Source organism: Streptomyces sp. NPDC101219, assembly GCF_044767675.1.
Taxonomy (GTDB): Bacteria; Actinomycetota; Actinomycetes; order Streptomycetales; family Streptomycetaceae; genus Streptomyces.
Map to the genome: position 1 here is coordinate 276582 of NZ_JBIWOK010000001.1, position 54209 is coordinate 330790.

At 74.5% G+C, this 54209-nt stretch carries 57 protein-coding genes (1 of these 57 only partly in view); 29 read left to right on the forward strand and 28 right to left on the reverse strand.

The window, feature by feature from the left end; genetic code table 11:
• The first annotated feature begins 179 nt into the window (after positions 1 to 179).
• The 6 genes from ACIRPP_RS01345 (at position 180) to ACIRPP_RS01370 (ending at position 5712) form a co-directional block, all read left to right on the forward strand.
• Entirely contained in the window at positions 180 to 659 is a 480-nt protein-coding gene (locus ACIRPP_RS01345) for an NUDIX domain-containing protein (protein ID WP_164339094.1), read from the forward strand.
• A 112-nt stretch (positions 660 to 771) separates the two neighbouring features.
• Positions 772 to 2880, forward strand: a complete 2109-nt coding sequence (locus tag ACIRPP_RS01350) for a helix-turn-helix domain-containing protein (protein WP_403636910.1) — start codon at positions 772 to 774, stop codon at positions 2878 to 2880.
• Between the two features lie 77 nt (positions 2881 to 2957).
• Positions 2958 to 3596: a gas vesicle protein gene (locus ACIRPP_RS01355; RefSeq protein ID WP_403636912.1), complete on the forward strand. Its 639-nt coding sequence runs from the start codon at positions 2958 to 2960 to the stop codon at positions 3594 to 3596.
• 34 nt (positions 3597 to 3630) lie between these two features.
• Entirely contained in the window at positions 3631 to 4524 is an 894-nt protein-coding gene (locus ACIRPP_RS01360) for a gas vesicle protein (protein ID WP_403636913.1), read from the forward strand.
• 70 nt (positions 4525 to 4594) lie between these two features.
• Positions 4595 to 4909, forward strand: a complete 315-nt coding sequence (locus ACIRPP_RS01365; protein ID WP_164335082.1) for a gas vesicle protein K — start codon at positions 4595 to 4597, stop codon at positions 4907 to 4909.
• Entirely contained in the window at positions 4906 to 5712 is an 807-nt protein-coding gene (locus ACIRPP_RS01370; protein WP_403636915.1) for a GvpL/GvpF family gas vesicle protein, read from the forward strand. Before ACIRPP_RS01365 ends, ACIRPP_RS01370 begins: the two co-directional genes overlap by 4 nt.
• 136 nt (positions 5713 to 5848) lie before the next feature.
• On the opposite strand, the gene ACIRPP_RS01375 is transcribed toward ACIRPP_RS01370, so the two are convergent.
• Positions 5849 to 6217, reverse strand: coding sequence for an STAS domain-containing protein (locus ACIRPP_RS01375; RefSeq protein ID WP_403636917.1), 369 nt, complete (start codon positions 6215 to 6217; stop codon positions 5849 to 5851).
• A gap of 189 nt (positions 6218 to 6406) precedes the next feature.
• Here ACIRPP_RS01375 and ACIRPP_RS01380 point away from each other — a divergent pair, with 189 nt between their 5' ends.
• From ACIRPP_RS01380 to ACIRPP_RS01400, 5 genes are all read left to right on the forward strand, one after another.
• Positions 6407 to 8032: a PP2C family protein-serine/threonine phosphatase gene (locus ACIRPP_RS01380; RefSeq protein WP_403636918.1), complete on the forward strand. Its 1626-nt coding sequence runs from the start codon at positions 6407 to 6409 to the stop codon at positions 8030 to 8032.
• Positions 8029 to 9135, forward strand: a complete 1107-nt coding sequence (locus ACIRPP_RS01385; protein ID WP_403636920.1) for a B12-binding domain-containing protein — start codon at positions 8029 to 8031, stop codon at positions 9133 to 9135. Before ACIRPP_RS01380 ends, ACIRPP_RS01385 begins: the two co-directional genes overlap by 4 nt.
• 99 nt (positions 9136 to 9234) lie before the next feature.
• Entirely contained in the window at positions 9235 to 9453 is a 219-nt protein-coding gene (locus ACIRPP_RS01390) for an EF-hand domain-containing protein (RefSeq protein WP_403636921.1), read from the forward strand.
• A 344-nt stretch (positions 9454 to 9797) separates the two neighbouring features.
• The gene (locus ACIRPP_RS01395) at positions 9798 to 10853 is read left to right on the forward strand and encodes a nitrous oxide reductase family maturation protein NosD (RefSeq protein ID WP_403636922.1); all 1056 of its coding nucleotides are present in this window, start codon (positions 9798 to 9800) and stop codon (positions 10851 to 10853) included.
• Positions 10854 to 10910: 57 nt separating this feature from the next.
• Entirely contained in the window at positions 10911 to 11936 is a 1026-nt protein-coding gene (locus tag ACIRPP_RS01400) for a methyltransferase (RefSeq protein ID WP_403636923.1), read from the forward strand.
• A gap of 102 nt (positions 11937 to 12038) precedes the next feature.
• On the opposite strand, the gene ACIRPP_RS01405 is transcribed toward ACIRPP_RS01400, so the two are convergent.
• From ACIRPP_RS01405 to ACIRPP_RS01435, 7 genes are all read right to left on the reverse strand, one after another.
• Positions 12039 to 12371: a TcmI family type II polyketide cyclase gene (locus ACIRPP_RS01405; protein ID WP_403636924.1), complete on the reverse strand. Its 333-nt coding sequence runs from the start codon at positions 12369 to 12371 to the stop codon at positions 12039 to 12041.
• 53 nt (positions 12372 to 12424) lie between these two features.
• Positions 12425 to 12907, reverse strand: a complete 483-nt coding sequence (locus ACIRPP_RS01410; protein WP_403636925.1) for an SRPBCC family protein — start codon at positions 12905 to 12907, stop codon at positions 12425 to 12427.
• A gap of 3 nt (positions 12908 to 12910) precedes the next feature.
• The gene (locus ACIRPP_RS01415; protein WP_192232403.1) at positions 12911 to 13171 is read right to left on the reverse strand and encodes an acyl carrier protein; all 261 of its coding nucleotides are present in this window, start codon (positions 13169 to 13171) and stop codon (positions 12911 to 12913) included.
• Complete coding sequence (locus ACIRPP_RS01420; RefSeq protein ID WP_403636927.1) at positions 13168 to 14463, reverse strand: ketosynthase chain-length factor; 1296 nt, start codon at positions 14461 to 14463, stop codon at positions 13168 to 13170. Before ACIRPP_RS01420 ends, ACIRPP_RS01415 begins: the two co-directional genes overlap by 4 nt.
• Positions 14460 to 15728 carry a beta-ketoacyl-[acyl-carrier-protein] synthase family protein gene (locus ACIRPP_RS01425; protein WP_403636929.1) on the reverse strand — a complete coding sequence of 423 codons (1269 nt, stop codon included), beginning with the start codon at positions 15726 to 15728 and terminating at the stop codon, positions 14460 to 14462. The genes ACIRPP_RS01420 and ACIRPP_RS01425 overlap by 4 nt, the downstream gene beginning before the upstream one ends.
• Positions 15725 to 16192 (reverse strand): cupin domain-containing protein, encoded by a 468-nt coding sequence (locus tag ACIRPP_RS01430; protein ID WP_164337811.1) that lies wholly within the window; start codon positions 16190 to 16192, stop codon positions 15725 to 15727. Before ACIRPP_RS01430 ends, ACIRPP_RS01425 begins: the two co-directional genes overlap by 4 nt.
• Before the next feature lie 67 nt (positions 16193 to 16259).
• On the reverse strand, positions 16260 to 17384 hold the full coding sequence (locus ACIRPP_RS01435) for a SchA/CurD-like domain-containing protein (protein WP_403636931.1): 1125 nt from the start codon (positions 17382 to 17384) through the stop codon (positions 16260 to 16262).
• 250 nt (positions 17385 to 17634) lie between these two features.
• Here ACIRPP_RS01435 and ACIRPP_RS01440 point away from each other — a divergent pair, with 250 nt between their 5' ends.
• Entirely contained in the window at positions 17635 to 19293 is a 1659-nt protein-coding gene (locus tag ACIRPP_RS01440) for an FAD-dependent oxidoreductase (RefSeq protein ID WP_403636932.1), read from the forward strand.
• A 23-nt stretch (positions 19294 to 19316) separates the two neighbouring features.
• On the opposite strand, the gene ACIRPP_RS01445 is transcribed toward ACIRPP_RS01440, so the two are convergent.
• Together ACIRPP_RS01445 and ACIRPP_RS01450 are read right to left on the reverse strand one after the other, a co-directional pair.
• A complete protein-coding gene (locus ACIRPP_RS01445; RefSeq protein WP_403636933.1) occupies positions 19317 to 20288 on the reverse strand; it encodes a hypothetical protein in 972 nt (323 codons plus the stop codon).
• A 221-nt stretch (positions 20289 to 20509) separates the two neighbouring features.
• Positions 20510 to 21955, reverse strand: coding sequence for a glyceraldehyde-3-phosphate dehydrogenase (locus ACIRPP_RS01450; RefSeq protein ID WP_403636935.1), 1446 nt, complete (start codon positions 21953 to 21955; stop codon positions 20510 to 20512).
• A 178-nt stretch (positions 21956 to 22133) separates the two neighbouring features.
• Between ACIRPP_RS01450 and ACIRPP_RS01455 the strand changes: the two genes are divergently transcribed.
• The 6 genes from ACIRPP_RS01455 (at position 22134) to ACIRPP_RS01480 (ending at position 25395) form a co-directional block, all read left to right on the forward strand.
• Positions 22134 to 22538: an SseB family protein gene (locus tag ACIRPP_RS01455; protein WP_403636936.1), complete on the forward strand. Its 405-nt coding sequence runs from the start codon at positions 22134 to 22136 to the stop codon at positions 22536 to 22538.
• Positions 22539 to 22784: 246 nt separating this feature from the next.
• Positions 22785 to 23054, forward strand: a complete 270-nt coding sequence (locus tag ACIRPP_RS01460) for an ArsR family transcriptional regulator (protein WP_403636937.1) — start codon at positions 22785 to 22787, stop codon at positions 23052 to 23054.
• Positions 23055 to 23242: 188 nt separating this feature from the next.
• A complete protein-coding gene (locus ACIRPP_RS01465; protein ID WP_403636938.1) occupies positions 23243 to 23728 on the forward strand; it encodes a fluoride efflux transporter FluC in 486 nt (161 codons plus the stop codon).
• Positions 23713 to 24078: a DUF190 domain-containing protein gene (locus tag ACIRPP_RS01470; protein WP_403636940.1), complete on the forward strand. Its 366-nt coding sequence runs from the start codon at positions 23713 to 23715 to the stop codon at positions 24076 to 24078. The genes ACIRPP_RS01465 and ACIRPP_RS01470 overlap by 16 nt, the downstream gene beginning before the upstream one ends.
• Positions 24075 to 24449: a fluoride efflux transporter CrcB gene (gene crcB, locus ACIRPP_RS01475; RefSeq protein ID WP_403636942.1), complete on the forward strand. Its 375-nt coding sequence runs from the start codon at positions 24075 to 24077 to the stop codon at positions 24447 to 24449. Before ACIRPP_RS01470 ends, crcB begins: the two co-directional genes overlap by 4 nt.
• 13 nt (positions 24450 to 24462) lie before the next feature.
• Positions 24463 to 25395: a glutaminase gene (locus tag ACIRPP_RS01480; protein WP_403636944.1), complete on the forward strand. Its 933-nt coding sequence runs from the start codon at positions 24463 to 24465 to the stop codon at positions 25393 to 25395.
• Positions 25396 to 25425: 30 nt separating this feature from the next.
• Here the strand turns inward: ACIRPP_RS01480 and ACIRPP_RS01485 are convergent, their stop codons facing one another.
• Together ACIRPP_RS01485 and ACIRPP_RS01490 are read right to left on the reverse strand one after the other, a co-directional pair.
• Positions 25426 to 26613: a D-alanyl-D-alanine carboxypeptidase family protein gene (locus ACIRPP_RS01485; protein WP_403636945.1), complete on the reverse strand. Its 1188-nt coding sequence runs from the start codon at positions 26611 to 26613 to the stop codon at positions 25426 to 25428.
• 111 nt (positions 26614 to 26724) lie between these two features.
• The gene (locus ACIRPP_RS01490) at positions 26725 to 27123 is read right to left on the reverse strand and encodes a nuclear transport factor 2 family protein (protein ID WP_403636947.1); all 399 of its coding nucleotides are present in this window, start codon (positions 27121 to 27123) and stop codon (positions 26725 to 26727) included.
• 69 nt (positions 27124 to 27192) lie between these two features.
• On the opposite strand from ACIRPP_RS01490, the gene ACIRPP_RS01495 reads away from it, so the two are divergent.
• Positions 27193 to 27783: a PadR family transcriptional regulator gene (locus ACIRPP_RS01495; protein WP_403636949.1), complete on the forward strand. Its 591-nt coding sequence runs from the start codon at positions 27193 to 27195 to the stop codon at positions 27781 to 27783.
• 9 nt (positions 27784 to 27792) lie between these two features.
• Positions 27793 to 28521: a class I SAM-dependent methyltransferase gene (locus tag ACIRPP_RS01500; RefSeq protein WP_403636951.1), complete on the forward strand. Its 729-nt coding sequence runs from the start codon at positions 27793 to 27795 to the stop codon at positions 28519 to 28521.
• A gap of 85 nt (positions 28522 to 28606) precedes the next feature.
• Here ACIRPP_RS01500 and ACIRPP_RS01505 read toward each other — a convergent pair whose 3' ends face one another.
• The 6 genes from ACIRPP_RS01505 to ACIRPP_RS01530 all read right to left on the reverse strand — a co-directional run bounded on the left by ACIRPP_RS01505 (position 28607) and on the right by ACIRPP_RS01530 (position 34029).
• Entirely contained in the window at positions 28607 to 29350 is a 744-nt protein-coding gene (locus ACIRPP_RS01505; protein WP_403636953.1) for a GntR family transcriptional regulator, read from the reverse strand.
• Between the two features lie 131 nt (positions 29351 to 29481).
• Positions 29482 to 30648: a serine hydrolase domain-containing protein gene (locus ACIRPP_RS01510; protein ID WP_403636954.1), complete on the reverse strand. Its 1167-nt coding sequence runs from the start codon at positions 30646 to 30648 to the stop codon at positions 29482 to 29484.
• 168 nt (positions 30649 to 30816) lie between these two features.
• Positions 30817 to 31785: an acetylxylan esterase gene (locus ACIRPP_RS01515; protein WP_403636956.1), complete on the reverse strand. Its 969-nt coding sequence runs from the start codon at positions 31783 to 31785 to the stop codon at positions 30817 to 30819.
• A 90-nt stretch (positions 31786 to 31875) separates the two neighbouring features.
• A complete protein-coding gene (locus ACIRPP_RS01520; protein WP_403636958.1) occupies positions 31876 to 32460 on the reverse strand; it encodes a hypothetical protein in 585 nt (194 codons plus the stop codon).
• A gap of 188 nt (positions 32461 to 32648) precedes the next feature.
• The gene (locus ACIRPP_RS01525) at positions 32649 to 33368 is read right to left on the reverse strand and encodes a ferredoxin reductase (protein WP_403637565.1); all 720 of its coding nucleotides are present in this window, start codon (positions 33366 to 33368) and stop codon (positions 32649 to 32651) included.
• Between the two features lie 55 nt (positions 33369 to 33423).
• Positions 33424 to 34029: a sulfite oxidase-like oxidoreductase gene (locus tag ACIRPP_RS01530; protein ID WP_403636960.1), complete on the reverse strand. Its 606-nt coding sequence runs from the start codon at positions 34027 to 34029 to the stop codon at positions 33424 to 33426.
• A 444-nt stretch (positions 34030 to 34473) separates the two neighbouring features.
• Here ACIRPP_RS01530 and ACIRPP_RS01535 point away from each other — a divergent pair, with 444 nt between their 5' ends.
• A complete protein-coding gene (locus ACIRPP_RS01535) occupies positions 34474 to 35301 on the forward strand; it encodes a putative protein N(5)-glutamine methyltransferase (RefSeq protein ID WP_403636961.1) in 828 nt (275 codons plus the stop codon).
• Here ACIRPP_RS01535 and ACIRPP_RS01540 read toward each other — a convergent pair.
• Positions 35273 to 37351 (reverse strand): SpoIIE family protein phosphatase, encoded by a 2079-nt coding sequence (locus tag ACIRPP_RS01540; RefSeq protein WP_403636963.1) that lies wholly within the window; start codon positions 37349 to 37351, stop codon positions 35273 to 35275. The genes ACIRPP_RS01535 and ACIRPP_RS01540 overlap by 29 nt on opposite strands.
• Before the next feature lie 300 nt (positions 37352 to 37651).
• Between ACIRPP_RS01540 and ACIRPP_RS01545 the strand changes: the two genes are divergently transcribed.
• From ACIRPP_RS01545 to ACIRPP_RS01555, 3 genes are all read left to right on the forward strand, one after another.
• Entirely contained in the window at positions 37652 to 38023 is a 372-nt protein-coding gene (locus tag ACIRPP_RS01545) for a hypothetical protein (RefSeq protein WP_403636965.1), read from the forward strand.
• Positions 38024 to 38152: 129 nt separating this feature from the next.
• A complete protein-coding gene (locus tag ACIRPP_RS01550) occupies positions 38153 to 40168 on the forward strand; it encodes an FAD-dependent oxidoreductase (protein ID WP_403636967.1) in 2016 nt (671 codons plus the stop codon).
• 85 nt (positions 40169 to 40253) lie between these two features.
• Positions 40254 to 40856: a PadR family transcriptional regulator gene (locus ACIRPP_RS01555; RefSeq protein WP_403636968.1), complete on the forward strand. Its 603-nt coding sequence runs from the start codon at positions 40254 to 40256 to the stop codon at positions 40854 to 40856.
• Between the two features lie 143 nt (positions 40857 to 40999).
• Here the strand turns inward: ACIRPP_RS01555 and ACIRPP_RS01560 are convergent, their stop codons facing one another.
• Together ACIRPP_RS01560 and ACIRPP_RS01565 are read right to left on the reverse strand one after the other, a co-directional pair.
• On the reverse strand, positions 41000 to 41536 hold the full coding sequence (locus tag ACIRPP_RS01560; RefSeq protein WP_403636969.1) for a hypothetical protein: 537 nt from the start codon (positions 41534 to 41536) through the stop codon (positions 41000 to 41002).
• 178 nt (positions 41537 to 41714) lie between these two features.
• Positions 41715 to 42656 (reverse strand): fibronectin type III domain-containing protein, encoded by a 942-nt coding sequence (locus tag ACIRPP_RS01565; RefSeq protein ID WP_403637567.1) that lies wholly within the window; start codon positions 42654 to 42656, stop codon positions 41715 to 41717.
• Between the two features lie 536 nt (positions 42657 to 43192).
• Here ACIRPP_RS01565 and ACIRPP_RS01570 point away from each other — a divergent pair.
• Positions 43193 to 43894 carry a glycoside hydrolase family 75 protein gene (locus ACIRPP_RS01570; RefSeq protein ID WP_403636971.1) on the forward strand — a complete coding sequence of 234 codons (702 nt, stop codon included), beginning with the start codon at positions 43193 to 43195 and terminating at the stop codon, positions 43892 to 43894.
• Between the two features lie 74 nt (positions 43895 to 43968).
• On the opposite strand, the gene dhaM is transcribed toward ACIRPP_RS01570, so the two are convergent.
• The 4 genes from dhaM to ACIRPP_RS01590 all read right to left on the reverse strand — a co-directional run bounded on the left by dhaM (position 43969) and on the right by ACIRPP_RS01590 (position 46594).
• The gene (dhaM, locus tag ACIRPP_RS01575; RefSeq protein WP_403636973.1) at positions 43969 to 44379 is read right to left on the reverse strand and encodes a dihydroxyacetone kinase phosphoryl donor subunit DhaM; all 411 of its coding nucleotides are present in this window, start codon (positions 44377 to 44379) and stop codon (positions 43969 to 43971) included.
• Entirely contained in the window at positions 44372 to 44989 is a 618-nt protein-coding gene (dhaL, locus tag ACIRPP_RS01580; RefSeq protein WP_403636975.1) for a dihydroxyacetone kinase subunit DhaL, read from the reverse strand. Before dhaL ends, dhaM begins: the two co-directional genes overlap by 8 nt.
• 49 nt (positions 44990 to 45038) lie before the next feature.
• On the reverse strand, positions 45039 to 46031 hold the full coding sequence (gene dhaK, locus ACIRPP_RS01585; protein ID WP_164332994.1) for a dihydroxyacetone kinase subunit DhaK: 993 nt from the start codon (positions 46029 to 46031) through the stop codon (positions 45039 to 45041).
• A 299-nt stretch (positions 46032 to 46330) separates the two neighbouring features.
• Positions 46331 to 46594: a lipopolysaccharide assembly protein LapA domain-containing protein gene (locus ACIRPP_RS01590; RefSeq protein ID WP_403636976.1), complete on the reverse strand. Its 264-nt coding sequence runs from the start codon at positions 46592 to 46594 to the stop codon at positions 46331 to 46333.
• A gap of 210 nt (positions 46595 to 46804) precedes the next feature.
• On the opposite strand from ACIRPP_RS01590, the gene ACIRPP_RS01595 reads away from it, so the two are divergent.
• Positions 46805 to 48151, forward strand: a complete 1347-nt coding sequence (locus tag ACIRPP_RS01595) for a PP2C family protein-serine/threonine phosphatase (RefSeq protein ID WP_403636977.1) — start codon at positions 46805 to 46807, stop codon at positions 48149 to 48151.
• A gap of 63 nt (positions 48152 to 48214) precedes the next feature.
• Here ACIRPP_RS01595 and ACIRPP_RS01600 read toward each other — a convergent pair whose 3' ends face one another.
• Entirely contained in the window at positions 48215 to 50167 is a 1953-nt protein-coding gene (locus ACIRPP_RS01600) for a PAS domain S-box protein (RefSeq protein WP_403636979.1), read from the reverse strand.
• A gap of 292 nt (positions 50168 to 50459) precedes the next feature.
• On the opposite strand from ACIRPP_RS01600, the gene ACIRPP_RS01605 reads away from it, so the two are divergent.
• Both ACIRPP_RS01605 and ACIRPP_RS01610 read left to right on the forward strand, forming a co-directional pair.
• Positions 50460 to 51530, forward strand: coding sequence for an alcohol dehydrogenase catalytic domain-containing protein (locus ACIRPP_RS01605; RefSeq protein ID WP_403636981.1), 1071 nt, complete (start codon positions 50460 to 50462; stop codon positions 51528 to 51530).
• A 119-nt stretch (positions 51531 to 51649) separates the two neighbouring features.
• On the forward strand, positions 51650 to 52393 hold the full coding sequence (locus tag ACIRPP_RS01610) for a CBS domain-containing protein (RefSeq protein WP_403636983.1): 744 nt from the start codon (positions 51650 to 51652) through the stop codon (positions 52391 to 52393).
• 21 nt (positions 52394 to 52414) lie between these two features.
• Here the strand turns inward: ACIRPP_RS01610 and ACIRPP_RS01615 are convergent, their stop codons facing one another.
• Both ACIRPP_RS01615 and ppk2 read right to left on the reverse strand, forming a co-directional pair.
• Positions 52415 to 52861, reverse strand: a complete 447-nt coding sequence (locus tag ACIRPP_RS01615; protein ID WP_403636984.1) for a universal stress protein — start codon at positions 52859 to 52861, stop codon at positions 52415 to 52417.
• A gap of 108 nt (positions 52862 to 52969) precedes the next feature.
• Positions 52970 to 53773 carry a polyphosphate kinase 2 gene (gene ppk2, locus ACIRPP_RS01620; RefSeq protein ID WP_403636985.1) on the reverse strand — a complete coding sequence of 268 codons (804 nt, stop codon included), beginning with the start codon at positions 53771 to 53773 and terminating at the stop codon, positions 52970 to 52972.
• 217 nt (positions 53774 to 53990) lie between these two features.
• Here ppk2 and ACIRPP_RS01625 point away from each other — a divergent pair, with 217 nt between their 5' ends.
• A protein-coding gene (locus ACIRPP_RS01625) for a flavodoxin domain-containing protein (RefSeq protein WP_403636987.1) crosses the window boundary here: on the forward strand, positions 53991 to 54209 show its start. Its footprint extends 297 nt past the window's final position; the window shows 219 of its 516 coding nt (coding positions 1-219); the start codon lies at positions 53991 to 53993; the stop codon falls past the right edge of the window.

Genomic DNA, 54209 nt, shown 5'->3' on the forward strand with positions numbered 1-54209 from the left:
GGTGGGGGGCGCCGGGGGGGGCCGGGGTCTCGCCGGCGCCGCGGGGGTCCGCGGCGGGCGCCCCGCGGGGGCGTCGCCGTCCGTCGGGGGGGCACCGCGCGGGCCCCCACGGACGTGTCCCTCGCCGGTACCCCGCCGATGCGGGAAGGGGGCACGGAGCGGCCCGCTAGGGTCGGGGCATGGCTACTCCCGACTTCATCCGCACCCTGCGTGCCTCCGCCGGACAGCAGCTGCTGTGGCTGCCCGGAGTCACCGCTCTCGTCTTCGACGACCGGGGCCGCGTGCTGTTGAACCGGCGGGCCGACACCGGCGGGTGGTCGGTGATCGGCGGCATCCCGGACCCGGGTGAGCAGCCCGCCGTGTGCGCGGTGCGGGAGGTCGAGGAGGAGACCGCGGTGCGGTGCGTCGTCGAGCGGGTCGTGCTGGTGCAGGCGCTGTCCCCGGTCACGTACGGCAACGGCGACACCTGCCAGTTCATGGACATCACCTTCCGCTGCCGTGCGGTGGGCGGCGAGGCACGGGTCAACGACGACGAGTCGCTGGACGTGGGCTGGTTCGAGCCGGACGCGCTGCCGGAGCTGAACGACTTCGCCCGCTTCCGCGTCAAGCAGGCCATGTCGGACGCCCCCACATGGTTCGACACCACTGGAATCGGCTGAATTATGTGGGGCGGGCACATGGGGTGGCGGCCGGACGCCGCCTAGGGTCGACGCATGACGGTGTTGTCCACAGGCCTGACGGGGCGGCCGGGGGATGAGGAATCCTGTGTCCATGTCCCGTGATCACGTGCAGTCCGCCGAGCGGCCCCGCCCCGCGCCCGGCCCGGACCCCGCGGCCCGGACCGACACCGTGGACGGCTCCGGCGCCCGTACCGACACCGGCGTGGCCGACACCGGCGCGGCCGGCAGCGCCCGTACCGGGACCGGCGCAGCCGACAGCGGTGGTACCGGGCCGGCCGGGCGGGCCGCGGCCGCCCCCGAGCCGGCCGTCGCCGAGACGCCGTTCCTGGAGCTGCTCGCCCGGGGCGCGTCCGCCGACGCCTACGAGCAGCCGGTGCTCCTCGCCCGCGCCGAGGGCCGGCCCGCCGAGCGGATCGCCGCGCTGGAGGAGGCCAAGCTGCTCGCCCTGCGCGTCCGCTCCGAGCTGGAGGGGCGGCGCCGCCGGGAGGCCGAGCTGTCCGCGCTGTTCGAGACCGCCCACGACCTCGCCGGTCTGCGCGACCTGGACGCCGTCCTGCAGGCCATCGTGCAGCGCGCCCGCTCCCTGCTCGGCACCGACGTCGCCTACCTCAGCCTGAACGACACGGCCCGCGGCGACACCTACATGCGGGTCACCGAGGGCTCCGTCGCGGCGCGCTTCCAGCAGCTGCGGCTCGGCATGGGTGAAGGACTCGGCGGCCTGGTGGCGCAGACCGCCCGCCCGTACGTCACCGACGACTACTTCCGCGACGACCGCTTCCAGCACACCGTCCCCATCGACACGGGCGTGCGCGACGAAGGGCTCGTGGCCATCCTGGGCGTGCCTCTGATGCTCGGGAACACCGTCATCGGTGTGCTCTTCGCCGCCGACCGGAGGGCCCGGGTCTTCGAGCGGGAGCAGATCGCGCTGCTCGGCTCCTTCGCCGCCCTGGCCGCGGCGGCCATCGACACCGCCAACCTGCTCGCCGAGACCCGGTCCGCCCTCGCCGGACTGGAGCGCGCCAACGAGATCATCCGCGACCGCAGCGGCGTCATCGAGCGCGCCTCCGACGTCCACGACCGGCTCGCCGAACTCGTCCTGCGCGGCGGCGGGGTGCACGACGTGGCGGCCGCCGTCGCCGAGGTCCTGGACGGCACCGTCGAGTTCACCGAGGCCGCCGCCGCGCCCGCCCGCGCCCTGCAGTCCTCCCGCGCCGAGGGCCACGCCGTCCCGCACGGCGACGACTGGATCGCCGCCGTGGCCGCGGGCGGCGAGCTCCTCGGTGCGCTCGTGCTGCGCGGGCAGCCCGGCCTCGACCCCGTCGACCAGCGCACCCTGGAACGGGCGGCCATGGTGACCTCCCTGCTGCTGCTGGCCCGGCGGTCCGCCGCGGAGGCGGAGCAGCGCGTCCGCGGCGAACTGCTCGACGACCTGCTCGACGCCCGGGACCGCGACCCGCGCCTGCTGCGCGAACGCGCGAGCCGGCTGAACGCCGACCTCGACGCCACCTACGCCGTGCTCGCCACCCGTCTGGAGACCGGCACCGCCGACGCCGACCAGGAGGCCGACGCCCGGCGGCGCCTGTGGGCCGCGGCCTCGCACCTCGCGGCGACCGGGGAGGGTCTCGCCGCCGCCCGCGACGGCGGCACGGTCCTGCTGCTGCCCCTCGCCCCCGGCGACACCGCCACCGGCCTGGCCCGCCGCGCCGCCCGCCAGCTCGGCACCGCCGTCCAGGAACCGGTCACCGTCGGCGCCTCCGCCCCCGTCGAGCACCTCACCGCCCGCCCCGACACCGTCGCGGCGGCCTACGCCGAGGCCCGGCGCTGCCTCGACGCCCTGCGCCTGCTCGGCCGCGCGGGCGACGGCGCCGCCGCCGAGGACTTCGGCTTCCTCGGCCTGCTCCTCGCCGGGGACCGCGACGTCGGCGGCTTCGTCGAACGCACCATCGGCCGGGTCATGGCGTACGACGAACGCCGCGGCACCGAACTGCTGCGCACCCTCGACGCGTACTTCGCCTGCGGCATGAGCCCCGCCCGCACCAAGGACGAACTCCACGTCCACGTCAACACCGTCGCCCAACGCCTGGAGCGCGTCGGCCGGCTCCTCGGTGACGACTGGCAGGACCCCGGCCGGGCCCTGGAGATACAACTCGCACTGCGCCTGCGCCGGCTGGCGGGACGGACGCCCCCGGTCGCGGAGTGACCCCGCGCGGGGCCGGTCCGGTGCGGCCGGACGTGCGGGGGGAGTGTGAGGGGCGGGGAATCGGATAAACGCGGGGGATGAGCAGCTACCCCGAAAGGATCAGGTCGAGCGACGGCGGTTTCCCCTCGACGGTCTCCCCGCGCGACCCGTCGGCCCGCGTCGGCACGGGCACGGCCCCGATGCAGCCCCGGCGGGACGGCGAGGGCAGCCTGGCGCACGTGGTCGAGACCCTGCTGGACAAGGGACTCGTGCTGAACGCCGACATCATGGTCTCGGTGGCCGGGGTGGAGCTGCTGGGCATCCGGCTGCGCGCGGCGCTGGCCTCGTTCGAGACGGCGGCCCGCTACGGCCTGGAGTTCCCCTCCGGCACGGACACGGAGACGGCCGCCTGGCGCGAGACGCGGGAGGAGAAGGAGTCCTGCCCGGCGTGCGGGAAACGCGCCCCGCTGGAGCAGTTGCTGAACCAGTGGTGCCCCTGGTGCGGATGGCGCAGCGCCCAGGCCCAGGCACGGGCGGCGGACGAGGCCGGGCCCGCCGGGGTGACCGGGGGCCGGGACACCGCCGCCGCCCTGCAGGAGGGCCGGGCCACCGGGGCGGCCCAGGAGCCTGCCGCCGAGGAGCCCGCCGCCGAGGAGCCCGCCGCCCAGGAGCCCGCCGCCCAGGAGCCTGCCGCCGAGGAGCCCGCCGCCGGGGAGGCGCAGCGACGTGACGGCTGAACGGCCCCCCATGCGGCCCACCAGGGACCCGCGCGTGACCCTGGACGACCTGGTGGAGGTGCTTCTCGACAAGGGAGCGGTCCTGCACCTGGACCTCATCGTCGCCGTGGCCGACATCCCGTTGATCGGTGTCTCCCTCCGGGCGGCCGTCGCCGGGATGGAGACGATGCTGGAGCACGGCATGATGCGCCACTGGGACGAGGCCACCCGCGCCTGGGCCGAGCGGTCCGTCGCCCGCCGCGCCCTGGACCTGCGGGAGGGGGAGGGCGTCCTGCACCGCACGAGCGGCGGCCACCTGCTGACCGGCGGCGTCTACCACGGCTGGCGGCACGGCACCGTCTACGTCACCGACCAGCGTCTCGTCGTGCTGCGGGCCGAGCCGCGGGAGGTCCTCTGGCAGACCGAGCTGTCGGACGTGTGCGCCGTGCGGATGACGCCGGAACGCACGGTCGGCGGCGAGGAACGCCTCCGCCTGGAGCTGACCCTGGCCGGCGGAGGCCGGGAACTGCTGTCCGCCCGGGAGCCGGAGGCGCTGCACGACTTGCTCACCCGGGCCCGGGCCGGCCGCCCCGTCCCCTCCCTCCCCTTCGGGCACGCCCCCGCCGACGAGGAGGAGGCGGCGCTCGCCGAGGGACACCTGTGGTACGCGGAGCCGCGCCGCTCCGGCCCGCTGTGGCGGGGCGGACGGGCCCGGCTGACCGCCGGCCGGCTGGTGTGGAAGTCCCCGGTGGACTCCCGGCCGGCCCTGGTGCTGCGCACGGCCGACCTCACCGAGGTGCGGCGGGTGCCCGGCTCCGGCCCCGCCGGGGAGGGCTGCGTCCTCGCGCTGCGCACCGCCACGGGCGACGAGGTGCGGCTCGCCGCCGACGACCCGGCCGCCTGGGTCCGGCGGCTGGACGCGGCCCGGCCGGTGGCGGCGGCCGGATGAACGCCGAACGCGGCCGGACGGGCACGAGGGCCGCCGGCCGGAAGCACGAGCAGGACAGGGGAGGACCGACATGCCGTTGACCGTCGACGAGAACAGCCTCAAACAGGGAGTGCTGTCCCTGGTGGTGACCCTGGTGGAGGTCATCCAGGAGGCACTGGACCGCCAGGCGCTGCGCCGCATGAACGGCGGCGACCTGACCCCGGAGGAGTCCGAACGGCTGGCGGACGCCCTGCTGGAACTGGACGAGGCGCTGGAACAGATCAAGGAGGACCACGGCATCGTCTCCTCGGTGGCCGACCTGCACCGCGGGCTGGACGAGGTGGTCGACGACGTGGTGGACAAGCTGATCAACCCCCGGCGCTGGGCGGAGGAGGCACACGGATGACCGAGCACACCGCGCTCTACGTGTACGCGCTGGTCCCCGACCGCCCCGGCGCCGCCGACGGCGTGACCGGGCTGGACGGCCGCCCGCTGCGGCTGGCCGCCGTGCCCGGCACCGGCGTCGCCGCGCTGGTCCACGACGCCGCCCCCACCCCGTTCGAGGGCGGTGACGACGAGGTGCGGCGCTGGGTGGCGGAGCAGAGCGAGGCGGTCACCGCCGTCTGGGAACGCACCGGCAGCGTGCTGCCGATGACCTTCAACGTGCTGGTCGTGGGTGACCCGGCGGCCGGCCGCGGCGCCGAGGAGCGTCTCGCGGACTGGGTGTCGGAGCAGGAGCCCGCCGTCGGCGAGCAGCTGGAGGAGCTGGCGGGCAGGTGCGAGCTGCGGGTGGAGATCACCCTGGACCGCGCGGCCGCAGCGGGCGACGGCCCGCAGCCCGCCTCGGAGGCGGCGGACGAGGTGTTGTCGCCGGGCATGCGCAGGCTGCTGGCCAAGCAGCGGGAGCGGGCGGCCCGCGACGCGGCCGGGCAGCTCGCCGACACGCTGCACGCCGAGGTCCGGCAGCGCCTGCTGTCCGTCGCCGAGGACCTCCGCGACCGCGGGCCCACCGGGCGGGCCGACGGCGAGACCGCCGTCCTGTCCGCCGCCCTGCTGGTCCGCCGGGAGGACATCGAGGCCGTCGGCGCCGTCCTCAGCGACCTCGGCGCCCGGCAGCCGGCCGTCCGGATCCGCTTCCTCGGTCCCTGGCCGCCGTTCTCCTTCACCGACGGCCGCCACCGCGCGCACGCCGGACAGGCGGCGCCCTGACACGGCCGCGGTCCCGCCCGGGGCGAGTGCCCTTTGTCACGGTGTCGAGCCGCGTCCGCGGCCGGCCGGAAGGCCGGACGTCAGCGCGGCGGGGGGTCCGCCGGCCCCCCGGGCGGCGGTGCGGCGGACGCGGGCTTCACCGGGAATCGCTGCCGGCCGCTCCCTGACGTACGGCCGCCTCCGCGTCCTCCGTGAGGGGGAGATGCGCGGCGGTGCCGGTGATGTCGAACAGGCGCCGCACCGCGTCGTGGAACGGGCCCGCCACCGCCAGCCTGCGGCCGGCGGCCGTGTACCGCGCATGGGCCTCCAGCAGGAGGTTCAGCAGGCTGGAGTCGGCGAACCGGATGCGGGACAGGTCCACGACCGTGACCGGTGCGCTCGCCTCCCAGGCCCGGTCCATCCCCTCCTCGAGCGCCTCGACCGTGTCGACGTCGATCTCGCCCGCCACCTCGAGAACGAACGCCTGTGCGCCCTCCCGCACCGTCACCATGTGCTCGTTGCTCATGCCCGCACTCTGCCACCCTCCCGCGTCCACCCCCAAAGGTTCCCTCCGCCTGCCGCGTGAATCCTCGTCGCGCCGGGGTCCCTTCCGGCCGCGGGGACCGGCTTGCGCGGGCGCCCCGAGGTGAGGAAAGGTGGCAGCGCCAAGCATCCGAGGAAGGGAAGGTGAACGGCCGCACCCGTCGGCCGGCTCATGACCACGCTTCCCGACGACCTCGGCACCGGCCCCGCGACCCAGGCCGGCCGCCCGGCGGCCGCCCCCTTCCCCGTCGTCGTCCTGGACGCGTCCGGGCACGTCGTGGACGTCAACATCCCCGCGGCGGCCCTGCTGCCGGACGCCCGTCCCGGGGAGCCCCTCGCCGCCCCGGCCTGGCTCGCCGAGGCGCACCGCGCCCCGGGTGCCGCCACCCCGAGCGGTCCGGTGGGCGAACGCTTCTTCGCCGCCACGGCGTCCCCGCTCGACGGCGGCCTGACCGCCTGGTGGCTGCAGGACGAGACCGTGGAGCGCACGCTGACCGCCGAACTGGAGGCGGAACGCCGGCGCGCCCGCTTCCTGGCCGAGGCGTCCAGTGCCCTGCTCGCGTCGCTGAACCTGGAGCGGTGCATGGAGGTCACCGCCCGGCTGGCGGCCGAGCACCTGGCCGACGCGGCCGTGGTGATCGCGCAGACCGGTGCCCGCCGGCTGCCCGTGGTCGTCCGGGACCAGCGGGGCCGGGTCACCCGGAGCTCCGTGGCCGCCGCTCCCGAGTCGGTGCCCGGCCTGGACGAGGCGCTGCAGGGCTTCCCGCCGGTGCCCCCGCGCTGGATCGACCCCGCCACCGCCCCCGCCTGGCTGATTCCCGAGGAGTTCGGGCCGGTCGGTGCGATGGCGGTCACCCCGCTGCCCGGGCACGGCCTGTCCGCCGGTGCGCTGATCCTGCTGCGGCGTGCCCGGCACGCGGCGTTCGACGCGTCGGAGGCCGAGTTCGCCGGGCTGTTCGCCGCCCGGGCCGGAGCGGCCATGTCGGCCGCGCGGCTGTACGCCGAGCAGAACCAGGTCGCCGACACCCTGATGCGCGCCCTCCTGCCGCCCACCCTGCGGCACGTCGAGGGCACGGAATTCGCCGGGGGCTACCGCGCGAGCGTCGACACCGACCGCGTCGGCGGCGACTTCTACGACGTCCACCCGCCCGGCGAGGACTGCGCGGAGACGCTCGCCGTCCTGGGCGACGTGGCCGGCAAGGGCCTCGACGCGGCCGTGATCACCGGCCGCATCCGGAGCACCCTGCACGCGCTGCGGCCGATGGCGGACGACCACGGCCGGATGCTGCGCCTGCTGAACAACGCGATGCGCAGCGAGGGCGGCCGGGTGCGGTTCGCCACCCTCGTCCTGGCCTCCGCCCACCGCGAGGGCAGCGCCGTGGCGCTGCGCCTGACGTCCGCGGGTCACCCGCCGCCGCTGATCGTGCGGCGGGACGGCACCGTCGAGGAGGCCGACACCGGGGGCACCCTGATCGGCGTCCTCCCGGAGATCACCTCCCGCACCGCGCACGTCCGGCTGGCGCCCGGCGAGACGTGCCTGCTGTACACGGACGGTGTCACCGAGGCCAAGGGCGGCCCGCTCGGTGACGTCCAGTTCGGGGAGGACCGCCTCAAGCGGGCCCTGGCCGAGTGCGGTGGTCTGCCCGCGGCGGCCGTGGTGGAGCGCGTCCAGATGCTCACGGACGCCTGGATCGGCGGCGGCCGGCACGACGACATCGCCGTCCTGGCCATCACCGCGCCCCGCGGGGGAGTCCCGGGTGATGTGGACACCGCGACCCGGGGCAGTCGTACGGTATGACGGTCACACCTTCAGCCTCGCGCAGTGACGGGCCCGCCCACGGCATCGGCGCCCGTCTGGCCCCCGCCACCGGTGACGCACGCGCCGGGCAGTGGGCCGAGAAGCTCTGGCAGGCCGCTCTCGCGGCGGACGAGTACGAGGCCGCCGACGTGGTGACCGGGGCGCTCGACGCCGGACTGGACGCGGAGACGGTCCTCCTGGAGGTCATCGGCGCCGTCCAGCACCGGGTGGGCCTGGAGTGGGCCGCCAACCGCATCGGCGTGGCCGACGAGCACGCCGCGACCGCCATCAGCGACCGGGTCGTCGCCCTCCTGCCCGTGCCCCGCCCCGACCCCGCACGCGGCCGGGTGACGGTCGCCTGCGTGGACAAGGAGTGGCACGCCCTGCCCGCCCGGCTGCTCGCCGAGACCCTGCGGCTGCGCGGCCGGCAGGTCGGCTACCTCGGCGCGCAGGTCCCCACCGCGCACCTGGTCCGGCAGATCCACCGCACCGGATCGTCCGTGGTGTGCCTGTCGGCCGCCCTGTCCACCCGGCTGCCCGTCGCCCACGCGGCGATCACCGCGGTGCAGGCGACCGGGGTCCCCGTCATGGTCGGCGGCCTCGGCTTCGGCGTCGACGGCCGCTACGCCCGGCTGCTCGGCGCCGACGCGTGGGCGCCGGACGCCCGCGCCGCGGCCGACCGGCTGGAGGCCGGGCCGCTGCCCGCACCCCGGCCGCCCCACCAGGCCGTCGACGACCTGCCGCACCTCGCGGACCAGGAATACACCATGGTCACCCGCGCCGCGCACGGCCTGGTGCGCGGCACGATGGAACGCCTGGAACAGCGGTTCCCCCCGATGCGCGACTACGACCAGGACCAGCGCGAGCGCACCGCCGAGGACCTCGCCCACATCGTCGACTTCCTGACCGCCGCCCTCTACGTCGACGACCCCGGCATCCTCACCGGCTTCCTCACCTGGACCGCCGAGATCCTCGCGGCCCGGGGCGTGCCGGCCCGCTCCCTGCCGCCCGCCCTGGACGCCCTGGAGGAGCAGCTGCGGGACTTCCCCCGGACCCGCTCCCTCCTCGACGCCGGACGGGCCGCCCTCGCCTCCGCCGGCTGACCGCCGACGGCGCACGAGCACCCGGACCGCCCCGGAATTCCCGGCGGGGCAGGCCGCTACTGTGGCCCCGTCACCGAAGATCACGGAAGGACGGAACACATGGCGGACATCGTGGAGACGGCGGCGCGGAAGGTCTTCGACCGCTACGACCTGGACGGGGACGGCCAGGTCACCGCGGAGGAGTACCGGCAGGTGGTGGCCGAGCTGGAGGGCTCGCAGATCACCGAGGCCCAGGCCCGCGAGCTGATCGCCTCCCTCGACACCGACGGCGACGGCCGGATGTCCTTCGAGGAGTTCTGGGCGGCCATGAACCGCTGACCCGGCTGCCCGCCCTGGCGGTGCCGGTCGCGGGCGCCGCGGGAGCGCCCCGGCGCGTCCGCAGGGCCCCTCCCGTGGACCCGGGCCCCTCTCGTGGACCCGGGCCCCTCTCGTGGACCCGGGCCCCGGCCGTGGACCCGGGCCCCTCCCGTGGACCCGGGCCCCGGCCGTGGACCCGGGCCCCTCCCGTGGACCCGGGCCCCGGCCCCGGACCCGGGTCCACCGCCGGGGCCCGGCCACCGCTCTGACGGACCGTCGCCTGCCGCCCGGACGCCCGCCGCACACCGAGCCCACCTGGGCGATCACCGGTGGCGGGGCGGTATCGCCGCTCATAGCTTCGGCTCATGACCAAACGACACCTCACCTACCTCGCCTGCACCGCCGCGATCGTGGCCTCGGGCCTGGCCGCCGCACCGTCGGCGGACCACCGCTCCGTGCACCGGGTGACCCCCGGCCAGTCCATCCAGAAGGCCGTCGACGCGGCCGAGCCCGGCGACACGGTCCTCATCGCGCCCGGCACCTACAAGGAGAGCGTCAGCATCACCGTCTCCGACGTGACCCTGCGCGGCTCCGGAGCGGGACGCACCGTACTGGTCCCGGGCACCGGCAAGGACGCCTGCGCCGAGGCCGGCAACGGCATCTGCATCACCGGCACCGACAAGGAACCCCTCGAGGACGTCTCCGTACGCTCGTTGACCCTGCGCGGCTACGAGAAGAACGGCCTGTGGGCCACCCGCACCGAGAAGCTGGAGGTGCGCGGCGTGACCTCCGAGAAGAACGGACAGTGGGGCATCGCCGAGGAGCGCTCGGTGCGCAGCCTGCTCAGCCACAACGTGGCCCGGGACAACGGCGACGCCGGGCTGTTCGTGTCCAACACCATCGACACCGAGGAAGGCGCCCGCGACGCGGACGGCACCGTGATCCGCGACAACCGCATGCTCGGCAACCGCATCGGCGTCACCGTGCGGCGCCTGCGCAACCTCAGCGTCGAACGCAACGAGGCCACCGGCAACTGTGCCGCCGTCTTCGTCGTGGGCGACGAGTCCACGCCGCGCGCCGGCGACCTGAGCGTCACCCGCAACCACATCCACGCCAACAACAAGCACTGCGCCGCCACGCCCCGGCTGCCCTTCCTCCAGGGCTCGGGCATCGTCCTCACCGGCGCCGAGGACACCGTGGTGGCCCGCAACCGGGTCGAGAACAACCAGGGCACCTCCCCGCTGTCCGGCGGCATCGTGCTGTTCAAGAGCTTCGTCGGCGCCGTCAACGAACGCAACGACATCCGCGACAACCTGGTGACCGGCAACAGCCCGGCCGACCTCGCCAACCGCGACACGGCCACCACCAACACGTTCCGCGGCAACACCTGCACCCTCTCCGAGCCCGCCGGCATGTGCTGACCCGGCCCTGCTCGCCCCCCACCCCCCATCACAGCATCAGCAGAAGCGAGGCAACGGATGACCACCGTTGATCCGGCTCCCCCGCCGCCCATGCGGCTGAGGGAGCTCGTTTTCGGGGCGGCCTGCGCCGCCGCCGTACGCGCGGCCGTGCGCCTGGGCGTGCCCGACGCGCTGGACGACACCCCCCTGACCGTCGACGACCTGGCCGAGGCGGTGAAGGCCCCGCCCCACACCCTGCGCCGCCTGCTGCGGGCGCTCACCTGCCAGGGTGTCTTCACCGAGCGGCCCGACGGCACCTTCGCGCACACCGACATGTCCCGCCTGCTGCGCGAGGACGACCCCCACAGCCTGCGCTACATCGCCCTGTGGTGCACCGAACCGTGGACCTGGAACGTCTGGCCGCAGCTCGACGAGGCCGTGCGCTCCGGACGCAACGTCTTCGAGGACGTCTACGACGAGGAGTTCTTCACCTACCTCAACGAGTCGGCCCCCGAGTCCGCGCACGTCTTCAACCGCGCCATGACGACCTCCAGCGAGCAGTCCGCGCGGGACGTCGCCCGGCTGCTCGACCTGACCGGCGTGGCCTCCGTGGTGGACATCGGCGGCGGCCAGGGCCACGTGCTGGCCAGCCTGCTGGAGAAGCACCCCCACCTGCACGGCACCCTGCTGGACCTGCCGGGCGTCGTGGAGAACGCGGACCCGCGGCTGCGCGGGGGCGGCTCCCTGGCCGACCGGGTCACGGTCGTCCCCGGCGACTGCCGCGAGGACATCCCCGTCCAGGCCGACGTGTACATCATCAAGAACGTCCTGGAATGGGACGACGACAGCACCCGCAGGGCCCTGGCCAACATCCGCCGGGCGGCACGGTCCGGGGCCCGGGTCGTCGTCATCGAAAATCTCGTCGACGACACCCCCTCCATGCGGTTCACCACCGCGATGGACCTGCTGCTGCTCCTCAACGTCGGCGGCGCCAAGCACACCCGGCAGAGCATGACCGACCGGCTGACCGGCGCCGGCCTCGTCATCGGCGACGTCAGCCCCGTCAACGCCTACCTGCACGCCTTCGACTGCACCGTCCCCTAGACGCAATGACGGGGCGACGGGCCGGCCCGTCGCCCCGCACACATGAGGCCGCCGGCTCCGCGACCGACGCGGAGCCGGCGGCCTCGGGACGTTCCCGGCCCGCTACGAGCCGGTGCGCTCCCAGCGGTAGAAGCACTCCGCCATGGCGTCCTTCGGGCTGCGCCACGTCGCCGGGTCGTACGGGCTGACGTACGCCTCCAACTGCTCGCTGATGCTGCGGAACTCGGGATGACCGGCCACCTTCGCGATGGCGGGCGCCGGGTCCTGCTCGGACTCGATGAGGTGCAGGTACACGTCGTCGCCGAACTGGAACAGGCGCCGCCGGCTCACCCCGACCAGGTGGGGCAGTTCCCCCTGGTCGGAGGCGGCGAAGACATCGGCGATCCGCGTCGCCGAACCGGGAGCCATCCGGGCGACGATCAGGGCGTGGTGCATCGGTGCTGTCCTTCCTGGACCTTGGACCGTCCCGGACTTCCCGGACCGGTGTCTCAGCGGGTGGACGCGACGGACGCGCCGTCCCGCTCCCGGGCGGCCTGCTCGATCCGGTCCCGGATGAGCGCCATCTGGGTGCGCGAGTTGCGGTTGATGTTGTCCGTCATCCAGGCGTCGTCGACCGGGGCGTCGGGCTTCATCGCGAAGTCCTGCGTCCAGCGCATCTGCACGCCGCCCGGCAGCTGTGCGTACTCCCACAGGATGTCCATGTGGGCGAACGGGCCCGTCTCGACCCGGCGGGCCCGCACCGTCCGTGCCGCGCGGTCCGGGGTGCGCTCCGACACCCAGCTCCACACCTTCCCGTTGTCGTCCGGGTGCATGGTCAGGCGGAACGTCGTCGTGTCGCCCTCGCGCGAGAGCACCTCGACGGAGGCGTACTCGCTGAACAGGTCCGGCCAGTTCTCGAGGTCGTTGGTCATCTCCCAGACGAGGTCGAAGGGAGCGTCGATGGTGATGCTGTTCTCGGTGTGTCCTGCCACTTTTCAGGCTCCAGCCTTGAGGGTGTTGTTGACGAGGTCCAGGAACTCCCGGGGCGTCCTGCAGCGCTCCGAGTCGGGCGGCAGCGACCGGCTGTAGCGGTTCTCCAGCTCGCCGACGATGCCGAGCAGCCCGAGCGAGTCCAGTCCGAAGGAGTCGAAGGGGGACTCCGCGGCCTGCCTCAGCTCCTGCGGGTCGACGGTGATGCCGGCCGCCTTCTTCATCAGGGCGGCCAGTTCGTCGAAGGTCACTTCGGTGGTGATCATGCTGTCTGCTCCTTCCCCGCCCGGTCCTGCCGGGCGGACTCGCCACCGCGGCGCACGACCAGCGCCGCGTTGGAACCCATCAGTCCCCTGCTGAGGACGAGGGCGGTGCGCAGCTCGGCCGGGCGGGCACGCGTCGTCACCAGGTCGAGGTCGTGGCAGATGTCGGACACGTTCGGGGTGGGCGGCACCCGACCGTGTTCCATGGCGAGCACCGCGGCCACCGTGTCCAGCACCGGCGCCGCGCAGTGCGCCCGTCCGATGCCGGTCTTGGGAGCCGTCACGGGAACCCGCGTGCCGTGCGCGCCGAGGGCGTCGGCGATCGCCAGTGCCTCCGCCCGGTCCGCTTCGGGGACGCCCATCGCGTCGGCGAACACCACGTCGATCTCCTCCGGGGCGCAGCCCGCCTCGTCGAGGGCGCCCTCGATCGCCCGGGCCAGGCCGGCCCGGGAGTCCGCCCAGCGGGACGCCCCCGTGAAGGTGGCCGCGTGCCCGGCCAGCGTGGCCCGCACCGGCACACCCCGCTCCCGGGCCCGCTCCTCGTCCTCCACGACGAGCAGCGCACCGCCCTCGGCGGGCACGAAGCCGCAGGCCGCCTCGGTGAACGGGCGGTAGGCCCGCTCGGGCTCCTCGACGGTGCTCAGTTCGGGGTAACCGAGCTGGCACACCATCGAGTACGGGGCGAGCGGCGCCTCGGCGGCCCCCACCAGCATCGTGCCGGTGCCGCGCCGCACGTCGCGGGCCGCGTGCGCCAGGGCGTCCAGCCCGCCGGCCTCGTCACTGGCCACCACACCGCAAGGGCCCTTGAAGCCGCCGCGGATGGAGATCTGGCCGGTGCTCGCCGCGTAGAACCAGGCGATCGACTGGTAGGGGCCGACGAACTTCGGTCCCTGGCCCCAGAGTTTCTGCAGCTCGCGCTGGCCGAACTCACCACCTCCGGATCCGGCGGCGGTGACCACCCCGACGCCGAACGGGTCCGCGGGGTCACCGCTGCCGAGCCCGGCGTCGTCGAGGGCGAGGGCGGCGGCGGCCATCGCGAAGTGGCTGAACCGGTCGGTCTGCACGAGGAACCGGTCCTCGATCAGAGCCCCCGCGTCGAAGGCGCGGACCTCACCGGCCACCCGCAGCGGCAGATCGCCGCAGCCCTCACGGCTGATCCGGTCCAGCACGAAGACACCCTCGCTGACGGCCTTCCAGTAGGCGTCGGGGCGCATCCCGTTGGGCGCGATCACCCCGATCCCGGTGACGGCCGCGCTCCGGGGTCGCCGGCTGTGCCGTGTGCGCTCTGTGCTCATGGGGTCCTCCCGCCCGGCCCGGTCAGCAGCACCGCGGACTGGAAGCCGCCGAACCCGCTGCCCACGGAGAGCACGTTGTCCAGCTTCCGCGGGCGGGCGGTGCGCGGCACGTAGTCCAGGTCGCACTCCGGGTCGGGAGTCTCGTAGTTCGCCGTCGGCGGCACCACCTGGTGCTTCAGCGCCAGGACGCAGGCGACCACCTCGATCGCGCCGATCGCGCCGAGCGAGTGCCCCACCATGGACTTGATGGAGCTCATGGGCGTGTCGTGGGCGTGGGCGCCCAGCGACCGCTTCACCGCCGCCGTCTCGTGCCGGTCGTTCTGCCGGGTGCCGGAGCCGTGCGCGTTGACGTAGTCGATCCGTGTCGGGTCGAGCCGGGCCTGCTCCAGCGTGCTGTCGATGGCCCGGGCCATCTCCAGTCCCTCACTGGTCAGACCCGTCATGTGGTAGGCGTTGCCGAAGGTGGCGTACCCGCCGATCTCGCAGAGGATGTCCGCGCCGCGGGCCCGGGCGTGCTCGTACTCCTCGAGGACGAGCACCGCCGCGCCCTCACCCATGACGAACCCGTCGCGACGGGCGTCGAAGGGCCGGGAGGCGTGCTCGGGGTCGTCGTTGTTCGGCGACGTCGCCTTGATGGCGTCGAAGCACGCCATGGTGATCGGCGATATGGGGGAGTCGGACGCCCCCGCGATGCACACGTCGGCGCGGCCCTCGGCGACGGTGTGGAAGCCGTAGCCGACCGCGTCGAGCCCGGAGGTGCAGCCGGTGGAGACCGTCTGCACCGGGCCGCGGGCGCCGAAGCGTTCGGCGACGACCGAGGCGAGGGTGCTCGGCTGGAACGCCAGGTGCAGCTTCGGATCGGCCGCCCGGTGGTCGACGTCCCAGCGGCTGCCGTGCTCGCTGACCTGGACGTAGTCGTGTTCCAGCCGGGTGGTGCCGCCGACCGCGCTGCCCAGGGAGACCGCGGTGCGCCACGGGTCGGCGGGGGAGGAGCCGAGACCGGCCTCCCGCACCGCCTCGTCGGCCGCGACCGCCGCGAACTGGATGTACCGGTCGGCGTGCTGGCACAGGTCCGGGTCGAGGCCGTGCGCGAAGGGGTCGAAGTCGCACTCGGCGGCTATGCGGGAGCGCAGTCCCGCCGGGTCGAACAGGGTGATGCCGCGGGTGGCGGTGCGGCCGGCTGCGAGGAGGTCCCAGAACGCCGTCGTCCCGGTCCCTCCGGGAGCGACCACACCGATACCGGTGACGGCCACTCGCCGGGTCATTTTATGGCCCCGCTGGGCTCGGAAGGCCGGCCGTGCTGCGGCCCGCCGACCGTCAGCTGCGGTCCGGCCTCGCTGGAGACGTTCTCCTCGGTGTCGACGTGCCCCAGACTCGGGTGCGGGGCCAGCGGACCCAGGTGGAACACCATCCGTGCCTCCTCGTCGGAGACGTTGCGGAAGCGGTGCCGCATGTCGACCGGGATCAGCAGGCCCTGCTCGGCCCGCAGCGGGAACGGCTCACCGTCCAGGTCCACTTCGAGCGCGCCGCTGACGACGTACACGAACTCCTCGGAGTACGGGTGGTAGTGCTCGCCGATGCGCTCACCGGGCTTGATGATGGCCAGGCCCATGAAGCCGCTGGTGGAGCCCACCGTGGCGGGGGTGAGGAGGGTCCTGAGGTCACCCCCGCGCCGGCGGTTGGGTTCCGTCTCGCTCAGGTCCACGATGCGTGGATGCTGCTTGGACATGATTGGTACCTCCGGGTGGGGCGGTGACGTCGGGGCGTCGACGGCCCGACGTCACCGCAGTTGACCGTCAGGAAGCCGCCGAGCTGCGGTCGGTGACGGGCATCATGTCGGCGTGCGACAGGAGCCGGTTGAGGGTGCGGTCCGAGTCCAGGGACCCCTCGACGCCGATCGCGGCGCCGTCCAGCAGCCGCTCCAGCTCGGCGGCCTTGCCGGCGCCCTTGATGCCGAGGGCGGCGTGCAGGTCGAGGTCGAGCTCGCCGGTGACGTCGACCAGGCGGACCACGGTGTCGTCGCGCTGGAAGACGGTGCTCGCGTACACCGGGCCGGACGGGTCGTCGGCCGCGGCCTCGTCCTGGTGGGCCAGGAAGCGGGCCAGTTCCGTGCCACGGCCGGTGACGGCCGGGTAGTACAGCATGTGCCGCCGCAGGCCGGTGGGTTCGGGGCCGGCGGACACCACGTGGTGCACGGCCGGGAGGGCGGCGCGGGTGAAGAACACCCGGGCGGAGTCGGGGTCGGTGAGGTCCCGTTCCTGCTCGAGGTACGGGTCCAGGGCCTGCTCGACGGCCCGTACCCCGGGCTGCTTCGCCACGTGCCGCAGCGCCGCCAGCAGGTCGCCCTCCACTTCGACGGCGCGTACGACCCGGTTGCCGTGCATGAACAGGGACGTGCGGCGCAGCCGGGTGGTCTCGTCGACCTGGGCCTCGGGGGACTCGTACCCGGCCAGGAGTTCGGCGACCTTGGACTCGGAGCCCGGCTTCACGGTGAACGTGAGGGCGTGGCGGGCCACTCCCTCGCCCACGCGGGCGGCGGTCTGCAGGCCGGCCGCCGCCGCGCCGGACGCGGACGGCTGGTCGCGGTGGGTCTCGCGCAGGATGCTGTAGCGCATCGAGCGGGTGTCGCGGACGCAGCTGTGCATCGGCCGGACGGTCTCGACGTGCTCCTCGCTGTTCACCCAGGCCAGGAAGGGCGGGGCGCTCTCCCACTCGCTGGTGATGAGCCACTGCGAGGGGTTCTCGATCGACTGGCAGAGCTGGTCACTGATGTGGCCGGGGACGGAGGCGACCTTGCTCCGCATGTGCTCGTAGGCGTCGAGGAACTGCTGCTGAGCTCCTTCGTACAGGTCGAGCAGCAGGATCACCCGCAGCCTGGAGCCGTCGAAGGCGGACTGCGCTATGCGTCCCGACGTGGTCATCCGGCACACCTCTCCTCTTCTTCGCGACAGTTCTTCTGTCGAGGGTCAGGAACGACCGCCTGTCCGAAGGGGGCCGGGGTCGCCATGACTCGATGGTTGACGCGGCCCGAGGAGCGCGCGAGCGACACGGTGCACCTGGGTGAACCGCGTGCCATCCGGGTGCTGCCGGGACGAGGGGCGGCCCGCACCGGGCATGGAAGAGGCGTCCCCTTTCCCAGCCCCGCGCGGGCCACGCTGGAGGCGTTTCTCCATGAACCGATTCGAAGCGGCCGGCGAGGTCGGTCACCGCACGCCCGTCCTCGTCGTCGGGGGCTCGCTCGTGGGCCTGTCCACGTCCGTGTTCCTCGGACGCCTCGGCGTGCCCCACACGCTGGTCGAACGTCACGCCGGCACGTCCGTGCACCCGCGCGGACGCGGCAACAACGTGCGGACCATGGAGCTGTTCCGGACCGCCGGCGTCGAGGAGGGGATCAAGCGGGCCGCTTCCGTGCTGGCGGACAACCACGGCATCCTCCAGACGCCGAGCCTGGTGGGCGATGCGGGGGAGTGGCTGTTCCGCGAGATCGACCCCGGCGGCGGCCTGGCCCGCTTCAGCCCCACCGGCTGGTGCCTGTGCAGCCAGAACGACCTCGAACCCGTGCTGGTGGAGGCGGCCCGCGAACTCGGCGGCGACCTGCGCTTCCACACCGAGATGATGTCCTTCGACCAGGACGCCGACGGGGTCACCGCCCGGGTCAAGAGCCGGGAGACCGGCGAGCACACCACCATCCGGGCGGACTACCTCGTCGCCGCCGACGGCCCCCGCAGCCCCGTCCGGGAGCGGCTGGGCATCGCCCACAACGGCCCCGGCGACCTGTTCCACAACGTCAGCATCACCTTCACCTCCCGTGACCTGGCCGACGTGGTGGGGGACCGGCGCTTCATCGTCTGCTACCTGACCAGCCCGGACGGCGACGGTGCCCTGCTGCCGGTGGACAACCGCGAGCGCTGGGTGTTCCACGCCCCCTGGCACCCCGAACACGGGGAGACGCTGGAGGAGTTCACCGACGAGCGGTGCGCCGCCCACATCCGGCGCGCCGTGGGCGTACCGGACCTCGATGTCACCGTCACCGCCCGCGCCGCCTGGCACGCCGCCGAGCGGGTCGCCGAACGGTACGCCGACGGCCGGGTGTTCCTGGCCGGCGATTCGGCCCACGAGATGTCCCCCACGGGGGCCTTCGGCTCCAACACCGGTATCCAGGACGCGCACAACCTCGCCTGGAAGCTGGCCGCGGTGCTCGGCGGCTGGGCCGGCCCCGGGCTGCTGGACTCCTACGACGCCGAGCGCAGGCCCGTCGCCGAGGCGACCAGCGCCCGCGCCTCGTCACGCTCGGTCGAGCACAGCCACCCCGGCTACACCCCCGCCGAGGGGGCGGGCGGCCCCGGGGGCCGCAAGGGCGGCATCCTCAACGTGGCCCTGGCCTACCGCTACCCGCGGGGCGCGGTCCTCGGCGCCGACCCCGCCGACCCCGTCGTCCCCGACGGGGTGCGGCTGGTCGGCGAGCCGGGCAGCCGCGCCCCCCACGTCTGGCTGGAGCGGGCCGGCAGCCGGATCTCCACCCTCGACCTGTACGAGCGCACGCCCGTACTGCTGAGCGCCGCGGGCGCCGACTGCCCCTGGCACGCGGCGGCGGCCCGGGTGGCCGAGCGGCTGTCCGTGCCGCTCACCGCCTACCGGGTGGGCGACGGGCCGGACACCGACCTGCGTCCGGTGGACGGCGCGGACTGGGCCGGGGCGCACGGCATCACCGCCGGCGGCGCGGTCCTCGTCCGCCCCGACGGGTTCGTCGCGTGGCGGTCCGAGGGCCCGGTCACCGACCCGGCCCGGGTGCTGCGGGAGGCCGTCGGGGCGGTCTTCGACCGGCACTGACCGGGGCGGCGGCAGGCCGGGCGTCAGCTCCCTCCGATGCCTCCCTGCCGCCCCCGCTCCGCCTTGGCCTGGTGCTGCTCGAAGCGCTGCACCGCGGGCCCGTCGACGTTCCACGGCCACGGGGTGACGGTGCCCTGCAGGACCTGGAAGACGTGGTGCGCGTCGGCGGCCCGCCCGGCCGCGCACAGCGCGTACGCCAGCACGTTCAGGTCGGCCTGGGCCGCCGCGTGCTGGAAGAAGCCCGGCTTGGCCCACAGCCCGGACGCCTGCTCCAGGGCCGCCGCGATCTGCCCGCCCTCCCACAGCTGGCCCGCCGTCATGGCCCGCACCCCGCCCTGCGCGAGCAGCCCCTGGTACTGCCGGACGGCGGCCGCGATCTCGATCGCCGCGCAGGGCGCGTTGGCGGGGATGCGGGTGCGGACGACGTCGATGAAGTCCAGGACGGAGGCGCTCGAACCGCCCTCCTCCGGCGACAGGTAGGCGAGCATCTGCACATACGCCTCGCGGTGCCAGCGGTCGCGGCCGGTGGCCTCCCGCCAGATGGCGTTGACGTCGTTCTGCCCGTACCGCTCGACCCGGGCCAGCCCGAGCAGGACCACCCAGGGTGTCGGGTCGGCGGGGGAGATCTCGGCGGCCCGGTGGCACTGGTTGACCAGCTGTGCGGCGTCCTCCGCCCGCCGGTCCCGCAGGCCGCGCATCACGCCGACCCAGGAGTGGAAGACCAGCGCGTCGGCGTTGTCCGGTTCCCGGGACAGCCAGGCCGAGGCGAGCCCGGTGCCGGCCGTCGCCTCGGCGAGGACGGAGGCGCGGTGGCTGCGGCGGTCCCAGTCGTCCCCCGCCTCCTCCAGCAGCGTGGCGACGAGCGTCACCTCCGGAGCCCGGCCGCTTCCGGCACCTCGCTTGTTCAACTGCCGCAGGGCGCGCGCCAGATCGGCGTCGTCGAGGGCGGGAACGATACGGGGACGTCTGCTGGTGCGACTGCTGAAGAGGGACATGCCCGCAGCGTAGGAAGTGTTTCACGCTGAGCAAGCGATCCCGGACGATCGTTACCGATCTGGACCCCCAGGTTCGCTTTCTGTCACCGATCCGGGCGGCGCGATTCCGGCCGGCGGGTCCCGCCGGCCGTGCGCGGCAACGGCCGCGGGGCCGACGACCACGCCGGCCCCGCTGCTTCTTCGCGGGGGCGCTCCCACGTCCCCGCCCCGTTCCGTACCGGTCAGACCGCCGGCGCCGGGAACGTCGGGTACTCCACGCCCGAGACGTGCTGGACGACCCGGACGACCTGGCAGGAGTAGCCGAACTCGTTGTCGTACCAGAGGTAGAGGATCGCGTTGTCGTCCTCGACCTTCAGGGCGCCCGCGTCCACGATCGAGGCGTGGCGCGAGCCGATGAAGTCGCTGGAGACCGCGTCGGGGGCGCTGATGAAGTCGATCTGGCGCTTCAGCGGCGAGGTGAGCGAGACGTTGCGCAGGTAGTCCAGGACCTCCTGGCGGTCGGTGGCCCGGCCCAGGCGGAGGTTGAGGATCGCTATGGAGACGTCGGGCACCGGCACGCGGATGGAGCTGCCGGTGATGCGTGCCTTGAGGTCGGGCAGCGCCTTGGCGACGGCGGAGGCGGCACCGGTCTCGGTGATCACCATGTTCATCGGCGCCGAGCGGCCGCGTCGGTCGGACTTGTGGTAGTTGTCCAGCAGGTTCTGGTCGTTGGTGAACGAGTGGACGGTCTCCACGTGGCCGCTCAGCACGCCGTACTCGTCGGCCATGGCCTTCAGCGGCGGCACGATCGCGTTGGTGGTGCAGGAGGCGCAGGACAGGATCTGCTCGTCCGGCTTGAGGGTGTCGTGGTTGACGCCGTGCACGATGTTGGGCACGTCGCCCTTGCCGGGCGCGGTCAGGACGACCTTGTCGACGCCGGGGCGCAGGTGCTGCGAGAGGCCCTCGCGGTCGCGCCACTTGCCGGTGTTGTCGATCAGGATCGCGTTCTTGATGCCGTACGCCGTGTAGTCGACCTGCGAGGGGTCGTTCGCGTAGATCACCTTGATGCTGTTGCCGTTGGCGGTGATCGTGCTGTTCGCCTCGTCCACGGTGATGGTGCCCTGGAACTGGCCGTGCACGGAGTCGCGGCGCAGCAGGGAGGCGCGCTTGACGAGGTCCTGCTCGCCGCCCTGGCGGACGACGATGGCGCGCAGCATCAGGCCGTTGCCGGATCCGGACTTCTCGATCAGCAGCCGGGCGAGGAGCCGGCCGATGCGGCCGAAGCCGTAGAGGACGACGTCGCGCGGCTCGCGGCGGTCGATCTTGTTGGCGCCGGTGGCGCCCGCGACGGCCTCCGCGGTGAACTCCGCCACCGACAGTCCGCGGTCGTCCGCCCGGTAGGTCGCGGCCAGCATGCCGATGTCGATCTGGGACGGGCCGAGGTCGAGCGTGGTGAGCGCCTGGAGGAACGGCAGCGTCTCGGTGACGGAGAGTTCCTCGCCGGCGATCTGCCGGGCGAAGCGGTGGGTCTTGAGGATGCTGACCACCGACTTGTTCACCAAGGAGCGGCTGTGCAGCAGGACGGTGACGTCCCGCTCGCGGTGCAGCTTCCCGATGATCGGGATCATCGACTCAGCGGTCTCCTCGCGGTGTTGCCAGGTGGTGAACGAGTCTTCGTTGACAGTCACAGGATCATCTTTCGAGCTAGACGGCGCTCATATGATAGCCAGGTGTTTCAGGGGAGCGGCAGGGGGTCCGATTCCCCAGGGTTGCGCCGCGGCGGACCGGGTACGCGTGCAGGACCGCGCCCGGAAGCGATCTTGGTCCGGGTGTGCCGCACGAACCTCCGCCAGCAGGGAATCTGTCATGGAAACACCCGCGCACGAGAACAACGCCCCCACGCCCGCCCAGCGCGCCCTGGACGCGCTGGCGCAGAACACCGAGGACGCTGCCGCGCTGGACGCTCTGGCGGGCAGTGACGTCCTGATCCCGGTGCCCGACGACACGGGCGACGAGGAGGCCGCCGATCCCGGTGCCGTGGCGCTGCCGGTGCTGGAGCAGCCGGGCGGCACCCAGGTGGTGCCCGTGTTCACCTCGGAGACGGAGATGGCGGGACTGCTGCCGTTCGTCTCCCGCTACCGCCTGGTGCCGCTCGGGGCGCTCGCCGCGCAGTGGCCGGCCGAGGAGCTCTCCCTCACCATCGACGGCAGCTCCGAGCACCGGCTGACCCTCACCTCGGAGGGAGTGCGCACGCTGCTCGCCCGCCCCTAGCGCGCCGTCCGCCCCTGTCCCCCCGGCACCCCGCCGGCCGGTGCGGGACGGAGGCGGGTCCCCTGCGGTCCGGCTCCGCGGGACCACCGGGGCGGTCGTCCGGTACGGACCGTGCTCCGTCGGCCAACCTCCGTGCCCCGCAGGCCTGTTGACACGCCAACGCTGCCCGAGTCCGGGACACGGTGGACCCGGTTGCGGGACAGTGGAGGAGCCCGCAGAGCGGCGCCCGCGGTGGAGGTGGACGACATGCTGAGGACTCCCGTCGACGGGACACGGCTGCACATCCTGACCTGGCTCAAACAGCCCGGACTCGTCGAGAGCGGCGCCACCGCCGACGCCGTCGCGGTCCGCTTAGGGATGCCCGGCCCGGTCGCCCGCACCCACCTCGGCCTCCTCACCGCCCTCGGCCTGCTGCACGTCGACCGCTCCGACGGCCCGCCGCGCTACCGGCGCGACGAGGTGCGCATCGCCGAGGTGGCCCGCATGATCGAAAAGGGCTGGCAGCACGGCTGGTGACCGGCCCCCGCCCCGTCCCGGCCACCCGTCCGGTGCCGGTACGCTGAGAGCGTCGCGGGCCCGGCCCGTGCCCGGCGGTGGGGCCCGCCGGATCCGAACCGCGGCACGGTGGCCGCCAACGGTCCCTCCTTGCGATCGCGTGCACCCCGAGACCGGGGGGCGCCCGGCGAGTAGGAGGCGTGGACCCGATGAATCCCCCGCACGTTCCGGCCGTGGGCGAGCCCGCGGATCCCGATGCCGCCGTCCACGGACCCCTTCGGCAGCCGCCTGCCCGGCGGCCGCACGTTCCTGTGGTGGCCGTGGTGGCACTGGGCGGCGCGCTCGGCGCCTCGGCCCGCTACGGGGCGTCCCTGCTGTGGCCGACGGCCGACGGCGGCTTCCCGTGGACCACGCTGGGCGTGAACGCCGTCGGGTGCGCCGTGATCGGCGTGTTCATGGTCGTCATCGGCGACGTGTGGGCGGCCCACCGGCTGGTGCGGCCGTTCTTCGGCACCGGGGTGCTGGGCGGGTTCACGACCTTCTCGACCTACGCGGTCGACATCCAGAGGCTGGTCGACGCCGACCGGGCCGCCGCGGGGCTGGCCTGCCTGGCGCTGACACCGCTGGTGGCGCTGGCCGCGGTGTGGGGCGGCGCCGGGGTGACGCGCAGGATCGTGACATGGAGGCAGCCATGAGGACACCGGCCGGTCGCGCCCTGCGCCTGACAGTCCTCGTCGGGGAGAACGACGTCTGGCACCACAGGCCGCTGTACACCGAGATCGTGCACCGGGCCCATCGGGCCGGGCTCGCCGGGGCGTCGGTGTTCCGCGGGATCGAGGGGTTCGGCGCCTCCTCGCTGATCCACACCACCCGGCTGCTGTCGCTGAGTGAGGACCTGCCCGTGGCGGTGGTGATCGTCGACGACGAGACCCGCGTCCGCGCGTTCCTGCCCCGGCTCGACGAACTGGTCGCCGGGGGCCTGGTCATGCTGGACGAGTGCGAGGTCCTTCGCGGTGCCGGCCGGGACGGGGAGCGCGCGCAGTGAACTGGCTGCTGGTCGTCGTCGGCGGCGCCGTCGGCGCGCCCCTGCGGTACCTGACCGACCTCGGGGTGTCGAAGCGGCACGACAGCGTCTTCCCCTGGGGCACCTTCACCGTCAACGTGGCCGGCTGCCTCGTCCTGGGCGTGCTCACCGGCGCCGTCACCTACGGGGCCGCCCCGCACTCGGTGCAGCTGCTGCTCGGCACCGGGCTGTGCGGGGCGCTGACCACGTACTCGACGTTCTCCTACGAGACGATGCGGCTGGCCGGGAGCGGGGCGAGGCTCCTCGCCGCCGCCAACGTCGTCGTCAGTGTCGTGACCGGCGTGGGCGCCGCCTTCGCGGGTGCCGCGGCGGCCCGCCTCCTCTGGGGGTGACCAGGGGCGCACAATGGGGATCATGACGTCGTCGATGACCTTCCTGCCGGTACTGGAACGCATCGCCGAGGAGATCGAGCGCACCCCCGGCCGGGGGACTCCCGCCCACTACATCCCGGCGCTCGCGGCCCGGGACCCGCGCCGCTTCGGCATGGCCGTCGCCGAGCTGGACGGCACGGTGTACGGGGTGGGGGACTGGCAGGAGCCGTTCTCGGCGCAGTCGATCACCAAGGTGTTCACGCTGGCCCTGGTGCTGGCCCGGGAGGGCGACTCCCTGTGGGAGCACGTGGGCCGGGAGCCGTCCGGCAACCCCTTCAACTCGCTGGTGCAGCTGGAGTACGAGGACGGCATCCCCCGCAACCCGTTCATCAACGCGGGCGCCCTCGTCGTCACCGACCGGCTGCACACCCGTACCGGCGACGCGGCCGGGGAACTGCTCGCCCTGCTGCGCGCCGAGAGCGGCAACCCCGGCCTGGACTTCGACCTGGAGATCGCCGCCTCCGAGGAGACCCACGGCGACCGCAACGCCGCCCTCGCTCATTTCATGGCGTCCTACGGCAACATCGACAACCCGGTGCCGGCCCTGCTCGACCAGTACTTCCGGCAGTGCTCCGTCGCCGCCTCCTGCGCCGACCTGGCGCCCGCCACCTCCTTCCTGGCCCGGCACGGCATCCGGGCCGACGGCACCCGGCTGCTCAGCCGCAGCCAGGCCAAGCAGGTCAACGCCGTGATGCTGACCTGCGGGACCTACGACGCGGCCGGCGACTTCGCCTACCGGGTGGGCCTGCCCGGCAAGAGCGGGGTGGGCGGCGGCATCATCGCGGTCGTCCCGGGCCGCTGCACGCTCTGCGTGTGGAGCCCGGGCCTGGACGAGCACGGCAACTCGGTGGCGGGTGTGGCGGCCCTGGACCGCTTCACCACCCTGACCGGTCTGTCGGTGTTCTGACCGGCTGCCCGCGGGCGGCGGCCCGGTGCATCAGTCGCGCGGGGCCGGGCCGAAGGCCAGGCGCAGCACCAGCGCCACGGCCGCCGCGCCCAGCAGCGCGGCACCCGCGACCGTCCAGGCCACCGGCCGCTCCCGCGGGCCGGCCCCGGCTGCGGCGGCGGCGACGGTGCGGGCCTCCGGGCCCGCCGCGACCCCGGCCTCGGTCCCGGGCCACAGGGCGTCGAGGGACCCGACCGGGTCGACCCGTCCCGCGGCCTCGAAGCCCCAGTCCAGCAGGGAGCGCGCCTCCTCGTACACGGCGTGGGTGCCGCCCGAGCGGGGGTTCATCACGGTCACCACCAGGGTGCGTCCGTCCCGGCGCGCCGCCGCGACCAGCGTGTGGCCGGCGCGGGACGTGTAGCCGTTCTTGATCCCGACCAGCCCCCGGTAGGGCTTCACCCCGTCCGCGCCGGTCAGCAGCCGGTTGGTGTTGAGGATCCCGTACGTCCCCCCGTCCCGGCCGGGGAAGCGGGCCTCGGCGCGGGCGCAGTACCGGGCGAAGTCGGGATTGCGCAGCCCCGCCCGGCCGAACACCGCCAGGTCGAAGGCCGAGGACACCTGGCCCGGCGCGTCGTAGCCGTCGGGCGACTTGACCCGGGTGTCGCGGGCGCCCAGGGCGCGTGCCTTGGCCTGCATGCGTTCCACCGTGGCCCGCCGGCCGCCGTTGAGAGCGGACAGGACGTGCACGGCGTCGTTGCCCGAACTGAGGAACACCCCGTTCCACAGGTCGGACACCCGGTAGGCGCGGTCCTCTGCCACCCCCACCAGGCTACTGCCGGCGCCGATGCCCTTGAGCTCCTTCGGGCTGACGGTGTGGCGCACGCCGGCCGGCAGGCTGGGCAGCAGGGTGAGGGCGAACAGGGTCTTCAGGGTGCTGGCGGGCGGCAGCTTCCGGTGCGCCTCGTGGGCGGCGAGCACCGTTCCGGTGCGGGCGTCGGCCACCAGCCACGACCGGGCGGACAGGTCCGGGACCTCGGGAGCCCCGGCACGGCGGCGGACCTGGGTGCCGGACCGGTACAGCAGCGACGCCGGGGCGGCCGACGCCGTGGCTCCCGCGTCCGGCGGCCGGGTGTCGGTGGCCGGGCGGGCGGTCGCGGTGGCCGGCGCGAGGGCCAGCAGGCCGGCCGTGCAGAGGGCGCACCCGGAGGCGGCGGCCCGCGAAGCAAATCCGATGGTCATCCCGTCAACGTAGGAATGCCACCCGCACCGCGCCGCGCCGACCGGGCCGGAGGCCGGCCGTGAGCACCCGGATGCCGCACGCCGGCCGGCCGCCGGCCTGCCCGGGGACGGTCACGCCGGGTGCTGTCCGGCCTCCCGGGCGATCTGCTCGAACCGCGCGCCCATGGCCGCCGCCAGCGCCTGGGCGCCCGACAGCGGGCGGACCATCACGGTGAACGCGTCGATCAGGCCGTCGTCGTCCAGGTGGATGAAGTCGCAGCCCTCGACCTCGCGGTCGCCGACCCGGGCCTTGAACACCAGGGCGTGGTCGCGGCCCGCGGTGTCGTGGATCTCGCGCACGTACCGGAAGTCCTCGAAGACCTCGGCCACCGCGCGCAGGATCGCGGCGGTGATCGCCTTGCCCGCGTAGGGCTTGAACACGACCGGACTGGTGAAGACGACGTCCTCGGCCAGCAGGGCCACGGCGGCATCGAGGTCCTGCGCCTCGACCGCTTCACGGAATGCCCGCATCACAGCTCCATAGTCAACTAATTGAATAGGTGTGGATGAGATTAATCATCCGCTGCTAGCGTTGTCCACATGTCCCTCAAGTACGCCGTCCTGGCCGCGCTCCTGGAGGGCGAGGCGTCGGGCTACGAGCTGTCCAGGCTGTTCGACGTCTCGTTCGCCAACTTCTGGGCCTCCACCCCGCAGCAGCTCTACCGCGAACTCGAACGGCTCGCCGGGGACGGGCTGATCGAGGCCCGGGTGGTCCGCCAGGAACGCCGGCCGGACAAGCGGATGTTCTCCCTCACCGAGGCGGGCCGCGAGGACCTGGACACCTTCGCCGCGACCCCGCCCCGGCGCCCCACCGTCATCCGTGACGAACTGCTGATCAAGATCCAGGCCATGGACGGAGTGCCCCCGGAGGCGACCCGGACGCTCGTGGAGGAGCGCCGGGACTGGGCCCGGGCCAAGCTGGCCCGCTACGCGCGGGTGCGCGAACGCCTGCTGGACGGCCGCACCGAGGAGGAGTACCTGCGGCACGCCGACCGGGTCGGGCCGTATCTCACGCTGCTGGGCGGCATCGGTTTCGAGGAGGAGAACCTGTGCTGGTGCGAACGCGTTCTCGCGGTCCTGGCCGGACGCACCCGCCCCGAGCCGGCCCCCTCACCCTCCCGGACGTCCTAGGCTGAGCCGATGTTCAGCCCCGAAGGCCCCCGGCTGCGCGAACTCGCCGTCCAGGCACTGTCGTCCGTGGAACACGGCTACGACCTCCTCGCGCCGAAGTTCGACCACACCCCCTTCCGCACGCCCGACCCGCTGCTGCGCGCCACCGCCTCCGCGCTCCGCCGGACCGGGCCCTACGCCAAGGGCCTCGACCTGTGCTGCGGGACCGGCGCCGGCGTGGACGTGCTCACCGGGCTGTGCCGCGAGAGCGTCACCGCGGTGGACTTCAGCGCCGGCATGCTGGACGTGGCGCGGCGCAGCGCCCGGCCGGGCGGGCCGCCGGTGGGCTGGGTGCGGGCGGACGCACGGGCCCTGCCGTTCGGGCCGGTCTTCGACCTCGTGGTGAGCTTCGGCGCCCTCGGCCACTTCCTGCCGCGCGAGGTGCCCGGGCTGTTCGCGCAGGTCCATGCGGTGCTGCGGCCCGGCGGCCGGTTCGCCCTGCCCGTGGTCGCGCCGCCCCGGCCCGGCACCGTCGGGCACGCCGTGCTGCTCGGGTTCGACACGGTGATGCGGGTGCGCAACGCCCTGTGGCGTCCGCCGTTCGTCATGTACTACCGGGCGCTGCGCTTCGGCGACCTCGTGGGCGGACTGGAGGGGGCGGGGTTCCGGGTGGAGTTCCAGCCGCTGCCCGGGTTCGGCCGGCGGCGCGACGGCAGCCCGCGGGTCCGTCTGGTCGTCGGGGTGCGCCCGGAGGCGTGACGGCCGCACCTCCGCGAGGGCCGGCCACCGGCACCCCGCGGAGGCGGCCGGCGGGGGAGAGGGACGTGCGTCCGTCCCGGGGCCCTCACACGGCGGCCGGCAGGGTGAACTCGTAGACCAGCGCGTCCTGCTGGGTGTCCACGACCAGCTCGGTGATCTCCAGGGGCCGGGCGTACTGGTCGTGCACGCGCCGGGTGACCCGCACCGACGGCGTGCCGGCGATCCGGGCGATGGTGTCGCGGTGGTGCAGTGTCAGGCCGGCGCGGCGCAGCCAGTCGTAGGCGCGCCGCAGCTCCGCGGCGGCAGTGCCGTCGGCGCGGCCGCGGTAGCGGGCCAGTTCGGGGACCTCCGCCAGCGCCGTCGCGGAAAACGATGTCACGGCGGTCCGCTGCTCGCCCCCGTCCGCCGACGCCGACCAGTAGCGGTGTACCAGGGTCGGCCGGGCCGGCGCCAGGTCCAGGGCCTCGGCGTGACCGGGCGGCGGATGCTCCCAGGCGATGGTCGCCCGGGTCACCGCGCCCCGCCCGGCACACCGGGAGCCGACCGGGAAGGTGAGGGAGGCGGGGGTCTCCACCGGCAGGCCGGGCAGCGTGGCATGGCTGCCCCGCCGGTCGGTGGCGACCAGTCCGTCACGGCGCAGCACCTCCAGCGCCTGCCGTACCGTCTCCCGGCTGACGCCGAAGTGACCGGCCAGCTGCCGCTCGCCCGGCAGCCGCTCACCGGGCGGGATGGTCCCGGCGTGCAGCTCGCCGAGCAGCTCCGCGGCGATCCGCCGGTACAGGGGTTCGTCCTCGGCCGGCGGGGGGTCCTGCGGGGTGGTGCGGGTCATGCCGCGCCTCCTGGATGGTCACGTTCCGTATGCGCTCGGGCTCGGTGCGCCACCACATCTACCATTGGTCTAAACCAGCAGGGAAGAGCGATCCTCTACTTCGGCCGAAACCGGACCGGGTGCCGGCCCCCTCACAGCGCGCCGTAGACCGCGTCGATCAAGGCCGTCTTGCGCGGGTCGTCGGCGATATGAGGCCCCATCCGGTTCATCACGTAGCCCATCGACACCCCCGCCTCCGGGTCGGCCAGTCCGAAGGAGCCGCCGAAGCCGTCGTGTCCGAAAGCCCTCGGGTTGGGGCCGTACGAGCCGTTCGGCCCGCTGAGCCACAGACCGAGCCCGATCTCGGTCTCGTGCGCGAAGCCCGCGCCGAGCACCAGGTCCCGGCAGCTGCCCTGCCCCTCGCGCACCCGCTCCGCGGCCGAGGGGGACAGCAGCCCGCGGCCCCCGGGCGTCCCGCCTCCCGTGAGGAGGCCGTACAGCTCGGCGACGGCCCGGGCGGTGCCGTGTCCGTTGGCGGCCGGTATCTCGGCCGCCCGCCACGCGGCGGTGTTGGCGGCGGACGCGCCCGCCGCCGGATTGGCCAGCGCGGCGATCGCGGCGGGCTCCGACGGCAGCGCCGCCGCGGACCCGCCCCCGGCCGGCCGGGCCGGCGCCTGCACCAGCTCGGCGATCCGGCCGGCGTCCCGCTCAGGGCGGCCGATGGTGAAGTCGATCCCCCGCGGGCCGGTCACCTCCCGCTCCAGGAACGCGCCGGGCCGCAGTCCCGACACCCGCCGCACGACCTCGCCGACCAGGTGGCCGTAGGTCAGCGCGTGGTAGCCGGACCGGGTGCCGGGCTCCCACCAGGGCTCGGTCGCGGCCAGCCGCCGCGTGGTCAGCTCCCAGTCGTAGAGCTGCTCCAGGGTGTGCGGCTCGCGCAGCCCGGCCAGCCCGGCCCGGTGCGAGAGCAGATGACGGACCAGGACCTTCTCCTTGCCCGCCGCCGCGAACCCCGGCCAGTACGCGGCCACCGGGGCGTCCAGGTCGAGCAGCCCCCGGTCGGCGAGCAGGTGCGCGGCGAGCGCCACCGGACCCTTCGTCGTGGACCACACGTTGACCACGGTGTCCCGCTCCCAGGGCCGTGTCCGGGCGGCGTCCGCCCACCCGCCCCACAGGTCCACCACCGTGCTGCCGTCCACCATCACGGCCACGGCGGCGCCCAGCTCCTGACGCTCGCGGACGTTCTCCTCGAACGCCGCACGCACCGTCGCGAACCGCGGCTCGCAGTGACCGTGAACCAGTACGTCGTGCTCGGACATGGGCCCTCCGTCGGCCGTCGGGAAGACCGGACCGCGATGGCGCGGCCCGGGCGGCCTAGAACGTACCGACTGGTCGGACCGGACGGAAGGCCCCGTCCCGACGGGCGGGACGGTCTGCGTCCCGGGGGCCCGCAAGCCCAACCCTGACACGGCCTGCCCGACGGTGCCTCAGACGTGCGAGCGCATCCAGCGCAGCTGGACCGCCTCGTGGAACGGGCCGCCGCCCTCGTGGTCGTTGAAGTCGTACACCTCGATCGACTTGTCGTCGTGCGCCCAGGAGTTGAACGCCGCGAACACCGTCGACGGCGGGCAGGTCTGGTCCTCCAGCGCCACGGAGAACAGCGCCGGAGCCCGGCCGCGGGCCGCGAAGTGCACCCCGTCGAAGTACGACAGGGTGCGCAGGGCGTCGGCGGTCCGCCCGGGCCGCGACTTCAGGAACAGGCCGATCTCCCGGTACGGGGGCCGGTCGGTGAGCGTCACGGCCCGCGGGAAGTCGCACAGGAACGGCACGTCCGGCGCCACACCCGCCAGGTCCGGCACCAGACCGCCCACCGCGATCGCCAGGCCGCCGCCCTGACTGGCCCCGGCCACCACGGTGCGCGCCGCGTCGGCCAGCGGATGCGAACGAGCGGCCTCCACCGCGCGCACGGCGTCCGTGAACACCCGGCGGTAGTAGTAGTTCTCCGGCGCGTCGAGACCGCGGGTCATGAACCCGGGGTGCGACGGCCCGCTGCCCACCGGGTCGGCGGTGACCTCCCCGGGCCCCCAGCCGCTGCCCTGGCCCCGGGTGTCCATCACGAAGTGCGCCCGGCCGGCGGACGCCCACAGCAGGTGCTCGTGGGGCAGCCCGCGGCCCCCTCCGTAGCCGATGAACTGCACCACCAGCGGCAGCGGCCCCGTGGCCCCGGCGGGCACCGTCAGCCACCCCTTGACCGGGTGACCGCCGAACCCGGCGAACGTCACGTCGAACACCCGCACCGTGGACAGCTCCGTGTCGACCGGCTCGAAGCGCGCGTCCAGATCGTGCGCGCGGGCCTCCGCGAGCGTCTTCGCCCAGAACGCATCGAAGTCCTCGGGCTCGGTGCCGGACCCGCGGTACTCGCGCAGTCCGTCGAGGGGAAGGTCGAACAGGGCCATCAACAACCGCCTTCGTCAGCAGAGTACGCGCAACGATCACACGGTACGGGCGCCGTCCGAGCCCGTACCAGAGCCCGCCCGGCCGTCCCGTCAGACGCCACGGCGGGTCCACTCGGGCCCGGTACGGTCCCAGTCCCGCTCCCACTCGGCCAGCCGCCGGCGCATCGCCACCGACCGCACCGCGCCGTGCGCGAGCAGCACCGCGGCCACCGTGCCGCCCGCGGCACAGCCGCCCACGCCCGCCGTGTGCTGCCAGACCGAGGCGACATCCACCGGCGGCGGCACGTTCCGCCCCCGCGCGTCGAACCACACGTGCACCCGGTCGCCCGGCCGCGCGGTGGCCGGCACCCGGGCGACGGCCTCGCGCATCCCCTCGTCCGGGTCCGCCCAGCGCACCGTCGCGCGGTAGGCGTGCCCGCGTTCCTGCACCGTGGGCCGCGCGCCCGTGGCACGCCCGGTGATCTCCACGGCCACCCGGTGCCGTTCCGCGCGCTGCTCCGCCGCCGCGGTCCTCGCCTCGCCGTACGCCCACCAGGCCGCGGCGGCGCCCACCAGCGGGCCGCCCACGGCCACCAGCACGGCGACGGCCAGTGCCGTCCACGCCTCGACGGCGTCCGACCGGCGCCGCAGCGGACTGCCCCGCAGCAGCCGGCCCCTCACCATCGGGGTTCGCATCCTCGCCGTCTCCCTCACCGTCGTCGCAGCCGCCGGGCCGGACGGCGGGCGCGCGGCCCGCGCCGCGACCCCCGTGGCACGGGCCGCGCACGCGCCGCCGGCCCTGCGACGGGAGTGCCCGCGACCACCGCGGCGAAACGGCGGGATCCCGCGCACGGGCCGCAGCGTCACGGGCGGCGGCCGGGGCGTCAGCCGAAGCGCTCGATCCGGATCCGGTCCACGGGCTGACCGGCCGCCACGAGCAGCCTGGAGGCGTGCTCCGCGAAGGAGTTGGACCCGCACACGTACGCCTCCCACCCGCCGGGCGGGCACCGGTCGAAGAATGGCGCCAGATGACCGGCCGTCATGCGTCCCACCGGCACGCCCGGCGGGGCGCTCCGGGTGAACACGCGCGTGGTCTCCGCGCCGTACTCGCGGGCGTAGATCAGCTCCTCGGGGCTGCGCGCCGACACCAGCAGGCGCAGCGGCACGGACAGGCCCCGGGCCCGGTGGTGCCGCACCATCGACATCAGCGGCACCACCCCCGACCCGGCTCCCAGCAGCAGCGCGGGCCGGTCGCCGGGCCAGGCGAAGAAGCCGCTGAGCGGGCCGCGCACGTCCACCCGGTCACCGGGCCGGGCCACGGTGTGGAACCAGCCGGACACCTCGCCGTCCGCCACCCGGTCGAGGGTCAGCTCGAAGTGGCCGGGGTCGTCGGGTGCGGACGCGATCGAGTAGTGCCGTTGGGCGACGTAGCCGTCGGGGGCGGTCAGCCGCACCATCAGGTGCTGGCCCGGCACGTGGGGCGACCAGTCCGGCACCGCGAAGCGGAAGGTCGCCGCGCGGGGGGTCTCCCGGCGGATCTCGGTCAGGGTGGCCGTCCGCCACCGGGAGGCGGTCCGCTCGCTCACGGCGATGCGTCCGGGCACGGCGAACCGCGTCGGCGGCAGGAAGCGCTCCGGGGCGGTCCCCGGGATCTCGGTCTCAGTCACCGGAGTACCGCTGCTCCTCCCAGGGGTTGCCGCGCGGGTGGTAGCCGTTGCCCTCCCAGAAGCCCGGCTCCTCGTGGTCGAGGACCCGCAGGCCCGCGACCCACTTGACGCTCTTCCAGAAGTACAGGTGCGGCACCACCAGCCGGGCCGGGCCGCCGTGTTCGGGTGTGAGCGGTTCGCCGTGGTGGTCCCAGACGATCCAGGCCCGCCCGCCGCGCACGTCGGCCAGCGGCAGGGAGGCGGTGTATCCGGTGTGCGCGTACGCCACCACGTGGGACGCGGACTCCAGCGGCCGGACCACGTCCAGGAAGGCGTCCAGGGACACGCCCCCGAACCGCACGCCGAACTTCGACCAGCCCGTCACGCAGTGGATGTCCCCCTCGTACGACGAGGCCGGCAGGGCGTGCGCCTGCTCCCAGTCCCAGGTGCGCTCCTCCGCCACCAGGCCGTCGACGCGGAACGTCCAGTCGGCGGGCGACAGGTCGGGCGTGACCTCGGCGGACAGCACCGGCCAGGTGTCGCGTGCGTCGTACTGGCCGGGCGGCAGCTCCGGGCCGGCCGTGCGGGGGCGGCCGGTGAAGTCTCGGGTGATGTTCACGTGATCGGTGATTCCGTTGCGGGTGCGGGGTGGTTCCGGTTCCCACGGTACGGGGTGCCGGAGATCGCCGCGGCGGTGCGGGGGCCGTGCGGCGTCCGGTACTGTTGCCGTCCGGCCGCGGACGGACGCGGCCCCTCAGGGCTGGGGAGGTGGGAGAGATCACCGCTCTGTCAGGACGGGAGCTCCCGCCTCGAAGCGACGCGGATCACCGCCCGTAGGTGACCCGCGGGAGCGCCCCTCGGCTCTCGAAAGGGCTTCACCGCCATGCCGCCCCAGCCACCCGCGCGCCCTCCGTCCCCCTCCACCGGCCCGCCCTCCGCACCCGCGCCGGGACCACCGGCCACCGATCCTGCCCCGGCGCCCCCGGTCACCGCCGCGGTCTCCGCCTGCGCCGTCCCCCCGTCCGAGGGCCCTCCGCCGTCCCCGCCCCTGTCGCGGGACGCCGTGGCGGGCGTGCTCCGGGCCGCCGGCTGCGTCTTCGCCGAGGACGAGGCGGACCTGATCCTCGCCGCCGCGCGCGACGCGCGGGAGGCCGCCGGGCTGGTCGAGCGCCGGGCCCGCGGTCTGCCCCTCGAACAGGTCGTCGGCTGGGCCGGCTTCCGCGGCCGTCGCATCGGCGTCGCGCCCGGGGTCTTCGTGCCGCGCCGGCGCACCGAGTTCCTGGTGGCCGAGGCCCTCGCGCAGGCTCCGGACGCGGCCGTCGTGGTGGACCTGTGCTGCGGCTCGGGAGCCGTCGGCGCGGCCCTGGCCGCCGAACTGGACGGCGTCGAAGTGCACGCCGCCGACATCGATCCGGCCGCCGTCCGGTGCGCCCGCCGCAACCTCGCGGAGGTCGGCGGCCGGGTCCACACCGGCGACCTGTTCGAGGCGCTCCCGGCCCGGCTGCGGGGCCGGGTCGACGTGCTGGCGGCCAACGTGCCCTACGTGCCCACCGGCGAGATCGGCCTGCTGCCGACGGAGGCCCGCGACCACGAGCCGCGGGTCGCGCTCGACGGCGGCGCCGACGGCCTGGAGGTGCTGCGCCGGGTGGCCGCCGGCGCCCCGGACTGGCTGGCGCCCGGCGGCTGTCTGCTGGTCGAGACGAGCCGGCGGCAGGCGCCCGCGGCGGTCCGCGCCTTCACCACGGCCGGACTGCGGACCCGGTCGGCGGTGTCCGAGGAGGAAGACGCCCACGTGGTGGTCGGGGTCGCGCCCCGGCCGCCGAGCCCGGGCCGCCCGGCCCACGGCTCCCCGGCGGGGACGGTCACTCGGGGGTCGTCGCCCGGGCGATGAGCAGGGCCACGTCGTCGAAGTTGTCCGGCTCGTGCAGGGTGCGCAGGAGCAGGTCGCAGAGCTCCTCCAGGGGTTGGTCGGGGCAGTCGAGCAGGGTGAGGAGCCGGCCCAGCCGCTCGTCCAGCGGATGCCGCCGGGTCTCCACCAGACCGTCGGTGTAGAACACCAGCCGGTCGCCCGGCTCCAGGTCGACGACGGTGGTGGAGAAGGCCACCCCGCCCACGCCGAGCGGCACCCCCGTCGGCAGGTCGAGCAGCTCCGGCACGCACCCGGACCGGACCCGCACCGGCGGCAGGTGCCCGGCGTTGGCGATCACGCACTGCCGCTGCCCGGGATCGTGGACGGCGTACACACACGTGGCGATGGCCTGGTCGAGGTCGCCGGAGATGCGGTCCAGGTGGTCCAGCAGCACCGCCGGGTCGAGGTTGAGGGAGGCCAGGGTGTTCGTCGCGGTGCGCAGCCGGCCCATGGTGGCGGCGGCGGGGATGCCGCTGCCCATCACGTCCCCGACCACCAGGGCGGTCCGGTCGCCGGCCAGCGGGATCACGTCGAACCAGTCGCCGCCCACCTCGCTGGTGGCGCCCGCCGGCTGGTAACGCGAGGCGAGCTCCAGCCCTCCGGTGCGGGGCGGGAGGCTGGGCAGCAGACTCCGTTGGAGGGTGAGCGCGGTGGCCCGGGCGTTCTGGTACCAGCGGGCGTTGTCGATCTGCACGGCCGCCCGGGACGCCAGTTCCCGGGCCAGCAGCAGGTCGTCGTCGTCGAACGGCAGCGGGTTGCGGCTGCGCTTGAGGTCCAGCGCGCCCAGCACCTCGCCGCGCGCGATCAGCGGCACCGCGAGGTACGAGTGCACGCCCGCCCGGCTCAGCAGTTCGGCGGCCTCCGGGGAGCGGGCGATGCGGGGCAGGTCGTCGTCCTTGACCACCGGCACCATGACCGGCCGGGCGGTGCGCACGCACTCCGTGACCAGCCGGTCCGGCGCGTAGCGGGCCAGCCCGCCGGGCGGGTCGGCCGCCCGCAGCGCGTCCGGGACCTTGTCGCCCTGGACGGCCAGCGCCCGGATCACCGCGGGCTCGCCCGGGCTCAGGGTGCTGCGACGGCCCCGGACCACCGAGTCCAGCAGGTCCACCGCGGCCACGTCGGCGAGTTCCGGTACCGCCACGGCGGCCAGCTCGCGCGCCGTGCGGTCCAGGTCCAGGGTGGTGCCGATGCGGGCGGACGCGTCGGCGATGAGGGCGAGCCGGCGCCGGGCGGTTTCGGCCTCGACGCTCGCCCGGTACTGCTCGGTGACGTCCACCACGGACATCGCCACGCCCAGCACCGTGCCGAGCGCGTTCTCCAGCCGGTACAGCGAGACCGTCCAGGCGTGGTCCTCGTCCGGATCGGCCGGTGTGCGGCCGACGGCGGACCGGTCGACCACCGGCTGCCCGGTGTCCAGCACCCGGCGGGCGGCGTTCTCGATGGCGTCGGCGTCCAGCTGCGGCAGCACCTCCGGCACCGTGCGGCCCAGGTGTTGCGCGGCCGGGATGCCGTTGATCTGCTCCAGCGCGGGATTGACGGAGACGTAGCGCAGCCGCGTGTCCAGCACGGCCAGCCCGATGGGGGACTGGGCCACGATCCGGGTGGACAGCGCGACGTCCTGTTCCATCCGCCGCACCGTCGACTGGTCGACCGCGAGACCGAGGGCGAAGACCTCCCCCTGGTCGTCGAGCAGCCGCATGTTGCGGAACTCCACGAGCCGGGTGCCGCCGTCCTTGCGCCGGATGGGGAACGCCCCGGCCCAGCTCTGTCCGGTGCGCATCACGTCGGCGAACAGCTCGACGACCAGGTCCAGGTGCTTCTCGTGCACCATGATCCGGGCGGCGAACTGGCCCAGCGCCTCCTGGACGGTGTACCCGAACAGTTCCTCGGCCTGGGGACTCCACAGGACCACGCGTCCCTCGGCGTCCAGCACCACCGAGGCCACGCCCAGCACGTCGAGCAGCCCGCTGGGACGCACCGGCCCGCGCTCCGGGCCGCCGTCCCCTGCCAGGGGTGCCCCGGCTGCACTCATCCCACGCCCGCCTTCGCCGCTCGGGCCGGCACCTCCGCGCGGTACCGGCTTCCCTTGTTCTACCGCGCGCGGGGGCGATTTTCCGCCGCTCCTGCCGTCCCGGTTCCAGCTTCTCCCTTTCCGGTGCGGCGGTCACCCCGGCGCGACGCGCATGTGCGTACCGGGTTGCGGGTACCCGCGATGCCCTCGTTCCGTCAGTCGTACCCGGCTCCGGCGACCTGCGGGTAGTGCCCGGGCGGGGCCGGTGCTTTGCTGGGGGAGGGGCGGGGCACGGCGGGGGTCACGAGAGGAGCGATCCCGATGAGCAGTGAGCGACCGCACCCGGAGTCCGTCTCGGTCGAGATCAGCGGATGCAGCAAGCACGACGCCCGGATCGTGTTCGACACGCTGTGCGCGTGCTTCACGTCGGACCGGTGCGCCGAGGACGTCCCCGAGGAGTTCCACGAGACCCGGCCCACGGTGTGGCTGGGCACGTTCGACGTCGCCGACCCGCACGAGGGCGCAGCCGCGCCGGTCAGGCTGTCGTCGTCCGTGGACGCCGACGTGCACGGCGGCTACTGGGCCATCGACCGGTTCCGCAGCACGCTGGGCGACCTGTTCACCGTGCACGACCTGACCACGGTCTCGGGCGACCAGGAGAGGGAACTGCACGTGCGTCTCGAGAGCCGCTGACGCGCACCGGGCCCCCGGGGGAGCGCCCTCGGGGGTCCGCTGTGCCCTCCGTCACCTTTATGCAACTAGTTGCACAAGGTGCCGCGCGTCCTCTACAACAGAGGCACCACACCGCGCACGGAGGGCCCGATGAGCCGTTACCCACACCTGCTGACCCCCCTCGACCTGGGCTTCACCACCCTGCCCAACCGGGTCCTCATGGGCTCCATGCACGTGGGCCTGGAGGAGGCCGAGGGCGGCTTCGCCCGCATGGCCGAGTTCTACGCGACCCGCGCGCGCGGCGGGGTCGGCCTCATCGTCACCGGCGGCATCGCGCCCAACGACGAGGGACGCCCCTACGAGGGCGGCGCCAGGATCACCACCGACGCGGAGGCCGAGCAGCACCGGGTCGTCACCGACGCGGTGCACGAGGCGGGCGGCCGCATCGCCCTGCAGATCCTGCACTTCGGCCGCTACGCCTACCACCAGGACCTCGTCGCCCCGAGCCCCCTCCAGGCGCCGATCAGCCCCTACCCGCCCCGCGAGCTGAGCGACGCGGACGTCGAGCGCACCATCGACGACTACGCGCGCGCCGCCCGCCTCGCCCGCCAGGCCGGCTACGACGGCGTCGAGATCATGGGCTCCGAGGGCTACCTGATCAACGAGTTCATCGCCCGGCAGACCAACCACCGCACCGACCGCTGGGGCGGCTCCTACGAGAACCGGATGCGCTTCCCCGTCGAGATCGTCCGCCGGGTGCGCGAGGCGGTCGGCGAGGACTTCATCGTCATCTACCGGCTCTCCATGCTCGACCTGGTCCCCGGCGGCTCCACCCTGGACGAGGTGATCACCCTGGCCAGGGCCGTCGAGGAGGCCGGGGCCACGATCATCAACACCGGCATCGGCTGGCACGAGGCGCGCATCCCCACCATCGCCACCTCCGTGCCCCGGGGCGCCTACACCTGGGTCACCAAGCGGCTGATGGGCGAGGTGTCCGTCCCGCTCGTCACCACCAACCGCATCAACACCCCCGAACTCGCCGAGCAGCTGCTCGCCGAGGGCCACGCCGACATGGTGTCGATGGCCCGGCCGATGCTCGCCGACCCCGACTTCGTCGCCAAGGCCGCCGAGGGCAGGCCCGAGGCGATCAACACCTGCATCGGCTGCAACCAGGCCTGCCTCGACCACACCTTCAGCGGGCAGATCACCTCCTGCCTGGTCAACCCGAGGGCCTGCCACGAGACGGAGCTGGTGCTCTCGCCGACCCGGCGCCGCAAGCGCGTCGCGGTCGTCGGCGCCGGCCCGGCCGGCCTCGCCTGCGCGGTCAGCGCGGCCGAACGCGGCCACGACGTCACCCTGTTCGACGCCGCGAGCGAGATCGGCGGGCAGCTCAACGTGGCCCGCAAGGTCCCCGGCAAGCAGGAGTTCGACGAGACCCTGCGCTACTTCCGCACCCGGCTCGCGGAACTGGCCGTCGACGTCCGCCTCGACACCTGGGTCACCGCCGACGACGTCGCCGGACACGACGAGGTCGTCGTCGCCACCGGTGTCGTGCCGCGCGTCCCCGACATCCCCGGCGTCGACCACCCCCGCGTCCTCGGCTACCTCGACGTCCTCAGGGACGGCGCCCCCGTCGGCGACCGGGTCGCCGTCCTCGGCGCGGGCGGCATCGGCTTCGACGTCGCCGCCTACCTCACCGACAGCGGGGAGAAGGCCCACGAGGACCCCGGGACCTACTTCCGGCACTGGGGCGTCGACCTCGACTACACCGCCCCCGGCGGCCTCGGCACGCCCGACCGGCCCGCGACGCCGCGCACCGTGCACCTGCTCCAGCGCAAGACCACCAAGGTCGGTGCGGGCCTCGGCAAGACCACCGGCTGGATCCACCGCACCGAACTGCGGCACCGCGGCGTCACCATGGTCCCCGGAGTGGTCTACGACCGGATCGACGACGCCGGACTGCACGTCACCGTCGACGGCGAGAGCACCGTCCTGGAGGTCGACACCGTGGTCCTGTGCACCGGCCAGGAGCCCCGCCGGGACCTCCACGAGGAGCTGGTCGCCGCCGGGCGCCCGGTCCACCTCATCGGCGGCGCCGACGTGGCCGCCGAACTGGACGCCAAGCGCGCCATCAAGCAGGGCACCGAACTCGCCGCCTCCCTCTAGGCACGGGTGCGGACCGTGCCGGGCCCGGGGGAGCCGGTACGGTCCGCACCACCGGCCGTCGGGGCCCCGTCCCTAGGATGAGCCCATGTCACTCCCGCACGCGATCCTCACCGCCCTGCTCGAGAAGCCGTCGTCGGGGCTGGAGCTGACGCGCCGGTTCGACAAGTCGATCGGCTACTTCTGGTCCGCGACGCATCAGCAGATCTACCGCGAGCTGGGCCGGCTGGAGGGCGAGGGCCTCATCAGGGCCCTGCCGGCGCAGCAGCCGGCCCGCGGGCAGAAGAAGTCCTACGAGGTCCTGCCCGCGGGACGCGCGGAACTGGCCCGCTGGACCGCCGCGTCCCAGGATCCCAAGCCGCACCGGGACGCCATGCTGCTGCGCCTGCGGGCGGCCGCCGTGGTCGGCACGGAGGGCATCGAGGACGACCTGCGGCGCCATCTGGAGCTGCACCGGCGGCAGTTGGCGGAGTACCAGGAGATCCAGCGGCGGGACTTCCCGCCCGGCCGGGACGATCCCGAGGACCGCCTGCGGCACCTGGTGCTCCGCGCGGGCATCGACCTGGAGACGTTCTGGACCGGCTGGCTCGAGCACGCGCTCACCGAGCTCGCCGGGCTGCCGGACCCGGAGGACCGGCCTGCGCCGTGGGCCACGGACCGGCCGGACCCCGGCGGGCCGCACACGGGGTGAGTACCCGGGGCCGGACGCGGCCGCACACGGGGGAGTACCCGCGGCCGGACCGCGGGGACCCGGCAACCCCGGTGCGGGGGTGGGGACATCGACGCCGGCCGCCGGACCGGAGCGCGTCGGACGTGGAGGCGGCCGGCGCCGGCTCAGAGGCGGTGCGGCCGGCTGCGGCGGCGCAGGAACCAGGCGGTGCCGAGGAGACCGGTACCGACCAGCGCGCCGCCCGCGACCAGGGTCACCGTGCCGTAGTCCGTCGAACCGCCGCCGACCCCGCCCATGACACCGCGCGACGGGGAGGCCGAGGGGGTCACCCGGCTCGGGCTGGGCGCGGGCGAGACGATGACGGACTGGGTGCCCGCGGTGCTGCCGTTGGAGCACATCACGATCACCGTGTAGGTGCCGGGTGTGACGTTCGACCAGGCGGCGGACTGCGTCGAGGCGTTGCCCGACAGGGCCACCTGACGGCCCTGGGCGAAGCTGGTCTGGCTGCTGTTGAGCAGCGAGGCCGCGCCCCAGTTGCCGTTGATCTGGGTGCACGCGGAGGTGGTGACCGAGACGGTGGAGCCGGTGGTGCTCACCGAGATGCCGGAATCGGCGGCGGCCGGGGAGGCCAGCGCGAGGGTGAGCGCGGCGGCGGCTGCCGCGGTCGGGCCGGAGCGGAACAGGGACATGGAGTAGCGCATCGTGGACTGCCTTCCGGCGGCACGGTTGGCGGTACATCCCTTGCGCCGCCGAGGGTGGGGAACGTCCCGTGCTGCCACACAGGGCCAGCCAATGCGCACCGGACGCACCCCGCACCCCGGCCGCCGCCGGGCAGGTGACACGGCGTCGCGCGGTCCGTCACGGGGGCGTCCGGCGGGGTCAGTTCCGGGTGCCGGTGGTCACCGTGCGCTCCGCCGAGAAGGCGCCCCAGGTGCCGTCCGGGAGCATCGGCCGGATCCGCACCCGGTGGGTGACGCCCGCCTCCGTGCCCACGTAGAAGGAGTACGCGGCCCGGCCGCGCGGGACGTCGCCGCCGAAGACCAAGGAGGTGGCCGCCCGGCCGTCCAGGTGGACCTGGTACTCGGTCACCAGGCCGTCCACGTCCGGCGGAACCCAGCTCAGGTCGAGGTGGTACGCCCCGTCGGCGCGGCGCACCCGGGCCGTGAACCGGGTGGGCGCGGTACCGGACGCGTCCTCCGAAGAGCCCGGTGTGGTGATCCGGACGGCGGAACTCGCGGGGGAGACGTTGCCGGCCGCGTCGCGCGCCCGGACCGTGAACACGTAGCGGGTGCCCGGCCGCAGCCCGGTGAGCACCGTGGCGGTCTGGCTCCCGCCGATGCTGTGGATCTTCGTGCCGGCCTGGTGGACGTCGTAGGAGACCACGTCCCGGTCGTCCGTGGCGGCCGGCCAGGACAGCTGGACCGCCGTGGGTCCCGCCGCCCTGCCCTCCGGCCGGCCGGGCCGGGTGGGGGCCGAGCGGTCCTGGGGAGCGGCACGCGGCGTCCTCGCCCGCACCTCCCGGCTGGGCGGGCCCAGCCGCCCGTCCGTGTCCCGCGCCCGCACGGTGAACACGTAGGAGGTCGAGGGGCGCAGCCCGGTGACGTCCACCATGTGCGCGGAACCGGCGACCTCCACGGCCTTCGCGGAGTCCCGGTACACCTCGTACCGGGAGATCCTCCCCTCGGACCGGGGCAGCGCGTTCCACATCACGTGCACGCTGGTGGCGGTCCCGGCCTCGGCGGTGACACCGCTCGGCGCCCCCGGCGCCCGGCCCTCGCCGCCATCCCCGGCGTCGCCCGGTCCGCAGGCGGCAAGGAACAGGAGGAGGACACCCAGCGCCCCGGGCCGCCGACGAGCGGCGCGGGGCGCCGTGCGAGGGGGCCGCGGGCGGGCGGTGGCGGGCCCGGCGGTCGAGGACTGCTGCACGGCTCCTCCTGTCCGGCGAGGGCTTCCCGGCGCGGGCGTGGGACGACACGCCGGAGGTTCCGGCCGGCCGGGACCGGCCCCTGACCCGCCGAATGGTCCGTACCAATATGCCGTTGCTGACGCGGTCACATCAAGTGGGGCGGGGTGGGTGAACCGTCCGCGGGATTACGTATGCTGACCATCCGAACGGCTGAACTGCTCATGAGGGCTCGGCAGTTCATGCCCGGTGGCGCGGAACGCTGTCGTCGCTGATCCCGCGCCGGCGAGGGTGACCGGGGCGGCGCGAGCCGGAACACGGCTCGGCCCCCGGCGCCCGCGCGACGCCGGCCGTGCGCCGTCCGGCCCCGCTGCGGTGGCCCCCCGACGGGCCCGGAATGAGATTGGCTGAGGGGTGAGTGCCCGTCAGTGTCCCCGACGAGAGGCCCCCGAACGTGTTCCGTGTCCCCTCGCTCACCCTGGCCGTGGCCGGTGCCGCCCTGCTCGCCCCCGCCGTGCTCCCCTCCGCACCGGCCCCGCAGCACCGCACCGCACCGGTCGCCTGGAGCGGGAACCCCGTGTCCGCCGCCGACCTGCTGGCCCGCGTGAGCGACTGCACCCGCGTCTCCCACGGCCTCTACCGCACCGACCACGGCACCGCGGCCACCGTCCCCGTGTGCGGCACCCGCGACGTCGTGCACTGGAAGGCCGACCTGGACATCGACTGCGACGGCCGGCCCGGCCCCCGCTGCAACGCCGGCACCGACCCCACGTTCACCGCCGCCACCGCCTTCGTCCAGTCCGACGGCCGCCCGCTGAGCTCCGAGACCCTGCCGCACATCGTGGTGCCCGCCCCCAGCGCCGTCTGGGACTACCGGGAACACGGCGTGCGCGGCGGCTCCGTGGCGGCCGTGATCCACCGCGACCGGGTCCAGTACGCGGTCGTCGGCGACGTGGGTCCCGCGCACATCATCGGCGAGGCCTCCTACGCCACCGCCGAGGCCCTCGGCATCGACCCCGACCCGAGCACCGGCGGCACGTCCTCGGGGGTCACCTACATCGTGTTCAAGAACAGCAGGGTCACTCCCATCGAGGACCCCGACGCGGCGGTGGCCCTGGGCGAGGAACTCGCCCGCCGGTTCGTCGAGGGCGGCTGACCGCCCACGGGGCGGGGCGGGCGGGGCATCCACGAGCCCCACCCGCCCCGGCCCCGGGGAAACGGCCGGAACCCTCAGGTCTTGCGGTACGTGTACGCGTCCGCCGCCGCGGCCTCCACCGCCGCCAGGTCCGCCCCGGTGGCCGCCGTGACCACCGCGGCCACCGCGCCCTCCACGAACGGCGCGTCGACCAGCCGCGTGTTACCGGGGAGTTCGTCCCCGTCCGCGAGCAGCGTCTTCACCGTGAGCACCGCGCTGCCCAGGTCGGTCAGCACGGCCACCCCTGCGCCGCGGTCGACGGACGCCGCCGCGGCCGTGATGAGCTCGGCACTGGTGCCCAGCCCGCCGTCCTCGGTGCCGCCCGCCGGGGCGACGGGCACTGCGTCGCCGGCGCCCGACAGCCCTTTCGCCAGCTCCGCGACCGACGCGGCCACCTCCGCGCTGTGCGAGACCAGCACGATGCCCACCGTCCTGTCCTCACTCACCGTCGGCCCCCGTCCCGGCCGCGGCCGTCTCCAGGGCGGCGATCAGGAGCGCCGCCGACGTCGCCCCCGGATCCTGGTGCCCGATGCTGCGCTCGCCGAGATAGCTGGCCCGGCCCTTGTGCGCCTGCATGGGCGTCGTCGCGACGGCGGCCTCCTCGGCGGCGCTGCGGGCCGCCGCGAAGGACGAACCGAGCGCGTCCACGGCCGGCACCAGCGCGTCGATCATGGTCTTGTCGCCGGGTGCGGCTCCGCCGAGCTGCCTCACCGCGTCCACCCCGGCGCGCAGCGCCTCGGCCAGCTGCTGTTCGTCCACCTCGTCGGCGTCGCCCAGCGTCTTCCCGGCCCGGCGCAGCAGCGTGCCGTACAGCGGGCCGGAGGCACCGCCCACCTTCGAGATGAGCAGCCGGCCCGCCAGGGTCAGCACGGCGCCGGGCGTGGCGGGCGGTTCCTTCTCCAGCGCGTCCCGCACCGCCGTGAACCCGCGCCGCAGGTTCCCGCCGTGGTCGGCGTCCCCGATCGGCGAGTCGAGGGCGGTGAGCCGTTCCGCCTCGCGGTCCACGGACGCGGCGGTCGCCAGCATCCAACGGCGGAAGAAAGCGGCATCGAGCACGGAAACTCCTCGCATGGTAGGTACTCCTCGACCCTGCCCCCTGAGCCCGTCACATACCCCAGCGCAGGCCCGGTGTGCTCACCGGGGCGTCCCACAGGCGCAGCAGCTCCTCGTCGACCTGGCACAGGGTGACCGAGGCGCCGGCCATGTCCAGCGAGGTCACGTAGTTCCCCACGAGGATCCGCGCGACCGGGACGCCGCGCTCGCCGAGCACCCGCTGCACCTCGGCGTTGAAGCCGTACAGCTCCAGCAGCGGGGTCGCGCCCATGCCGTTGACCAGGACGAGGACCGGGTTGCGCGGGGTGACGTCCGCGAGGATCGCGTCGACCGCGGCCTCGGCGATCTCGCCCGCCGTCATCATCGGGCGCCGCTCCCGGCCCGGCTCGCCGTGGATACCGATGCCCAACTCCAGCTCACCCTGCGGCAGGTCGAAGGTGGGGCTGCCCTTGGCGGGCGTGGTGACCGCGCTGAGCGCGACGCCGAAGCTGCGGGAGTTCTCGTTGACCTGCCGGGCGACGGCCTCCACCCGCTCCAGCGGCTGCCCCTCGTCGGCGGCGGCGCCCGCGATCTTCTCCACGAACAGCGTGGCACCCGTCCCGCGGCGGCCGGCGGTGTACAGGCTGTCGGTCACCGCGACGTCGTCGTTGACCAGGACCTTCGCGACCTGCACCCCCTCGTCCTCGGCCAGTTCGGCGGCCATGTCGAAGTTCAGCACGTCGCCCGTGTAGTTCTTCACGATGAACAGCACCCCGGCGCCGCTGTCCACGGCCGCCGCGGCCCGCACCATCTGGTCGGGCACCGGCGAGGTGAACACCTCTCCCGGGCAGGCGGCGGAGAGCATCCCCGGCCCGACGAACCCGCCGTGCAACGGCTCGTGCCCGGAGCCGCCGCCGGACACCAGCCCGACCTTCCCGGCCACCGGCGCGTCCTTGCGGACGATCACCCGGTTCTCCACGTCCACCGTCAGTTCGGGATGAGCCGCCGCCATGCCCCGCAGCGCGTCGGCGACCACGGTCTCCGGGACGTTGATGAGCATCTTCATGGGTGCCTCCTTGGGACCCGCCGGGCGGGTCCGCCGCTGGTTCCTGCTGGTCGGATGGAAGAGGAACGGGTATCGGGGCCCGGCGGGCCGTGAGCCGGGTGCTGCCGGTGGCGCATGAGGGGTTGTCACGTCGGTCGGGCGGTCGGCGGCACTCGGCTGAGAGGGCCGCTAGTCGGCAGTATCGACCTTGGCGCGGCGAAGGGCACGCGCACGAGCAGGACCGGCCGCGCCCGGACGGCAGGGCGGACCGGTCGTGGGCCGGGACGCACCCCGCCGCACGGCGTGCCCGCCGCCGGACGCTACCGGCGGGCGCGGCGGTGGGCGACGAGCAGGCCGAGGAGCAGCCCGGCCAGGAGGGTGACGGTCAGGACGCTCCACAGGGGGAGCGTGACCGTGGGGATCCACAGCCGTACCGTGACCGAGCCCGTGTTGGCGGCGATGAACCAGATGGCCGCGGCCACGATCAGCAGGGACCCGATGGTGCGCAGCCGGACGGCCCGGCCCTTGACCGTCACGGTCGGCGGACCGTACGCGCCGGCGGAGCTCCGGGTGTTCCGGGACATACCGTCCATTATCGGCCCGGCCGTCGCACGCGGCGACTTCCGGTGCGCCCCGCCGGCGTGCTCGTCCCCGGCGGCCCCGGTGGGCCGCCCGCGCGCCGTCCGGCGGCCTGCGCGATCCGGGTGGTTCCTGCGTGCGGGAGGCGGGAACGCGGGTCACGATGAGGTGGGCGGCGGAAACGGACCGTCTCGCCCGGGTCCGGGAAGAGGTGGATGGTCGTGACGCGGGACGACGGTCGGCGACGCCCGGAGACGTCCCCACCACGGGAGACGACGGACCCGCACCGCTCCACGGCCGGGTACGCGAGGCCGGCGACCGACCGGCAGCGCATGTCGGGCCTGCTCTCCGCCGTCCTCTCACTGAGCCGGGAACTGGAGCTCCCCGTCGTCCTGCGGCGCATCGTGACCACCGCGATGGACCTGGTCGACGCCCGCTACGGCGCCCTCGGCGTCCTCGACGACGAGGCGAGCGGCCTGGAGGAGTTCATCCCCCTCGGCCTGAGCGACCAGGAGTACCGGGACCTGGCCGGCTCCGAGTTCCCGCACGGCCGCGGACTGCTCGGGCATCTGATCCACCACCCCGAGCCGCTGCGGGTGCGGGACCTGACGCGCCACCCCGACTCCATCGGCTTCCCCGACGGGCATCCGCCGATGCGCACGCTGCTCGGGGTGGCCATCAGCGTGCGCGGGCGCATCTACGGCAACCTGTACCTGTGCGACCGGCGCGACGGCGAGCCGTTCGACGAGGCGGACGAGGCCGTCGTGACGGCGCTCGCCGGTGCCGCGGGCATCGCCATCGAGAACGCCCGCCTGTTCGAGCAGACCCGCGCCTCCGCCGAGCAGTTCCAGCGGCTGCTGCTGCCCCGCCTGCCCGACCTCGCCCCCTTCGAGGCGGCCGCCGTCTACCGGCCCGCCACCGCCCCCGGCCACCACCTGGGCGGGGACTGGTACGACGCCCTGCTGCTCCCGGACGGCAGCTGCGCGGTCATCATCGGTGACGTCATCGGCCACGACATGAAGGCCGCCGCGGCCATGGCGCAAATCCGCAACATGCTGCGGGCCCTGCTCTACGACCGCCGCACGCCGCCCAGCCTGATCCTGCACCGCCTCGACCACACCCTGCACGCGATCACCGAGGCACCGGTCACCACCGCCTGCCTGGCCCGCGTGGAGAGCGACGGGGACGGGCGGCACCTGCACTGGTCCACCGCGGGCCACCTGCCGCCGCTGGTCGTCACCGCCGACGGCCGCACCCGCTACCTCCACGCCGACCCCGGCCTGCCGCTCGGCGTCGACGAAGCGGTGCCGCGGCCCGACCACACGCATCCGCTGCGGGCGGGGGACACGGTCCTGCTGTTCACCGACGGGCTGGTGGAGCACCCCCGCCGGCCCCTGGACGCGTGCATGGACGAACTGGCCGCCCTCGCCGCCCAGCACATCGGCAAGGATCTCGACGCACTGTGCCGGACCCTGGCCGACCGGCACCCCAGCGACGGGCACGACGACCTCGCCGCCCTCGCCCTCAGGCTCCCCGCGCCCGGCGCCGGCCGGACCACGTGACACCGCCGCGGCGCGCGGTGGCCCCCGCCCGGCGCCCCGGCGGCTCCCCGGGCCGGCGGACGGTCACAGGCGCAGGGTGAACCAGGTGGTCTTGCCTTCGTCGGTGGGGCGCACGCCCCAGCTGTCGGCGAGGACGCGCACGAGGTTGAGCCCCCGGCCGCACTCCTCGTCCTCGTCGGCCCGCCGGGGCTCCGGCAGGCAGGGGCTGCCGTCCCCGACCTCCACGGTGACGTCGGCCGCCGTCCGGCACACGTGCAGGGTGACCGGCCCCTGGGCGTGCTGGACGGCGTTGGTCAACAGCTCGGAGACGAGCAGGCGCGCGTCGTCGGCCTTCCCGTCGCAGCCCCAGGCGATCAGCGCCTCGCTGAGGAAGGCGCGCCCCTCGGGCACCGACTCGGGCCGGGTGGCCAGGGTCGTGGTGAGGGACGCCAGGGGCGCGGCGGGCAGCCGGGCGAGCAGCAGCGTGACGTCGTCGTCGTGGCCCTCGGCGTCCGGCCGCAGGGTGGACAGGATGCGGTCGGCCGCCTCGTCCAGCCCCGGCGGCCCGGCGGTGAACAGGGCGCCGCAGGCGGACGCGAGCGCGGCGAGGCTGTCCTCGATGTCGCAGCCCGGGGTCTCGATCAGGCCGTCGGTGTAGAGCACCAGGGTGGCGCCCGGCGGCACCGCGGCCGACGCCTGCTCGTAGAGGACGCCGCCCACGCCGAGCGGCGCGTTCACCGGGGCCGCCAGTGGCCGAGCCCCCTGCCCGGGCACGGCCACCAGCACCGGCAGGTGTCCGGCGGAGCACAGGGTCACCGTCGCCTCGTCGGCGGCCACGACGAGGTAGCAGCAGGTGACCAGCTGGTCGGGCACGTCCAGGTCCGCGACGCAGGCGTCCAGGGCCTGCATCAGCCGCCGGGGCCGCATGCCCGTCTTCGCCAGCGCGTGCGCCGCCGACCGCAGCTGGCCCATGACGGCGGCCGCCTCCAGGCCGCGGCCCATCACGTCGCCGATCAGCACGCCGACCCGCCCGGCGCCCAGCGGTATCAGATCGAACCAGTCGCCGCCCACGCCCGCCCCCTGGGTGGCCGGACGGTAGCGGCTCGCGGTGACCAGGCCGGGGACGTCCGGCGGGGTGCCCATCAGGCTGCGCTGCAGGGTCAGGGCGACATGGCGCTGCTGCTCGTACAGGGCGGTCAGTTCCGCCTCGGCCCGCTTGCGGTCGCTGATGTCGCGGACGATCGCGCACACGCCGATGACCGTGCCGTCCTGCGCCCGCCGCGGCCACAGGGTGACGTCCACGTCCAGCAGCGCACCGGACCGGGTGAGGCGCAGCGTCTCGAAGTGCTCCACCTTCTCGCCGAGCCGGAGCCGGTCCAGCAGCGCGGCGATCTCGTCCTGGTGGCCGTCGGGGGCGAGGAGGGAGATGTGCCGGCCCATCACCTCGGCGGCGGTGTACCCGTACAGCCGCTGGGCGGCGGCGTTCCAGTAGGTGATCCGGCCGTCGAGCGTCTTGGCGAGGATGGCGTCCTGGGAGGACTCCACCAGGGCGGCCAGCTCGCTGATGCGTTCCTCGGCGGCCTTGCGGTCGCTCACGTCGCGGACGGCGGCGGAGATCAGCAGACCCTCGGCGGTCTCCAGCGGGCTGAGGCTGATCTCGACGGGGAACTCGCTGCCGTCGCGGCGCAGTCCGTACAGGTCGAGACCGGCTCCCATCGGGCGGACCTGCCGGTTCGCCAGGTAGGCGTCGCGGTGCAGGGTGTGGTGACCGCGCGAGCGCTGCGGGACGAGCAACTCGACCGGTTGGCCGAGGAGTTCCCCGCGCTCGTAGCCGAACAGCGCCTCGGTCTGGGCGTTCACCAGGGCGATCGTCCCGGTCCCGTCGACGATGACCATGGCGTCCGGTGCCGCCTCCAGCAGGCCGCGGAACCGCTCCTCGGCCGCTCCCGGTTCGCCGGGCCGCGCGCAGGCCGCCGGCCGGCCCGGGGGGAGAACCGCGAGCGGATGCGTGGCCGTACCGCCGGTGTTGTCGCTCATGTCCGCCCCAGCCGCCCTGCTGCCAGTGATGTCCGGCCATCCCAGCGCACCCGGACGCGGACCGGGCCCCGTTGTCCCAAAACGGCGACTTTCGGGCCGGGCCCGCCCGGTGACGCACCGCTTGTGACCGGCTCAGCGCCCGGGGTGTCCTCCTCCGCCCCGGCCGGCAGGGGCCGCCGGGCGGGGGACGGCCGCCCCGAGCGGATCGGCCGCGGGTCGGACAAGCTGGAGAGAGGGCGGACACCGGCCGCGCGCCGGGTCCCGCCGGACCACCACGGAAGCGAGGTGCGGCATGAAGGGTTACGTCTTCCACGGCCCCGGGCGGGCCGCGTGGGAGGAGGTCCCCGACCCGGGCCTGCGGGACGCCACCGACGCCGTCGTCCGGGTCACCGCCGTGACCGTCTGCGGGACCGACCTGCACATCCTCAAGGGCGACGTGCCCGAGGTGCCGCCCGGCACCGTGCTCGGTCACGAGGCGGTGGGCGAGGTCGTCGAGGCGGGGAGCGCCGTGACCGCCGTACGTCCCGGCGACCGGGTGCTGGTCTCCTGCATCAGCTCCTGCGGACGGTGCCCCTCCTGCCGGCAGGGCATGTACGGGCAGTGCCGCGGGGGCGGCGGCTGGATCCTCGGCCACACCGTCGACGGCACCCAGGCCGAGTACGTCCGCGTGCCGTTCGCCGACCTGTCCCTGCATCCGCTGCCGGGCGCGGTGGCCGACCGGGACGCCGTGCTGCTGGCCGACATCTTCCCCACCGCCTACGAGGTGGGCGTGCTCAACGGGAGGGTGCGGCCCGGGGACACCGTCGTGGTCGTCGGCGCGGGACCCGTCGGGCTGGCCGCCGTCGCCACCGCCCGGTTCTTCGCCCCCGAGCGGATCATCGCGGTCGACCTGGCCGCGTCCCGGCTGGAGGCCGCCCGGAAGCTCGGCGCCGACGCCGTGGCCGACGCGGGGGAGGACCCCGCGCAACTGGTCGCCGACCTCACGGACGGGCAGGGCGCCGACGTCGCGATCGAAGCGGTCGGCGTGCCCGGCACGTTCGAGATGTGCGCCCGCATGGTGCGGCCCGGCGGACGCGTCGCCAATGTCGGGGTCCACGGCAAACCCGTCACCCTGCACCTGGAGGACCTGTGGATCAGGAACCTGACGATCACCACGGGCCTCGTCGACACCCGGACCACCCCCGTGCTGCTGCGGATGGCCGCCGCCGGCCGGCTGCCGACCTCGCAGCTGGTCACCCACACGTTCGGGCCGGACGGGATGCAGGAGGCCTACGACGTGTTCGCGGGCGCCGCCGAGACCGGTGCCCTCAAGGTCGTGGTGGGTGAGGAACCCCACGACGTCGTCGCCGTGCGGGCCGGGTGACGGCAGCGCAGTGACCTCCGGCACCCGGGCGGGGGCCCTTCGGCCCCTGTCCCGGGCCGGTCCGGTCACCGACGCTGGGAGTGTCCGCCCGACGACATCCGAGCAGGTGGGTGGAGATCATGGAGAACTCCCCGAAGACCGTCGCCGACGTCATGACGCGCACCGTGGTGGCCCTGGCCGGCGGGGCGACGTTCAAGGACATCGCCAGGACCTTGAAGCAGTGGCGGGTCAGCGCGCTGCCCGTCCTGGACGACGCGGGCCGGGTCATCGGCGTCGTGTCGGAGGCCGATCTGCTCCGCAAGGAGGAATTCCGCGACAGCGACCCGCCCGGCCCCGTCTTCCTGCGCGGCCCTGCCGAGCCGCACAAGGCCGACGCGGTGACCGCGGAGCAGCTCATGACCGCCCCGGCCCTGACCGTCACCCCCGACGCCACGCCGGCCCGGGCCGCCCGCATCATGGCCCGGCGCGGGGTGAAGCGGCTGCCGGTGGTCGACGGCGAGGGCGTGCTGAAGGGCATCGTCAGCCGTGCCGACCTGCTGAAGGTGTTCCTGCGCGGCGACGACGAGATCGCCCGGGAGATCCGCGGCGTGATCGCCTCCCGGCGCTTCCCCGCCTCCATGGAGGCGGTGCGGGTGGACGTGCGCGACGGCGTGGTCACCCTCACCGGCCACGTTCCCGACCCCTCCCTGGTGCCCTTCGCGGTGCGGGTCGTCCGCTCCGTCGAGGGCGTGGTGGACGTGCACAGCCTGCTGTCGGGCCCCCGACGGCGCCCGCCCCTCGACCCGGACTTCGCGGACGGCGCGGAGCGTCACGGCGAGAGGAACGGGACGGACGGGACACCGGAGAAGGCCGAAGCCTCCTGACCCCGCCCGCCGGCCGCACGGTCAGGGCTTGCGGTTCTCCCGGACCACCACCACGGGGCAGGCGGCGTGCTGGGCGCAGCGCTGGCTGACCGAGCCGAGCATGGTCCTGGCGAAGCCTCCCCGGCCCCGGTGACCGACCACGAGCAGGTCCGCCCGCTCCGAGGCACGGATCAGCACCTCCGACGGGTCGCCCTCGACCAGGCGCTCCCGCAGCCCCGGCGGACGCTCCCCGGGGAAGGCCGCCTCCAGCGCCTGCCCGAAGCGGTGCCGCGCCTGCTCCAGGTCGAGGTCGGGCTCGATGGCGCGCCCGCCCCAGCTCGGCGTCACCCAGGTGTCCCAGGAGTGGATCGCCTCCACCTCACCGCCGACCAGCTCCGCGTACCGTGCCGCCCAGCGCAGGGCCTCGTACGACGCGGGGGAACCGTCCACGCCCACTACCACCAGAGGAACCGGCTCGAGGGATTCCATGGCCACCTCACTGGGTCGACGTTGTCCTACGTCCACGCTGCCCCGCCCGGGGCCGCCCCGCCAACCGGACGTGCCCAACGGGTCCGGACACGGGCCGCGGGCCGCGGGTCAGAGGCTCGCCGCGTGGTCGGGGACGTAGGTCTGCAGCTCGCGCGGCGGACGGCGGTAACCGGTCGACGGCGGGCGTTCCGGCAGCTCCAGGACGGGCGGCGTCACCTCCGTGTAGGGAACGGAGGACAGCAGGTGCGCGATGGTGTTCAGCCGCGCCCGGCGCTTGTCGTCGCTCTCCACGACGAACCACGGCGCCTCGGCGATGTCCGTGTGCACCATCATCTCGTCCTTGGCCCGGGAGTAGGCCTCCCACCGGGTGATCGACTCCAGGTCCATCGGCGACAGCTTCCAGCGGCGCCGCGGGTCCTCCAGGCGGCGCTGGAACCGCTCCTGCTGCACGGCGTCGCTGACCGAGAACCAGTACTTGCGCAGCAGGATCCCGTCCTCCACCAGCATCCGCTCGAACAGGGGGCACTGGCGCAGGAACAGCTGGTACTCCTCCTTGGTGCAGAAGCCCATGACGTGCTCGACGCCGGCCCGGTTGTACCAGGACCGGTCGAACAGCACGATCTCCCCGGCGGCCGGCAGATGCTGCACGTACCGCTGGAAGTACCACTGGGTCCGCTCGCGCTCCGTCGGTTTCGGCAGCGCCGCGATGCGCGCGCCGCGCGGGTTGAGGTGCTCGGCGACCCGCTTGATGGTGCCGCCCTTGCCGGCCGCGTCCCGGCCCTCGAAGACCACGACCAGCCGGACGCCCTCCGCCCGCACCCACTCCTGCAGCCGCACCAGTTCCGTCTGCAGCCGCAGCAGTTCCTTCTCGTAGACCTTGCGCGGCACCTTCGCCGCCGCCGTGTCCGCCATGAACGCCTCCACCGCCCGGTGATCCGGCCGTGCTCCGCCGGGTCACTCCGCCGAGTCCACCACCCGGCGTCACGCTACTGAGCGGCGCCGGACCGCGCACCCGGCGGGGGCCGACCGGCCCTCCGGCCGGGCCCGGTCGGCCCCTGGGCACCGGGGGCGGGACGGCGGACGCTCGAAGCGTGGAGCAGTCCGCGACCGTGAGAGGAGGCGGTCCGCGATGACGAACACCGTGCTGGTCGCCTACGGAACGACCAACGGCTCGACGGCGGAGATCGCCGAGGCCGTCGCCGGCGTCCTTCGCCGTGAGGGGCTGACGGCCGAGGCCCTGCCCGCCCGGTCGGTGCGCAGCGTGACGCCGTACGACGCCGTCGTGGTGGGCGGCGGCCTGTACGCCGGACGCTGGCACCGGGACGCCCGGCGCTTCGTGCGCCGGTAC

Excerpts from the sequence above, each read along its gene's own strand:
- ACIRPP_RS01345 (WP_164339094.1), top strand. The coding sequence starts at position 180 with ATGGCTACTCCCGACTTCATCCGCACCCTGCGTGCCTCCGCCGGACAG.
- ACIRPP_RS01350 (WP_403636910.1), top strand. The coding sequence starts at position 772 with ATGTCCCGTGATCACGTGCAGTCCGCCGAGCGGCCCCGCCCCGCGCCC.
- ACIRPP_RS01355 (WP_403636912.1), top strand. The coding sequence starts at position 2,958 with ATGAGCAGCTACCCCGAAAGGATCAGGTCGAGCGACGGCGGTTTCCCC.
- ACIRPP_RS01365 (WP_164335082.1), top strand. The coding sequence starts at position 4,595 with ATGCCGTTGACCGTCGACGAGAACAGCCTCAAACAGGGAGTGCTGTCC.
- ACIRPP_RS01370 (WP_403636915.1), top strand. The coding sequence starts at position 4,906 with ATGACCGAGCACACCGCGCTCTACGTGTACGCGCTGGTCCCCGACCGC.
- ACIRPP_RS01375 (WP_403636917.1), bottom strand. The coding sequence starts at position 6,217 with ATGAGCAACGAGCACATGGTGACGGTGCGGGAGGGCGCACAGGCGTTC.
- ACIRPP_RS01380 (WP_403636918.1), top strand. The coding sequence starts at position 6,407 with ATGACCACGCTTCCCGACGACCTCGGCACCGGCCCCGCGACCCAGGCC.
- ACIRPP_RS01385 (WP_403636920.1), top strand. The coding sequence starts at position 8,029 with ATGACGGTCACACCTTCAGCCTCGCGCAGTGACGGGCCCGCCCACGGC.
- ACIRPP_RS01390 (WP_403636921.1), top strand. The coding sequence starts at position 9,235 with ATGGCGGACATCGTGGAGACGGCGGCGCGGAAGGTCTTCGACCGCTAC.
- ACIRPP_RS01395 (WP_403636922.1), top strand. The coding sequence starts at position 9,798 with ATGACCAAACGACACCTCACCTACCTCGCCTGCACCGCCGCGATCGTG.
- ACIRPP_RS01400 (WP_403636923.1), top strand. The coding sequence starts at position 10,911 with ATGACCACCGTTGATCCGGCTCCCCCGCCGCCCATGCGGCTGAGGGAG.
- ACIRPP_RS01405 (WP_403636924.1), bottom strand. The coding sequence starts at position 12,371 with ATGCACCACGCCCTGATCGTCGCCCGGATGGCTCCCGGTTCGGCGACG.
- ACIRPP_RS01415 (WP_192232403.1), bottom strand. The coding sequence starts at position 13,171 with ATGATCACCACCGAAGTGACCTTCGACGAACTGGCCGCCCTGATGAAG.
- ACIRPP_RS01420 (WP_403636927.1), bottom strand. The coding sequence starts at position 14,463 with ATGAGCACAGAGCGCACACGGCACAGCCGGCGACCCCGGAGCGCGGCC.
- ACIRPP_RS01425 (WP_403636929.1), bottom strand. The coding sequence starts at position 15,728 with ATGACCCGGCGAGTGGCCGTCACCGGTATCGGTGTGGTCGCTCCCGGA.
- ACIRPP_RS01430 (WP_164337811.1), bottom strand. The coding sequence starts at position 16,192 with ATGTCCAAGCAGCATCCACGCATCGTGGACCTGAGCGAGACGGAACCC.
- ACIRPP_RS01435 (WP_403636931.1), bottom strand. The coding sequence starts at position 17,384 with ATGACCACGTCGGGACGCATAGCGCAGTCCGCCTTCGACGGCTCCAGG.
- ACIRPP_RS01440 (WP_403636932.1), top strand. The coding sequence starts at position 17,635 with ATGAACCGATTCGAAGCGGCCGGCGAGGTCGGTCACCGCACGCCCGTC.
- ACIRPP_RS01445 (WP_403636933.1), bottom strand. The coding sequence starts at position 20,288 with ATGTCCCTCTTCAGCAGTCGCACCAGCAGACGTCCCCGTATCGTTCCC.
- ACIRPP_RS01455 (WP_403636936.1), top strand. The coding sequence starts at position 22,134 with ATGGAAACACCCGCGCACGAGAACAACGCCCCCACGCCCGCCCAGCGC.
- ACIRPP_RS01460 (WP_403636937.1), top strand. The coding sequence starts at position 22,785 with ATGCTGAGGACTCCCGTCGACGGGACACGGCTGCACATCCTGACCTGG.
- ACIRPP_RS01465 (WP_403636938.1), top strand. The coding sequence starts at position 23,243 with ATGAATCCCCCGCACGTTCCGGCCGTGGGCGAGCCCGCGGATCCCGAT.
- ACIRPP_RS01470 (WP_403636940.1), top strand. The coding sequence starts at position 23,713 with ATGGAGGCAGCCATGAGGACACCGGCCGGTCGCGCCCTGCGCCTGACA.
- ACIRPP_RS01480 (WP_403636944.1), top strand. The coding sequence starts at position 24,463 with ATGGGGATCATGACGTCGTCGATGACCTTCCTGCCGGTACTGGAACGC.
- ACIRPP_RS01485 (WP_403636945.1), bottom strand. The coding sequence starts at position 26,613 with ATGACCATCGGATTTGCTTCGCGGGCCGCCGCCTCCGGGTGCGCCCTC.
- ACIRPP_RS01490 (WP_403636947.1), bottom strand. The coding sequence starts at position 27,123 with ATGCGGGCATTCCGTGAAGCGGTCGAGGCGCAGGACCTCGATGCCGCC.
- ACIRPP_RS01495 (WP_403636949.1), top strand. The coding sequence starts at position 27,193 with ATGTCCCTCAAGTACGCCGTCCTGGCCGCGCTCCTGGAGGGCGAGGCG.
- ACIRPP_RS01500 (WP_403636951.1), top strand. The coding sequence starts at position 27,793 with ATGTTCAGCCCCGAAGGCCCCCGGCTGCGCGAACTCGCCGTCCAGGCA.
- ACIRPP_RS01505 (WP_403636953.1), bottom strand. The coding sequence starts at position 29,350 with ATGACCCGCACCACCCCGCAGGACCCCCCGCCGGCCGAGGACGAACCC.
- ACIRPP_RS01510 (WP_403636954.1), bottom strand. The coding sequence starts at position 30,648 with ATGTCCGAGCACGACGTACTGGTTCACGGTCACTGCGAGCCGCGGTTC.
- ACIRPP_RS01515 (WP_403636956.1), bottom strand. The coding sequence starts at position 31,785 with ATGGCCCTGTTCGACCTTCCCCTCGACGGACTGCGCGAGTACCGCGGG.
- ACIRPP_RS01520 (WP_403636958.1), bottom strand. The coding sequence starts at position 32,460 with ATGCGAACCCCGATGGTGAGGGGCCGGCTGCTGCGGGGCAGTCCGCTG.
- ACIRPP_RS01540 (WP_403636963.1), bottom strand. The coding sequence starts at position 37,351 with ATGAGTGCAGCCGGGGCACCCCTGGCAGGGGACGGCGGCCCGGAGCGC.
- ACIRPP_RS01545 (WP_403636965.1), top strand. The coding sequence starts at position 37,652 with ATGAGCAGTGAGCGACCGCACCCGGAGTCCGTCTCGGTCGAGATCAGC.
- ACIRPP_RS01550 (WP_403636967.1), top strand. The coding sequence starts at position 38,153 with ATGAGCCGTTACCCACACCTGCTGACCCCCCTCGACCTGGGCTTCACC.
- ACIRPP_RS01555 (WP_403636968.1), top strand. The coding sequence starts at position 40,254 with ATGTCACTCCCGCACGCGATCCTCACCGCCCTGCTCGAGAAGCCGTCG.
- ACIRPP_RS01560 (WP_403636969.1), bottom strand. The coding sequence starts at position 41,536 with ATGCGCTACTCCATGTCCCTGTTCCGCTCCGGCCCGACCGCGGCAGCC.
- dhaK (WP_164332994.1), bottom strand. The coding sequence starts at position 46,031 with ATGAAGATGCTCATCAACGTCCCGGAGACCGTGGTCGCCGACGCGCTG.
- ACIRPP_RS01590 (WP_403636976.1), bottom strand. The coding sequence starts at position 46,594 with ATGTCCCGGAACACCCGGAGCTCCGCCGGCGCGTACGGTCCGCCGACC.
- ACIRPP_RS01595 (WP_403636977.1), top strand. The coding sequence starts at position 46,805 with ATGGTCGTGACGCGGGACGACGGTCGGCGACGCCCGGAGACGTCCCCA.
- ACIRPP_RS01600 (WP_403636979.1), bottom strand. The coding sequence starts at position 50,167 with ATGAGCGACAACACCGGCGGTACGGCCACGCATCCGCTCGCGGTTCTC.
- ACIRPP_RS01605 (WP_403636981.1), top strand. The coding sequence starts at position 50,460 with ATGAAGGGTTACGTCTTCCACGGCCCCGGGCGGGCCGCGTGGGAGGAG.
- ACIRPP_RS01610 (WP_403636983.1), top strand. The coding sequence starts at position 51,650 with ATGGAGAACTCCCCGAAGACCGTCGCCGACGTCATGACGCGCACCGTG.
- ACIRPP_RS01615 (WP_403636984.1), bottom strand. The coding sequence starts at position 52,861 with ATGGAATCCCTCGAGCCGGTTCCTCTGGTGGTAGTGGGCGTGGACGGT.
- ppk2 (WP_403636985.1), bottom strand. The coding sequence starts at position 53,773 with ATGGCGGACACGGCGGCGGCGAAGGTGCCGCGCAAGGTCTACGAGAAG.